At 62.3% G+C, this 55,267-nt stretch carries 58 protein-coding genes and 2 pseudogenes (1 of these 60 cut by a window edge); 26 read left to right on the top strand and 34 right to left on the bottom strand.

Features of this window, described 5'->3' with window-relative positions:
- Window positions 1–1,681 carry the 3' portion of an ATP-binding protein gene (locus AB4Z16_RS26785; protein WP_441514364.1) on the top strand. It extends 1,268 nt beyond the left edge of the window, so the window shows 1,681 of its 2,949 coding nt (coding positions 1,269–2,949); the start codon falls outside the window, past its left edge; the stop codon is at window positions 1,679–1,681.
- An 18-nt stretch (window positions 1,682–1,699) separates the two neighbouring features.
- A complete protein-coding gene (locus AB4Z16_RS26780; RefSeq protein WP_441514363.1) occupies window positions 1,700–3,334 on the top strand; it encodes a response regulator receiver domain in 1,635 nt (544 codons plus the stop codon).
- 189 nt (window positions 3,335–3,523) lie between these two features.
- On the opposite strand, the gene AB4Z16_RS26775 is transcribed toward AB4Z16_RS26780, so the two are convergent.
- The 6 genes and pseudogenes from AB4Z16_RS26775 to AB4Z16_RS26750 form a co-directional block, all read right to left on the bottom strand.
- Window positions 3,524–3,874, bottom strand: coding sequence for a helix-turn-helix domain-containing protein (locus tag AB4Z16_RS26775; RefSeq protein WP_441514362.1), 351 nt, complete (start codon window positions 3,872–3,874; stop codon window positions 3,524–3,526).
- A gap of 32 nt (window positions 3,875–3,906) precedes the next feature.
- Window positions 3,907–4,326 (bottom strand): type II toxin-antitoxin system RelE/ParE family toxin, encoded by a 420-nt coding sequence (locus tag AB4Z16_RS26770; RefSeq protein ID WP_441514367.1) that lies wholly within the window; start codon window positions 4,324–4,326, stop codon window positions 3,907–3,909.
- Window positions 4,327–4,822: 496 nt separating this feature from the next.
- Window positions 4,823–5,638, bottom strand: a pseudogene (locus AB4Z16_RS26765) (3'-5' exonuclease); the annotation flags it as partial.
- Window positions 5,639–6,197: 559 nt separating this feature from the next.
- Window positions 6,198–7,112, bottom strand: a complete 915-nt coding sequence (locus AB4Z16_RS26760; RefSeq protein ID WP_441514361.1) for a hypothetical protein — start codon at window positions 7,110–7,112, stop codon at window positions 6,198–6,200.
- Between the two features lie 76 nt (window positions 7,113–7,188).
- The gene (locus AB4Z16_RS26755; protein WP_441514360.1) at window positions 7,189–8,202 is read right to left on the bottom strand and encodes a L,D-transpeptidase; all 1,014 of its coding nucleotides are present in this window, start codon (window positions 8,200–8,202) and stop codon (window positions 7,189–7,191) included.
- A 117-nt stretch (window positions 8,203–8,319) separates the two neighbouring features.
- Complete coding sequence (locus AB4Z16_RS26750) at window positions 8,320–8,541, bottom strand: hypothetical protein (RefSeq protein WP_441514359.1); 222 nt, start codon at window positions 8,539–8,541, stop codon at window positions 8,320–8,322.
- Between the two features lie 307 nt (window positions 8,542–8,848).
- On the opposite strand from AB4Z16_RS26750, the gene AB4Z16_RS26745 reads away from it, so the two are divergent.
- From AB4Z16_RS26745 to AB4Z16_RS26735, 3 genes are all read left to right on the top strand, one after another.
- Window positions 8,849–9,148, top strand: coding sequence for a PepSY domain-containing protein (locus tag AB4Z16_RS26745; protein ID WP_441514358.1), 300 nt, complete (start codon window positions 8,849–8,851; stop codon window positions 9,146–9,148).
- A 15-nt stretch (window positions 9,149–9,163) separates the two neighbouring features.
- Entirely contained in the window at window positions 9,164–9,700 is a 537-nt protein-coding gene (locus tag AB4Z16_RS26740; RefSeq protein WP_441514357.1) for a hypothetical protein, read from the top strand.
- Window positions 9,701–9,772: 72 nt separating this feature from the next.
- A complete protein-coding gene (locus AB4Z16_RS26735) occupies window positions 9,773–10,012 on the top strand; it encodes a hypothetical protein (protein ID WP_441514356.1) in 240 nt (79 codons plus the stop codon).
- Window positions 10,013–10,308: 296 nt separating this feature from the next.
- Here the strand turns inward: AB4Z16_RS26735 and AB4Z16_RS26730 are convergent, their stop codons facing one another.
- Together AB4Z16_RS26730 and AB4Z16_RS26725 are read right to left on the bottom strand one after the other, a co-directional pair.
- The gene (locus AB4Z16_RS26730; protein WP_441514355.1) at window positions 10,309–10,917 is read right to left on the bottom strand and encodes a cysteine hydrolase family protein; all 609 of its coding nucleotides are present in this window, start codon (window positions 10,915–10,917) and stop codon (window positions 10,309–10,311) included.
- A 416-nt stretch (window positions 10,918–11,333) separates the two neighbouring features.
- The gene (locus AB4Z16_RS26725; protein WP_441473914.1) at window positions 11,334–11,828 is read right to left on the bottom strand and encodes a YciE/YciF ferroxidase family protein; all 495 of its coding nucleotides are present in this window, start codon (window positions 11,826–11,828) and stop codon (window positions 11,334–11,336) included.
- A 356-nt stretch (window positions 11,829–12,184) separates the two neighbouring features.
- Here AB4Z16_RS26725 and AB4Z16_RS26720 point away from each other — a divergent pair, with 356 nt between their 5' ends.
- The 4 genes from AB4Z16_RS26720 (at window position 12,185) to AB4Z16_RS26705 (ending at window position 18,455) form a co-directional block, all read left to right on the top strand.
- Window positions 12,185–13,399: an MFS transporter gene (locus AB4Z16_RS26720; protein ID WP_441514354.1), complete on the top strand. Its 1,215-nt coding sequence runs from the start codon at window positions 12,185–12,187 to the stop codon at window positions 13,397–13,399.
- Between the two features lie 75 nt (window positions 13,400–13,474).
- Complete coding sequence (locus AB4Z16_RS26715; protein WP_441514353.1) at window positions 13,475–14,527, top strand: glycosyltransferase family 4 protein; 1,053 nt, start codon at window positions 13,475–13,477, stop codon at window positions 14,525–14,527.
- Between the two features lie 63 nt (window positions 14,528–14,590).
- A complete protein-coding gene (locus AB4Z16_RS26710) occupies window positions 14,591–16,840 on the top strand; it encodes an amylo-alpha-1,6-glucosidase (RefSeq protein ID WP_441514352.1) in 2,250 nt (749 codons plus the stop codon).
- 355 nt (window positions 16,841–17,195) lie between these two features.
- Complete coding sequence (locus AB4Z16_RS26705) at window positions 17,196–18,455, top strand: NRAMP family divalent metal transporter (RefSeq protein ID WP_441514351.1); 1,260 nt, start codon at window positions 17,196–17,198, stop codon at window positions 18,453–18,455.
- Window positions 18,456–18,528: 73 nt separating this feature from the next.
- Here the strand turns inward: AB4Z16_RS26705 and AB4Z16_RS26700 are convergent, their stop codons facing one another.
- Complete coding sequence (locus AB4Z16_RS26700) at window positions 18,529–19,425, bottom strand: DUF6328 family protein (RefSeq protein WP_441514350.1); 897 nt, start codon at window positions 19,423–19,425, stop codon at window positions 18,529–18,531.
- Between the two features lie 9 nt (window positions 19,426–19,434).
- Window positions 19,435–19,893 (bottom strand): phosphatase PAP2 family protein, encoded by a 459-nt coding sequence (locus tag AB4Z16_RS26695; protein ID WP_441514349.1) that lies wholly within the window; start codon window positions 19,891–19,893, stop codon window positions 19,435–19,437.
- A gap of 237 nt (window positions 19,894–20,130) precedes the next feature.
- On the opposite strand from AB4Z16_RS26695, the gene AB4Z16_RS26690 reads away from it, so the two are divergent.
- The 4 genes from AB4Z16_RS26690 to AB4Z16_RS26675 all read left to right on the top strand — a co-directional run bounded on the left by AB4Z16_RS26690 (window position 20,131) and on the right by AB4Z16_RS26675 (window position 22,105).
- Window positions 20,131–20,592 carry a low affinity iron permease family protein gene (locus AB4Z16_RS26690; RefSeq protein ID WP_441514348.1) on the top strand — a complete coding sequence of 154 codons (462 nt, stop codon included), beginning with the start codon at window positions 20,131–20,133 and terminating at the stop codon, window positions 20,590–20,592.
- A 468-nt stretch (window positions 20,593–21,060) separates the two neighbouring features.
- Entirely contained in the window at window positions 21,061–21,564 is a 504-nt protein-coding gene (locus AB4Z16_RS26685; protein WP_441514347.1) for a YciE/YciF ferroxidase family protein, read from the top strand.
- A 63-nt stretch (window positions 21,565–21,627) separates the two neighbouring features.
- Window positions 21,628–21,879 carry a hypothetical protein gene (locus tag AB4Z16_RS26680; RefSeq protein ID WP_441514346.1) on the top strand — a complete coding sequence of 84 codons (252 nt, stop codon included), beginning with the start codon at window positions 21,628–21,630 and terminating at the stop codon, window positions 21,877–21,879.
- Window positions 21,860–22,105 carry a hypothetical protein gene (locus AB4Z16_RS26675; protein WP_441514345.1) on the top strand — a complete coding sequence of 82 codons (246 nt, stop codon included), beginning with the start codon at window positions 21,860–21,862 and terminating at the stop codon, window positions 22,103–22,105. Before AB4Z16_RS26680 ends, AB4Z16_RS26675 begins: the two co-directional genes overlap by 20 nt.
- Window positions 22,106–22,111: 6 nt before the next feature.
- Here the strand turns inward: AB4Z16_RS26675 and AB4Z16_RS26670 are convergent, their stop codons facing one another.
- The 4 genes from AB4Z16_RS26670 to AB4Z16_RS26655 are packed head-to-tail and all read right to left on the bottom strand — an operon-like array spanning window position 22,112 to window position 24,216.
- The gene (locus AB4Z16_RS26670) at window positions 22,112–22,969 is read right to left on the bottom strand and encodes an SDR family oxidoreductase (protein ID WP_441514344.1); all 858 of its coding nucleotides are present in this window, start codon (window positions 22,967–22,969) and stop codon (window positions 22,112–22,114) included.
- A 22-nt stretch (window positions 22,970–22,991) separates the two neighbouring features.
- Window positions 22,992–23,180: a DUF3008 family protein gene (locus tag AB4Z16_RS26665; RefSeq protein WP_112764281.1), complete on the bottom strand. Its 189-nt coding sequence runs from the start codon at window positions 23,178–23,180 to the stop codon at window positions 22,992–22,994.
- Window positions 23,181–23,191: 11 nt separating this feature from the next.
- Window positions 23,192–23,569, bottom strand: a complete 378-nt coding sequence (locus AB4Z16_RS26660; RefSeq protein WP_441514343.1) for a VOC family protein — start codon at window positions 23,567–23,569, stop codon at window positions 23,192–23,194.
- Complete coding sequence (locus tag AB4Z16_RS26655) at window positions 23,569–24,216, bottom strand: GNAT family N-acetyltransferase (protein ID WP_441514342.1); 648 nt, start codon at window positions 24,214–24,216, stop codon at window positions 23,569–23,571. The genes AB4Z16_RS26660 and AB4Z16_RS26655 overlap by 1 nt, the downstream gene beginning before the upstream one ends.
- A 4-nt stretch (window positions 24,217–24,220) precedes the next feature.
- Here AB4Z16_RS26655 and AB4Z16_RS26650 point away from each other — a divergent pair, with 4 nt between their 5' ends.
- Entirely contained in the window at window positions 24,221–24,787 is a 567-nt protein-coding gene (locus AB4Z16_RS26650; RefSeq protein ID WP_441514341.1) for a CinA family protein, read from the top strand.
- 76 nt (window positions 24,788–24,863) lie between these two features.
- On the opposite strand, the gene AB4Z16_RS26645 is transcribed toward AB4Z16_RS26650, so the two are convergent.
- On the bottom strand, window positions 24,864–25,094 hold the full coding sequence (locus AB4Z16_RS26645; protein WP_441514340.1) for a hypothetical protein: 231 nt from the start codon (window positions 25,092–25,094) through the stop codon (window positions 24,864–24,866).
- Between the two features lie 452 nt (window positions 25,095–25,546).
- On the bottom strand, window positions 25,547–27,112 hold the full coding sequence (locus tag AB4Z16_RS26640) for a PAS domain S-box protein (protein ID WP_441514339.1): 1,566 nt from the start codon (window positions 27,110–27,112) through the stop codon (window positions 25,547–25,549).
- 280 nt (window positions 27,113–27,392) lie between these two features.
- Between AB4Z16_RS26640 and AB4Z16_RS26635 the strand changes: the two genes are divergently transcribed.
- On the top strand, window positions 27,393–27,770 hold the full coding sequence (locus tag AB4Z16_RS26635) for a response regulator (RefSeq protein WP_441514338.1): 378 nt from the start codon (window positions 27,393–27,395) through the stop codon (window positions 27,768–27,770).
- Between the two features lie 430 nt (window positions 27,771–28,200).
- On the opposite strand, the gene AB4Z16_RS26630 is transcribed toward AB4Z16_RS26635, so the two are convergent.
- The 3 genes from AB4Z16_RS26630 to AB4Z16_RS26620 form a co-directional block, all read right to left on the bottom strand.
- Complete coding sequence (locus AB4Z16_RS26630; protein ID WP_441514337.1) at window positions 28,201–29,130, bottom strand: hypothetical protein; 930 nt, start codon at window positions 29,128–29,130, stop codon at window positions 28,201–28,203.
- A 77-nt stretch (window positions 29,131–29,207) separates the two neighbouring features.
- On the bottom strand, window positions 29,208–30,065 hold the full coding sequence (locus tag AB4Z16_RS26625; protein ID WP_441514336.1) for a L,D-transpeptidase: 858 nt from the start codon (window positions 30,063–30,065) through the stop codon (window positions 29,208–29,210).
- A 357-nt stretch (window positions 30,066–30,422) separates the two neighbouring features.
- Window positions 30,423–30,872, bottom strand: coding sequence for a hypothetical protein (locus AB4Z16_RS26620; protein WP_441514335.1), 450 nt, complete (start codon window positions 30,870–30,872; stop codon window positions 30,423–30,425).
- A 215-nt stretch (window positions 30,873–31,087) separates the two neighbouring features.
- Here AB4Z16_RS26620 and AB4Z16_RS26615 point away from each other — a divergent pair, with 215 nt between their 5' ends.
- From AB4Z16_RS26615 to AB4Z16_RS26605, 3 genes are all read left to right on the top strand, one after another.
- Complete coding sequence (locus AB4Z16_RS26615) at window positions 31,088–31,597, top strand: methylated-DNA--[protein]-cysteine S-methyltransferase (protein WP_441514334.1); 510 nt, start codon at window positions 31,088–31,090, stop codon at window positions 31,595–31,597.
- A gap of 1 nt (window position 31,598) precedes the next feature.
- Entirely contained in the window at window positions 31,599–32,225 is a 627-nt protein-coding gene (locus tag AB4Z16_RS26610; protein WP_441514333.1) for a hypothetical protein, read from the top strand.
- Between the two features lie 178 nt (window positions 32,226–32,403).
- Window positions 32,404–32,778, top strand: coding sequence for a hypothetical protein (locus AB4Z16_RS26605; protein ID WP_441514332.1), 375 nt, complete (start codon window positions 32,404–32,406; stop codon window positions 32,776–32,778).
- A 131-nt stretch (window positions 32,779–32,909) separates the two neighbouring features.
- Here the strand turns inward: AB4Z16_RS26605 and AB4Z16_RS26600 are convergent, their stop codons facing one another.
- The 8 genes from AB4Z16_RS26600 to AB4Z16_RS26565 form a co-directional block, all read right to left on the bottom strand.
- Entirely contained in the window at window positions 32,910–33,659 is a 750-nt protein-coding gene (locus tag AB4Z16_RS26600) for a 2OG-Fe(II) oxygenase (protein WP_441514331.1), read from the bottom strand.
- The gene (locus AB4Z16_RS26595; RefSeq protein ID WP_441514330.1) at window positions 33,656–34,210 is read right to left on the bottom strand and encodes a methylated-DNA--[protein]-cysteine S-methyltransferase; all 555 of its coding nucleotides are present in this window, start codon (window positions 34,208–34,210) and stop codon (window positions 33,656–33,658) included. The genes AB4Z16_RS26600 and AB4Z16_RS26595 overlap by 4 nt, the downstream gene beginning before the upstream one ends.
- Before the next feature lie 151 nt (window positions 34,211–34,361).
- Entirely contained in the window at window positions 34,362–34,613 is a 252-nt protein-coding gene (locus AB4Z16_RS26590) for a hypothetical protein (protein WP_441514329.1), read from the bottom strand.
- Window positions 34,614–34,735: 122 nt separating this feature from the next.
- The gene (gene alkB / locus AB4Z16_RS26585) at window positions 34,736–35,383 is read right to left on the bottom strand and encodes a DNA oxidative demethylase AlkB (RefSeq protein WP_441514328.1); all 648 of its coding nucleotides are present in this window, start codon (window positions 35,381–35,383) and stop codon (window positions 34,736–34,738) included.
- Between the two features lie 7 nt (window positions 35,384–35,390).
- A complete protein-coding gene (locus AB4Z16_RS26580; protein ID WP_441514327.1) occupies window positions 35,391–36,032 on the bottom strand; it encodes a DNA-3-methyladenine glycosylase family protein in 642 nt (213 codons plus the stop codon).
- A 41-nt stretch (window positions 36,033–36,073) separates the two neighbouring features.
- Entirely contained in the window at window positions 36,074–37,171 is a 1,098-nt protein-coding gene (gene ada / locus AB4Z16_RS26575; RefSeq protein ID WP_441514366.1) for a bifunctional DNA-binding transcriptional regulator/O6-methylguanine-DNA methyltransferase Ada, read from the bottom strand.
- Window positions 37,172–37,417: 246 nt separating this feature from the next.
- Window positions 37,418–37,873 (bottom strand): ester cyclase, encoded by a 456-nt coding sequence (locus AB4Z16_RS26570; protein ID WP_441514326.1) that lies wholly within the window; start codon window positions 37,871–37,873, stop codon window positions 37,418–37,420.
- A gap of 238 nt (window positions 37,874–38,111) precedes the next feature.
- Entirely contained in the window at window positions 38,112–38,741 is a 630-nt protein-coding gene (locus AB4Z16_RS26565; RefSeq protein ID WP_441514325.1) for a methylated-DNA--[protein]-cysteine S-methyltransferase, read from the bottom strand.
- Between the two features lie 177 nt (window positions 38,742–38,918).
- Here AB4Z16_RS26565 and AB4Z16_RS26560 point away from each other — a divergent pair, with 177 nt between their 5' ends.
- Both AB4Z16_RS26560 and AB4Z16_RS26555 read left to right on the top strand, forming a co-directional pair.
- Window positions 38,919–39,665 (top strand): gamma-glutamylcyclotransferase, encoded by a 747-nt coding sequence (locus AB4Z16_RS26560; protein WP_441514324.1) that lies wholly within the window; start codon window positions 38,919–38,921, stop codon window positions 39,663–39,665.
- A gap of 43 nt (window positions 39,666–39,708) precedes the next feature.
- On the top strand, window positions 39,709–40,044 hold the full coding sequence (locus AB4Z16_RS26555; protein ID WP_441514323.1) for a hypothetical protein: 336 nt from the start codon (window positions 39,709–39,711) through the stop codon (window positions 40,042–40,044).
- 56 nt (window positions 40,045–40,100) lie between these two features.
- Here the strand turns inward: AB4Z16_RS26555 and AB4Z16_RS26550 are convergent, their stop codons facing one another.
- The 5 genes from AB4Z16_RS26550 to AB4Z16_RS26530 are packed head-to-tail and all read right to left on the bottom strand — an operon-like array spanning window position 40,101 to window position 45,088.
- Window positions 40,101–40,712, bottom strand: a complete 612-nt coding sequence (locus tag AB4Z16_RS26550) for a hypothetical protein (protein WP_441514322.1) — start codon at window positions 40,710–40,712, stop codon at window positions 40,101–40,103.
- Window positions 40,709–40,831, bottom strand: coding sequence for a hypothetical protein (locus AB4Z16_RS26545; protein WP_441514321.1), 123 nt, complete (start codon window positions 40,829–40,831; stop codon window positions 40,709–40,711). Before AB4Z16_RS26545 ends, AB4Z16_RS26550 begins: the two co-directional genes overlap by 4 nt.
- An 18-nt stretch (window positions 40,832–40,849) precedes the next feature.
- Complete coding sequence (locus AB4Z16_RS26540) at window positions 40,850–41,632, bottom strand: hypothetical protein (RefSeq protein WP_441514320.1); 783 nt, start codon at window positions 41,630–41,632, stop codon at window positions 40,850–40,852.
- Window positions 41,629–43,956, bottom strand: a complete 2,328-nt coding sequence (locus tag AB4Z16_RS26535) for a Mov34/MPN/PAD-1 family protein (RefSeq protein WP_441514319.1) — start codon at window positions 43,954–43,956, stop codon at window positions 41,629–41,631. The genes AB4Z16_RS26540 and AB4Z16_RS26535 overlap by 4 nt, the downstream gene beginning before the upstream one ends.
- Window positions 43,949–45,088, bottom strand: a complete 1,140-nt coding sequence (locus AB4Z16_RS26530; RefSeq protein WP_441514318.1) for an MBL fold metallo-hydrolase — start codon at window positions 45,086–45,088, stop codon at window positions 43,949–43,951. The genes AB4Z16_RS26535 and AB4Z16_RS26530 overlap by 8 nt, the downstream gene beginning before the upstream one ends.
- 62 nt (window positions 45,089–45,150) lie before the next feature.
- On the opposite strand from AB4Z16_RS26530, the gene AB4Z16_RS26525 reads away from it, so the two are divergent.
- Window positions 45,151–45,546, top strand: a complete 396-nt coding sequence (locus AB4Z16_RS26525) for a helix-turn-helix domain-containing protein (protein ID WP_441514317.1) — start codon at window positions 45,151–45,153, stop codon at window positions 45,544–45,546.
- A gap of 20 nt (window positions 45,547–45,566) precedes the next feature.
- Window positions 45,567–46,418: an ImmA/IrrE family metallo-endopeptidase gene (locus tag AB4Z16_RS26520; protein ID WP_441514316.1), complete on the top strand. Its 852-nt coding sequence runs from the start codon at window positions 45,567–45,569 to the stop codon at window positions 46,416–46,418.
- Here the strand turns inward: AB4Z16_RS26520 and AB4Z16_RS26515 are convergent.
- Window positions 46,351–50,952: a hypothetical protein gene (locus tag AB4Z16_RS26515; RefSeq protein WP_441514315.1), complete on the bottom strand. Its 4,602-nt coding sequence runs from the start codon at window positions 50,950–50,952 to the stop codon at window positions 46,351–46,353. The genes AB4Z16_RS26520 and AB4Z16_RS26515 overlap by 68 nt on opposite strands.
- A 563-nt stretch (window positions 50,953–51,515) precedes the next feature.
- Between AB4Z16_RS26515 and AB4Z16_RS26510 the strand changes: the two genes are divergently transcribed.
- The 4 genes and pseudogenes from AB4Z16_RS26510 to AB4Z16_RS26495 all read left to right on the top strand — a co-directional run.
- Entirely contained in the window at window positions 51,516–52,262 is a 747-nt protein-coding gene (locus AB4Z16_RS26510) for a hypothetical protein (RefSeq protein WP_441514314.1), read from the top strand.
- Window positions 52,263–52,635: 373 nt separating this feature from the next.
- Entirely contained in the window at window positions 52,636–52,920 is a 285-nt protein-coding gene (locus AB4Z16_RS26505; protein WP_441514313.1) for a hypothetical protein, read from the top strand.
- Window positions 52,917–53,441 (top strand): helix-turn-helix transcriptional regulator, encoded by a 525-nt coding sequence (locus tag AB4Z16_RS26500; protein ID WP_441514312.1) that lies wholly within the window; start codon window positions 52,917–52,919, stop codon window positions 53,439–53,441. The genes AB4Z16_RS26505 and AB4Z16_RS26500 overlap by 4 nt, the downstream gene beginning before the upstream one ends.
- A gap of 329 nt (window positions 53,442–53,770) precedes the next feature.
- Window positions 53,771–54,189: pseudogene (locus AB4Z16_RS26495) on the top strand (transposase); the annotation flags it as partial.
- Between the two features lie 963 nt (window positions 54,190–55,152).
- On the opposite strand, the gene AB4Z16_RS26490 reads toward AB4Z16_RS26495, so the two are convergent.
- Window positions 55,153–55,267: IS3 family transposase (locus tag AB4Z16_RS26490; protein WP_441514365.1), on the bottom strand; the 115-nt coding region annotated here is incomplete at its 5' end.

The following is a 55,267-nucleotide window of genomic DNA, read 5'->3' as shown; positions in this document are numbered from 1 at the left end:
TCCAAATCTCGTGGAGAAGGCCGGCCGCGAGGGCTTTCGCCAGAACAAGGCTTACCGCCAACTCGTGGCGATGCTGGAGACGCTGTTCCAGCGCTTGGCTCTCGATTTCTTCCGCGAGACGGCCCGGATCTCGACGGATTTCGACGAGATGCGGAAAATCAAGCAGCGCGAACACGCGATCCTCCAGAAGCGCGCCAGAAGCGTCGCGAGCGCCAAGGCGGATTTCAACAAGGCGTTGGAGGGCTTTTTCGAGGAAGCGCGCAGACGCACCTTCGAAAATCGATCACGGGAGTTGCAAGCCGAATTCTCAAACAAGCTCGAGGCCATACGTCATGAAACCAGGCCGATCGTTGCCGGGGAGCAACTGCTCGCTCTCGAAGAGAATCTCCAGGTCGCCACGAAGAATCTGCGCGACAGCATCGCGATCACGCGGCCGAGGCAGTTCGGGTTGAACAAGCGCCAGAGCCAGGACTGGCAGGCCTACACCCGGGAGCGGACGCGGCTGATTGCCGACCACTACAACCCGTTGGTCGAGGAAATTACGACTCGAATTCGAGAACTCTCGGCGAGCGGGCATGCCCAGGTCGACCCGCGCCGGAGGTTGGATGAACCGGTACGCCGCGAGTCCGATGCGGCACTGTCATCTGCGGGCTCTGCCAGGAAACAGGTGAACTCGACGCTCGAGAGGTTCGACGACGAGATAAAGGCGACGATCAGGCGTTCATGGGGGGATTTGAGCAACCAGGTCGAGTCCGTGAAATCGGATCTGGCCCGCACCGAAATCGCGACGCTGACGCCCGAGGACATCGAGAGGCGTCGCGACAGGCTGATCGAGCAGGTGAGGGGAGCTGCCGAGCGGTCTACCCAGCTCATGCAGTCGCTCGGCGAGCAGCTCACGACCATCATGGCCGGTCTCGATGACCCGGTGTCGCCTTCCGAAGTTACTGCGGTGCTCGAGAGCGAGAACGAGGAACTCCGAGAGCGGGTCGACCAGTACGCCGATCTGGCGCAGATCGGATTGGCGCTCGGGCTGGTCCAGCATGAATTCGCAGGCCAGGTTCGGAACATCAACCGTGGCCTGGAAGCGCTCAAGCCCTGGGCGAGCAAGAATCGCGGCCTCGAGGATCTCTACGGTCGGCTCCGGGTCAGTTTCGAGCATCTGGAGTCCTACCTCCAGCTATTCACGCCGCTGAACAGGCGTCTGCATCGTCGCCGCGTTCCGCTGGCCGGGATCGAGATTGAGGAATTCCTTCGGACCGTTTTCGGCCCGCGACTGGAACGACACGGCATCGAGTTGATCGTGCCGCGGGAATTTCGGATCGCGACCGTCACAACATTCCCATCCACGATCCTGCCCGTCTTCGCCAATGTCGTCGACAACGCGATTTATTGGCTCGGCCAGAGCCGGGATGGATCGCGGACGATCACGTTGGGCATCGGGCACGGCCGACTGACGATCTCGAACAACGGCCCGGGAATCGATCCACGCGAGGCAGAGCGCATGTTCGAGTTCGGGGTCAGCAACAAGCCGACCGGCCGCGGCATGGGCCTTTATCTTTCCAGGGATGCCCTGCGGAAGGAAGGCATGGATATTCGGCTGGACAGAGCGAGCGTGGACATCGAGCCGACCTTCGTAATCGATGTGGCGGTGGACATGCTCGATGCGTCAGGGGGGCAGTAATTGGACGCCAGGGCAGAGGTGAAGAAGCTGAGCTTCGACGATTACGGCAAGAAGGCCGCGAAGCGATTTCTCAAGACGGCCATCGTTATCGATGACGACATCATCGCTCCTCCGGAGGCCACGCCAACCGATCCTGTGGACGCTCCAGACTTTGCCGCAGGCGGGGAAGAACCAGCCGCGGCGCCCGGGGAGTCGGCAGCGAAAGCTGCCGCGGTAGGGGACCCCGACACGGGCTCACCATCGGACCTACTTATCAAGCCACTTGCCGATGCCTTTCTCGACAATCAGATCGTCTGTGGCGTTCTCAAGCCAATGGCGTCGGACAAGGACGAGGATGTCGTCTCCCGAGCGGTCAAGGCAGCCGCGGTTGCCGACATCGTTATCGTCGATTGGTACCTGCGCAAGACGGATGACGAGCTTGCGCTGGCAATTCTAACGGACATTTTGAAGAGCGATCAGTCTCGCGAGGGACGACTTCGCCTTATCATCGTGTACACGAGTGCTGTTCCTCTCGATGACCGGCGGAAGAAACTGGCGGCGCACCTAAAGTCCAATGGTATCCAGTGCGAGTTGGACGCCAACGAGGATACGCTGATCGGCGCTGCCAATTGCAGGATTCGCTTCGTCCAGAAGAAGGTGGGGAAACAGGGAAAGCCCGTTGAATCCCTTCCCGAATTGGCTGTCGCTGAATTCTCGCAATTGAGCAGCGGGCTGCTTTCGAATTTTGCATTGCTGGGCATTGGCGCATTGCGCGACGCCACCCATCACCTGCTGGCGACCTTCCATCGCAGGTTGGATCCGGCCTTCGTCGGGCACCGCATGCTCTCGCCGGACCCCGGCGATGCGCGCGGATTCGCGATGTCCCTGTTGATGCTCCAGATCAGGGGGACGTTGTCACTTCCTAACCGGTTGGGCGGCTCTCTAGGGCACGACGAGATCGAGGCCTGGTTTGATCACAATTTCGCAGGAGAAGGCATCGAGAAGGATCTCGAAAAGCTGAAGCTCAAAAGGGAAGACCTTAAAACCAAGGTCCTTGCGGGTGGTTGCGAAGACCATCAATTTCATCAGGGGCTCTTCGTCCCGGGAGGTAATGGCGATCCCAAGAGCGCAGAGCGAACCGCTAGCCAGGATTTCGCTCGGCTCGCGACCTATGTTCGGGAGTTCAAGGGATTCACCGCGTTGCCCGAAGGGTGGTTGCCGACTTTGACCTTGGGAACGCTGGTTCGAACGATGGAGGCCAAGCCTCGCTACTTTCTCTGCGTCCAGCCAGCGTGCGATACCGTTCGGGTTGAGGAAGCGCGCTACTTTCCCTTCATTCAGCTCGCGGTCGGAGGCAAGAAGGGCGACAATATTGTTGTCCAGGCGGAAGGAGGGCGGGTGCTGCTCAATGTGAAGAAGGAACCCGGCGCCCGCCATTACGATAAATTCGCGCCGGACCCGGAAACGCGCAGTATTCGAGCCTTTGCCAGAGTAGAGGGTGGCGTGATCCGGGGGTATTCCTTCAGCGCCTCCGAAGGCCGGGTATACGAGTGGGTCGGCGATATCGATTCCACGAAGGCGCAGCGGATCGCGGTCGACCTCGCAAGTACGCTCGCCCGTGTGGGCATCGACGAATACGAGTGGCTACGCCGAGGCGGGGCCGCTAAGGGCTGATCGCGCTCTCGCTCGGTGTCACGTCGGCTCGGAGGATCGCTGTCGATCTTTTCGGCACGCTCTGACGGATCGGTATCGAGGCATATGAGAATGGCTATGCCGGGCTGCCGCCGAGGAACTGACGGCGTCGTATCCCGGCTTCCGCCGGGCCATAAACCTCCGACGATGACGATACCGAGCAGTTCGCCTTTAGAGGGAGAAGGCAGGACCGCTCTGCTCGGTGTCCCCATAGAACAGATCGTCGGAATCTTGCTCTTGTTCGCTGACAGTCGTCATGCCGGGGCGCCAGTCCGGCTCTTCGATCAAAACCATTGACACCGTCACGCCAAGCCTATTCAGGATGCGGCATAGACGTTCGGTGCTGAAGTCACGGAATATGCCCCTAACCAAGAGGGAAACCTTGGGTTGAGGTAGGCCGATGAGGCGAGCGGCTTCGACCTGGGTCAGACCGCGTGTCTCGATGACGGATGCGATCTTCGATACCAGATCAGCCTTTGCGAGGTGCTCTTCGGCGTTGTTTACGCCGAGGTCTTCGAACACGTTCCCGCTTCCATATGCTACCATTTTTTCCATCAGCGTCCTCCTTGCGGCTTCCGCATGCTTCCGTGTCCGGGCATAGAACGTCGCCGGGACGCTTCGGATTCTGCTTCCATTCCTGCGATTACCTTGAGGCCTTCGGGCGTCTGTCTAAAGACTCTCAACCGCTTAAGCCTGTCGGCAATCCTGTCGATGTCCTTCTTCGGGGTACTTATCCCCGAGCTAGCTCGTTTCTCAAAGATATCAATAACCCAAAGACCTTCGTCGAATTCGACGGTCACGGCGCAACGGTATGTGTTGCCGTCATCGCCTTCGGCAACGATCTTGATGAGGTCTGAAATCCTCTGATCTTCTCCAAACCTCTTGATATGCCTGTCGTTTCCATGCTCGCCATTCTGGAGGCGTCGCAATCGAAAGCCGACCTGATCCTTTATATCCTCCGGCATGCTCTGCATTTCCTCACGAGAGGGCACGAACCATCGTAAGGGCCTTGGGATGCCGTTCATACTTATACCTCTTCCGGTATATGTCAATAACTGCACGATCGCCGGAGCTCTCGCAAACGACAACGTTGCCCCACTCTCGGCCGAACGGCAGTGCCATCCTGGGAAGGGTTGGTATGTGCTTCTGAGAGTTGATTGAATGCGCGGCCTGGTTTCGGGATTGCGGGCAACGCCGTTGGCGCGCGGTTCCCGACCCTTGAAACGCATTCGGATCGCCGCGACTTCATCGGAGGGAACGATCCGTCCGCCATGGTAATGACGGAACGCGCGGGCGAATCTCTCCTGGGGAAGCAGATCCGCATCCGTCCGACCGGGCCGAGCGAGGAGCCAATGCGGTAAGGGATTTCCCACTCTGCCAGCCATGTTTCGACGGCGCGAAGCTTCATGTCGAACCCGGCCCAGGGAACCTCGATCTCGATCTGATGAGGCCAGCTATCGGCCTGACCGATTATCGCCACATACCCCGCATCTTGGCTCGTACGTCGACCTTGGGGTCGGCGCTCGGCGTCCGGCCGGTTTCCGTCCCTGAGGTGATCGGCCAGGCGATCCGCTCGAAATGACCGAGCAAGCCATTCGGGATGAACCTTGTGCGGTTGGCGTAGACGTGGCGGTCGCCGGTCCCGGATTGGCCACTGGTAAAGAAGCGCTGTGGCACGACGAGATGCAGGTCGTCCTTCGCCCGCGTCATCGCGACATAGAGCAGACGGCGTTCCTCCTCGATCTCGTCCCTCGATCCAGTCCCCAGGTCAATCGGAAGGCAGCCGTCGACGGTGTTCATGACGAAGACCGATTTCCATTCCTGGCCCTTAGCCGAATGGATTGTCGACAGGATCAGGTAGTCCTCATCGAGGTGCGGTACTCCGGCCTGGTCGCTTGTCGCATCGGGGGGATCGGTCAGGAAGCGCTCCCGGGAAGGGTAGCCGCTGGCGATCTGCTCGAGCTGCACGAGATCGGCCTGCCGTGTGGAAGCGTCCTCATGGATCCGTTCGAGATGCGGCTCGTACCACCGGCGAGCGCGCTCGATTTCACTGCGCCAGCCAGCGCCGCCCGAGCGGATCTCGGTGACTGCTGCGATGAACCCGGGCCAGTCTTCGCCGGCGCGCTGTGGGGCAGGGGCGTTCTCCAGTGCTTCGATGGGCGAGGTGGCCTGTGCGATGTGATCGAGGACGCGCTGCGCTGACGTCGGCCCGACGCGTGACTGTCGCGGAACCCGACGAGGACGGAAACCCGGTCGGACGTGTTTTCGTCGGTTTCGCACGTGCCGGTGAAACACGCGCATTGCACTGCGAGTTCGGTCCGCTCGCTCCAGGCGCGCTTGCTCACCTGGCAATTCAAGCGGCTATCGCCTTTGGCCTGTCGCAACTCGGCGACGAAGCCGCGGCTTCAGCACTCGATAGCGCGTTCGCCAGTTAAACTGCCGCATGTCCCGGGTAGCGGCGGCATCCGTTAGTGCTCATGTCATCTGCGGGTCGTCGATGTTTCAAGTTCCAGTTACGAGGATCCCGCGGCGAGAGTCTCTGCGGACTGTCGGTAGCGCCCGACTGCGCGTCTCTTCAGATCACCTTCGCCTTCTGCAACGGTGACCAGCGAGGCCACGATATAGGCCAATCGGGTTCTCTCCATTTCGTCACGCGCGCTGGGAATAGTCGATTTAATTTCGTCCCACGCAGCATCCAGGGCGGCCTGTGCTCGCGCGAGATCAACCGGATCGTTCAAGGATGAGAATGGCATGGCTCCTTCCCCGCAGCTCGTGATCGGAATGCCGAGAATTTTAGCGCGCCGGAGCGTTTTGCCAAGATGCCAAAGCCAAAGCAGAAAGGGACTCAACTCGCCGGATCGTCGGAACGGCCGCGACGACGTCGAGTTTCTCGAGCGCGCTCCAATGATCTCGCCGCGCGGCGCGCGATGCGCAATTGCTCGAGCGTAGGTTGCCACCATCCTCGGAGGAGGGCGCTCACCGCGGCGGGATGTCGAGCAGGCCAGGTTTTCACAAGTTCGTCGTGCGTCGGGCGACGCCACAATGCCCAGACCAGATCGTCGGGTTGTCCGGTGCTCCAAGGGTAATGCCGGGCGGCGGTCTCTGCGGGAACGACCTCGCCGGTAACCTCAAGGACGACGAGCGGTCCTTCATGGGACATGAGCACTCTGTCGAGCGGCGGCTGCTCGCTCGCCGGGACAGGATAGCGCCGGCGGCGGCGCTCAGTCATCGCTGCTTTGGCGTCTTCGTACTCGGGCGAGGATTTCGCCGCTTCGCGCCGTTGCCTTCGAACTTCCGGCTCGCTGCGTTCGGCGGCGGCCTCGATCGCCGGCCATCTCCTGCGAAGTTCATCGATCGATCGAAACGGCACGTGCCAAGCCTTGTCTTCTCCGTTCCACCAGGCCCACGGAACCGCGCGCAATTCCTCGACGACGGTTCGTGAATAAGGGGTGCGCACGACGATCTCATCCGCGACCTCCAGATAAGGGCTGACGATCGGCTCGAACGAAAAGGAATCGCGGCCGCGCTCATCCGCGAGGGTGAATACACTCGGGAGCTCACGATCGAGCCATCGCGCCGCGCGAAGCATCGCCGTCGTGCCTGGTATCCGCCAAGCAGCTAGATCCTCACTCCAGCGCGCTCTCGGAAAAGCTTCTCGAAAGCGTTCCACGACGGCGGCATCGAACGGGAAGGAGACGATGGCACCCCCGCCTTCATCATCATCGCGAATTTCTATGTCGTCGCGTGCACGCCCGACCATCGTCCTATGATCCCGCGGTCCAGAGCGATGACCCCGGCTCGGGCAGGGCTTCACCCGGCAGCCCAGGTGGTCTCGGCTAGTCGACGAAACGTACCATTGTGCCGGGCCTGACGAGCTGGGCCAATTCCTCAGCTTCCCAATTTGTGAGCCGGACACAGCCATGCGACGACGCCTTGCTGATCTTCGAGGGCTCAGGCGTACCATGAATGCCGAAGGTCGGCTTCGACAGCTCGATCCAGACCGTGCCGACCGGGTTGTTGGGCCCTCTGGGAAGCACCAGGCGGCGCTTGTTCTTGCCCTGCTGGAAATTCTTGACCGGGTCGTAGTGATAAGTCGGGTTCTTCACGACCCTGACCACCCGGTATTCGCCCTCTGGCGACGGGGTGTCCTCGCTGCCGATGGTGGCCGGATACATCGCGATGGCCTTTCCGGTTGCATCCAACGCTCGCACCATGCCGTTCCTCTTGTCGGCTTCGACCATTCGAGCCTCGTCGGGAGGGAGGGGGCGCCCGACCGAGACGACGTGCAGCGTTTCCTCGCGCTTCCGATAATGCGTTCGCGGGTTGAGCTCCCTGAGAAGGCCTTCGCTCATGTGAAAACGTTCGGCGAACATCTCCTGCGCGTTCCTGTAGCCGAGCCGCTTCATCCTGGCCTGACGGGCATAATCGTGAGGAATGCGCCTGACGAACCGGGTTTTGACGTCCTCCTTCGTCACGACATAATCCGCGACGATGTCCGCGCTGACGTCCCCTTTGAGCGCCTGCCAGGTCGCGGCGTCGATGATCTCGCCGTTCCCGAGGTTTTCGCGGCGGCGGAACTGGTCGATGGCCTTTCGGTAATTGTCGCCATCAAGCCCGTCGATCTCCCCGGGAGAGACCCCCTGACGCGCCAGTAAGACCTGAGCCTTGATGATCGATGCGTTTGGCCGCGTCAGCTTGGTCCTCGTGACAACGGGAAGGCCTGCTCGATTCACCTCATCGGGGGTGAGAGATCTGGCGACAGACGGAGCCAGCAAGACGCACCCGCACACCAAGGCTGCTTGGAACTTCTTCAGCAGCGCGAAAACGGATCTAGGCACGGAAATCACCATCGCTGGTCCCACGCACGGCCAACGCGATGTTTCATCCCGGGGTTCCGCGACGGCGTTGCCGCGAATACTGGCCGATCAACGAGGGCTGTTGCTAAACCTCGATCCGTCCAGCCGTGCTTAGGCGGAAGCCGATTGACGATATTGGAGCAGGACGCTCTGAGTTAGCTCGTCCTCGTCGAGCGCCATCGGCACGGAGGCCGTCACCAGATAGGCAATTCGGGTTCGCTCCTTCTCGATGTCCGCTTCGGGAATTGTATCCCTCACCTCGTTCCAAACGGCTTCCAACGCTGCATACGCCCGAGCGAGATCTGCGGGATCACTCATGGACGAGAACGGCATGTTTCTCTCCCAACAATGAACTTGGCGAGGAAGATTTAGGTCAACGAAGCCAGCGTGCAAGCTCCATTCCCCGGATGCCGGCCCTGCCTTTGACTGGCCTCTCCGGATTGGAACGACCATGATCATTCCGAAGACATTTCGATCAGCGCACGAGCCCTGAATCCTTGGAGGATTGGCTGCCCTTCAGGCAAGGCAACGACGATTCCGCAGCCCGGTTCAGTCGCTGGTCGCCTGGGAACAGAATCCGTCCTTGTATCGTTCGAATGGTACCCCGCGGCGCTTGCCGCCTCATCGAGGACCATTCCCCATGAGAAAGCTCATTGCACTTTCTTTCGTCGCGATGGCGACCGCATTCACTGCGCACGCCCAGACATCGACCACTTCGCCCATGCCTGCACCGAAGGGCGAGGCCGACAAGAACGCTCCGTTGCCGGGAGCCAACAGCTTCACCGAAGGACAGGCCAAGAGCCGCCTGGAAGCCAACGGGTATTCGCAGGTCGGACCGCTGACCAAGGATGCGAACGGCATCTGGAAGGGCAGCGCGACCCATGGCGGAGCGAAGGTGAACGTCACCGTCGACTACCGCGGCAACATCACCCGCCAGTAACTCGGGAGACAGCAAATGACCCAGACCCTAACCCGTTCCTATGACAGCTACGAAACCGCGCATTCGGTCGTCGAAGCCCTCGAAGCCGAGGGCGTCAGCCCCGCTGACATCAGCCTGATCGGCCGGCACGCCAAGGCCGATGACAGCAATGCGGGGGAAGGTGCCGGGATCGGCGCGGCCCTCGGCGGTGCCGCGGGATTGCTTGCCGGTATCGGACTGATTGCGATCCCCGGGATCGGCCCCGTGGTCGCTGCGGGCTGGCTCGCATCGACGGCGGCCGGGGCCGCCGCAGGTGGTGTCGCCGGCGGCATCGTTGGTGCCCTGACGAGCGCCGGGCACAGCGTGGAGGACGCGAACTACTATGCCGAAACGGTGCGCCGCGGCGGCTCGGTGGTTTCGGTTCAGGTGGCCGACGAGCAAGTTCCGGCAGTCGAGGCGATCCTGGACGGCGCCACTCCGATCGATCGCGATGCGCGGCTGGCAGAGTATCGTGCCGGGGGCTGGAGTCGTTTCGATGAAACGGCCGCACCGTATCGCCCGCCGGTGATCTGACGACGTCGGAGGAGCCGCGCACCGCCGCGCGACTCCTCCGCTGGGGGTTATTCACGAATGGAGGGGCTTGCCATGGCCAGGAAAACGAGGTCGCCTACGCCGGAAGGACGCGACCCCGACAGTGGGTCCTCCGTCGCATCCGATCTCGAGAGCATCGGTATCCATACCGACGAAATGGCTGACGCAGTCCAGGACCGCGTCAGCGAATTCCAGGAATTGCTCGAGGACGAAATCCGGCAACGTCCGCTTCGCGCTTTGGGATGGGCTGCTGCCGCGGGTTTCATTCTCGGCGTGATGGCCGCGCGAAATTGAGCCGATGTTCCGCCGCACTTCGAGTCGCTTTCGCGGACGTGCGCGGATGCTCTTTCGGTGAGTGGCGGGTCAGGATTCTGGAAGCGGGAAGATGCGCCAGGACGGATTCCAATGTGATGCCTGCGGATCGGCAAGCGTGCGGATTCCGCAAAATCTGACGCCCAACAGCGAGGTCTACTGTAACGGGTGCTCCAGATCGTTGGCGACGTGGTCCGAGTATCGGTCGATGATTGCTTCGTTGCTTCGTGGCCGTGTCGGCGGGCCGATCGCCGATCCGCTCCCAGGCTGACCGTCCGCTACCGCCACTGTGCCAGAACCTCGTCCGTGGTGGCGGCCTCGATTTGCTGGCTGAAGCGAGAGAGGTACAGCTCCATCAGCGCGTCGTGCGTTGCGTCGGATGAACTGCACAGGGCGTCCGTGACCAGCACGACCCTCAGGCCTCGATCGACGGCTCCAAGCACCGTCGCGAGTACGCAGACATCGGTCTCGCCGCCGGTGATGATGACCGTTTCGATCTGGCGTTCCCCGACGAAGTGATCCAGGCGGCCTTCGGTCCAGGGTGAGTAAACTCTCTTGTCCAGCACATGGGCGGGCGGGACAAATCGTTCGAGAGAAGGCAAGAGGCTGACGGCTTCAACACCCACCTTCTCCAGGGTCACCTCGGGCCATCTTCGATAATAGCGCTGCCACGTGCCCCGCCCTTCACCCTGGCGGTCGGCAGGTATGAAGCGGGTGAATAGAGTCCGTTCCGGATTGGAGCCGCAAAGCTCCTCGACCGCCGGCAGGACCTTCTGAAGCCAAGGGAACGCCCACGGGTAGCCCGGACCGAAAAGACGCTGCATGTCGACGCAAAGGTGGACGCAGTTGCACCCGAGCTCACCATGCACCAGCCCGTGGGCAGCCATTGCTCATCCCTTCAACACGATCTCCGGCGATGAGGCGCCGTCGATCAGTCTGATCGTTTTGCTGGGTCTCTCGGACGCCACGCCATTGGTGGCGGATTCTAATCCGCTCGCTTCATCCTTCTCCGTGAGACCCTCGGTATCGCCCCGTTCGAACGGGGATGCGGTTCCGTGGGGTTGAGAGACCTCGGGTTTCGTTCCGCGCTCTGCCACTTGGCGACGGCGGCTTCGACCACCCCGCGCGCCGGTTCGAGAAGGTGGGTCACTGCCGCGCTGCACGTCAGGGTCCAATCGTTGCCTGAGCGGCGGATTTCGAAAGTTTTCGTCATCAGTTCCCAAGCTCCCGGAGATTGCGAGATCGCTGAGGTTCGTCTGCTCCGGGAGCGGGCGCCTTCAGTGGCGATGCTTCAAAAAGGGCATCAAGCCGCCTTCTTATTCGCCGAGGAAATGCCGATCTTGGACAGAAGCTGGTCGGTCTTGGTTTCCTCGCTCAACGTCTGGTCGAGGAGGGCGACGGCCTGCTTCAGCCCCAACTCCTTGGCCCAGGTCTTGAGAGTGCCGTAGCGGGCAATTTCGTAATGCTCGACGGCCTGCGCGGCGGCGACCAGACCCGCATCGATCGCCGGGCTGCCCTCGAATTCCTCGATGATGCTCTTGCCCTCGTCGATGATGCCGAGGATGGCGTCGCAGGTCTTGCCGCGAGGCGCCTTGCCGAGAAGCTCGAAGACCTCCGCGAGCCGCTCGACATGGGTTTCGGTTTCGTCTCGATGGGTTTCGAAGGCCTTCCTGACCTCCGGCGAGCTGGCCGCGCGCGCCATCTTGGGCAAGGCCTTCAGGATCTGCTTCTCGGCATAGTAGATGTCCTTGAGCGTATCGAGAAAGAGGTCGTCGAGCTTCTTGGGTTCAGTCGCCATGGGAGCCTCCTGGCTGGATGTGAAAACCCCTAAACCGCACCGGTCGACTTCGGTTCCGGTCGTCGGCGGCGCGCCTTTCGCGGCCGAATGATGGAGATCGGAGTTCTGCGTCATGGGCTCTCTCGCCGTGCCGGCGAACAACTTCCCGGGGCACGACCAGTCCCGGACGATTGCGATTGGCGAATGTCGATCGGGGGCAGCGGATCAAAGCTTCGGCGCGCGGAACAGCGACCGGTCGAAAACGATTAACTGGCTGCGGTGGCCAAGGAAAGGAATTCGGCGGAGCGCCTCTATTTCGCTCGGGCCATGCTGATCGGTTGCCCTGGATCGGTGAAAATCGGTGAAGCGAGGAGCAAATGCCGCATCGGGCAAGCCTCGATTGGCTGAACTTCCTGCTGGCGGATCTGCGCGGCGCGCTGGGTCCTTACGTCAATGTCTTCCTGCTCACGGAGGTCGGCTGGGACCAGGCGAAGATTGGTGCCTTGCTCACCGCCAGCGGTCTCATCGGGATCGCCTTTCACGCGCCGATCGGTGCTTTGATCGACGCCACGCGCGCCAAGCGCGGTCTCATGATCGGTGGGGCCTGGCTCCTCGCGCTTCTGGGCGCAGGCATTGCGACTTATCCGACGATATCCGTCGTGTTCGTCGCGGATGTCAGCATGGCGCTCTTGGGGGCCGTCTTCGCGCCCACGATCGCGGCGATCACGCTTGGGCTTTACGGCGTGCGCGGCGTCGCCGCGCAGCTCGGGCGCAATGCCGCGTTCGACCGGCTGGGCAACCTGTTCATTGCCGCCTTGGCGGCGGTAGTCGGCACGCATTTCGGGCAACGCGGCGTCTTCTATATGCTTCCGCTGTTCGCCGGGCTGTCGATGATCGCTGTTCTTTCAATTCCGGCCGGCGCCATCGATCATCGGCGAGCTCGCGGCCTCGATGACGTCATCCCCGAGGACGGTCGGCCGTATCCGTGGCGGCAGTTGTTCGCTGAACGCCCCTTTGCCGTGCTGGCGATCGGCACGGCGCTGTTCCATTTCGCCAATGCGCCGATGCTGGCCCTCGCCAGCCAGAAGCTGGCGCTCGAAGCAAAGGGCTTCGAGACCGCCGTGACGTCGGCAGCGATCATCGTCGCCCAACTCGCGACTATACCGATGGCCTTCCTCGTGATGCGCGCCAACCGGATCGGTGGCAAGCCGCTGCTCATCCTGGCGTTCGCGGCTCTGCCGCTGCGCGGCATCCTGTTCGCCACGGTCGACAACCCCTACTGGATGATCGCCTTTCAGCTCCTCGACGGAGCTGGGGCTGGGCTGTTCGATGTGCTCCTGCCGCTCGTTCTGTACGGCGCGGTGCTGGGCAGCGGGCGCTACAACATGGCGCGGGGAATGCTCGGTACCCTTCAAGGGATTGGAGGAGCGTCGAGCTATGCATTCGCTGGCAGCCTGGTCGTTTGGGGCGGATACGGCGTGGCCTTTGCCGTGCTTGCTGGGGTGGGCGTGATCGCTCTCCTTCTTATTCTGATGGCCATGCCGGAGACCGTCTCGCGCATCCGAGCGGAAACCCGCATCGAAGAGTTCTGATCCCGAACTTTCGGCCCGGACCGGCGTTGAAAACTCGCCCGCGTTCGCGGGTTGGATTGGCCGGAGAGCAAGCGGATGCGGATCGCGCAAGTTGCGCCGCTGGCGGAGTCGGTTCCTCCGCGACTGTATGGCGGCACGGAACGGGTGGCGTCGTGGCTTACCGAGGAACTCGTGCGGCAAGGACATCGTGTCACCTTGTTCGCCTCCGGCGATTCCCGCACCTCGGCGGAACTGGTTGCCTGCGCACCGCAGGGCTTGCGGCTGGCAGGCATCCGAGATCACACGGCCTGCCACCTCGCCATGCTCGCGAAGGTCCGGGAACGGCAGGAGTCATTCGACGTCATCCATTTCCACCTCGATCTGCTCCAACACGCAATGTTCTCGGACCTGACCCACAAATGCGTGACGACCTTGCACGGGCGTCTGGACCTACCTGATTTCCTGCCGGTCTATCAGGCCTTCCCGCGGATGCCGCTAATCTCGATCTCCGAGGGGCAGCGAAAGCCGATGCCTGCCACCGCAAACTGGTTGGCGACCGTCCACCACGGCCTGGGACCGGGCCTATGTCCGTTCGATGCGCGGGGAGGGGATTACCTCGCCTTCCTGGGACGGATCACGCCCGAGAAGCGACCTGACCGCGCCATCGAGATCGCCAAGCGTGCCGGGATGCGCCTGCGGATCGCGGCGAAGGTCGACCCGGTCGACGAGGAATATTTCCGAAATCAGATCGCACCGCTCCTCGATCATCCCTTGATCGAGTTCATCGGAGAAATCGACGAGGCGCAGAAGGCCGGGTTTCTCGGCGGTGCCCGGGCACTCCTGTTTCCGATCGACTGGCCGGAGCCGTTCGGCCTCGTCATGATCGAGGCGATGTCGGCGGGAACGCCCGTGATTGCCTGGCGCAACGGCTCCGTGCCGGAGATCGTCAGCGACGGAGTGTCCGGGATCATCGTCGACTCGATCGCCGAGGCCGTTTCAGCCTGCAGGCGCAGCGCCGCCATGGATCGTTCAAAGGTGCGGGCCCATTTCGAGCAGCATTTCACCGCCGAGCGGATGGCCTGCGATTATCTCGCGGCGTTCGACCGACTGCTGGCCTCGTCACAGGATCGCGCCAGGGCCGCAGAATAGACGCAGAGACATGAGCCAATCGGCGGAACGAACCGCCTGGCCTCCGACGAGGAGGAGCTTCGAATGCATGAGCAGAACGTTGCCTCAAGGCAGCCGGAAATTGCCGGACGATCTGAGCCTTCGTCCGATCACGCCCTTGATGCGCATCCCTCGCTCGTCGAGCGTCCGCTTCGGACCTTGAAATCCGGCGATGCCTTCGCGGTTCTCGACAGTCATGGCGACATCGGCATCACGCCCGACACCTCCGAGGGGCTGTTCTGCAACGACACCAGGCATCTCTCGCGGCTGGAGCTGTTCTTCGAGGACAAGCGCCCCTTGCTTCTCGGTTCGGTAATTCAGGACGATAACACGGCCTTGACGGTGGATCTCGCCAATCCGGAGATTACCCGGGGAGACGGGTCGACCATCATCCCGCGCGACGCGATCGCGATGGAGCGGACGAAGTTCCTCTGGAACGCCGTCTGTTACGAGCGGGTGGGACTGCGCAACTTCGACCGGGTCCCGCACGAATTCACGCTGTCCTTGTCTTTCGATGTGGATTTTCGGGATCTCTTCGAAGTCCGCGGAATGAAGCGCGCCCGGCGCGGCGAGACGGAGACGCAGATCGCCTCGGGGACGGCCCGCTTCGCTTATCGCGGCCTCGACGACAGGGTCAGAAGAACGGTCCTGCGCTTCAAGCCGGAGCCGTGCCGGTTGACGAACGGCCTGGCTTCGTTCCGCTTCCGCCTCGAACCCGGCGAACGGACCTCGCTTCTCCTGACCGTCGCCTGTGATCTGGTCGATGCTTCGAGGGGCGATGTCAGACCCATCGGCACCGCGCCCGGTGTGCCGCCGCTGGATTTTGCCAAGGCCTACCAGGACGCCCGCCGGGGCCTTCGCGCGCTGACGGCCAACATATCGAAGGTTAGATCGTCGAACGCCCTCTTCACTGACCTTATGAGCCGATCGACTTCGGATCTTTACACACTCATGACCCACGGGGCTGACGGGCTCTACCCCTATGCCGGCATTCCATGGTTCTCGACCATGTTCGGACGAGACGGGATCATCACGGCGATGATGTTGCTATGGGCTGATCCGGCGGTGGCGCGCGGGGTTCTGCTGCATTTGGCGCGCGCACAGGCCGTAACCAGCGATCCCGTCGCCGATGCGCAGCCCGGCAAAATCCTGCACGAACGACGAAGTGGCGAGATGGCCAACCTGGGAGAGGTGCCTTTTGGATTTTACTACGGTTCGGTCGACGCCACGCCGCTCTTCGCCATGCTGGCAGGCCAGTATTTCGACCGTACCGGCGATCTCGCGACGATCCAGCAGCTTTGGGAGAACATCGAGGCTGCGCTCCTGTGGTGCGATACATATGGAGATCGCGACGGAGACGGCTTCGTTGAATATTTCCGGGAGACTGAAAACGGGCTCGCCAATCAGGGCTGGAAGGACAGCCACGATTCGATTTCCCACGCCGATGGATCGCTGGCAAGCGGCCCGATCGCGCTCGTCGAGGTCCAGGCCTATGTCTATGCCGCCAAACGGGCGGGGGCCGTCATGGCTCGCGCCCAAGGCCTCGACTTGCGCGCCGACGAACTGACGCAGCAGGCATCGGTGTTGCGGGAGCGCTTCGACCGGGCCTTTTGGTGCGAGGAAATCGGCTCCTATGCGCTGGCGCTCGATGGCGACAAGCGTCCCTGCCGAGTTCGTTCCTCGAATGCGGGACATGCCCTGTTCGGAGGCATTGCCTCTCCGGAGCGGGCTGAAGAGGTCGCTCGAACCCTCATGAGCGAAGGCAGCTTCAGCGGCTGGGGCATCCGAACCCTAAATGCCGGGGAAGTCCGCTACAATCCGATGTCCTATCACAATGGTTCGGTCTGGCCGCACGACAATGCTTTGATCGCCATAGGCTTCGCCACCTATGGCTTCAAATTCGAGGCGTCGCGCTTGTTCGAAGCCATCTTCAACGTCGCGACCCATCAGGAACAGCAGCGCTTGCCGGAGCTGTTCTGCGGCTTTTTGCGAAAGGCCCGCCGTGGGCCGACGGCCTATCCTGTGGCGTGCTCGCCTCAAGCCTGGGCCGCGGCAGCTCCGTTCGCGATGCTCTCCGCTTGCCTTGGCCTGGAGCTTCCTGCGGCGGCAAACGAGGTCAAGCTGGTCGACCCTGTCCTGCCGTCTTTCCTCGACGATGTGATCATTCACGAGCTGACCCTGGGCGGTTCTCAATTCGACCTACGCGTGCACCGGCACCAAAGCGACGTCACGCTCAACGTCCTAAAGCGCTGGGACGAAAGCAATGCGCGTGTCACGATGATCAAGACGAGATAGACGCAACCTGATTTGTAGGCGTCATGGCAGGCTCACTCAATAATTAGGAGATCTTCGGCGGCCCCTTCCGGCACCGGCCAGTGACCTCCATCGAGAACGCTCTACGCTGCGGTTCTCCGAAACGATGCCTAGCGCGATGGATGGGCCTCCATTTAATCAGAGAACCCGGTGCGTCGGGGCAGGAAACCGCTCGGAGGAACCGGTCGGGCGGCAACGTCGTTGATCGTGTTGCCAGGGCATATTCCGTCTAAATGCGGAGCCAACCTTTGCCTGGCGGGAGCTGCCGTCGGGAGCGCTACTCTTGGTTGCCGATTCCTCCTCTCGATCCGCTCCCGGGTCCGCGCGTGATCCGGTCGTGGAACCCAGCAAGCCCCGGTTGCTGAAGCTGTTGGGACCGGGCTTGGTCACGGGGGCGTCAGATGACGATCCCAGCGGGATTGCGACATATTCCCAGGCGGGCGCACAGTTCGGACATGCCGCAAGCTGGTCGCTCGTCCTGACCTACCCCTTGATGGTAGCAATCCAGATCATCAGTGCCCGCGTCGGACGGACGACCGGGCACGGAATCGCTGGAAATATCGCACGCTGCTATCCTAGCTGGGTCGCCTACGCCGTGACCGTTCCGCTGCTCGTCGCTAACGTAATCAATATCGGCGCCGACCTCGGCGCGATGGGCGATGCGCTGAAGATGCTGGTCGGCGGCCCCGCCCATATCTACGTCGTCGTCTTCGGCGCTATCTGCATCGGCTTGCAGGTTCTGCTCGAGTACAAGCGTTACGTCGCGGTTCTGAAGTGGCTTTCGCTGGTCCTGCTCACCTATGTCGCAACATTGTTCGTCGTAAAGGTCGACTGGCTGGCAGTTGCCACCAGCATCGTGCTTCCCAGGCTTTCCTTCAGTGCCGACTACTTGTCGATCGTCGTCGCGATCTTCGGGACCACCATCAGCCCCTACCTGTTTTTCTGGCAGGCTTCGCAAGAGGCGGAGGACCTCAAGGAGAAGCCGAGGGAGGAGCCCCTCGTCGAACATCCGGAACAGGCCGAACCCGCGCGCGAAAGAATTCAGCTCGACACCGTGATCGGCATGGCGATTTCCAATCTGATTGCGCTCGCGATCGTGACGACGACGGCCTCGACCCTGAACCCGGCGGGATTGACGGACATCCAGAGTTCGGTCGATGCCGCCAAGGCCCTAGAGCCGATCGCCGGCTCTTTCGCGAAGGTGATCTTTGCGCTCGGCATCCTCGGGACGGGAATCCTGGCCGTTCCGGTCCTAGCCGGATCGGCAGCCTATGCGATCGGCGAGGCGGCCAAGTGGCCGGTGGGTCTTTCCCGGGAGCCGCGCGAGGCGAAGGCCTTCTACCTTGCCGTCTCGATAGCGACGGCTATAGGCGTCGTCCTGAACTTCACGTCGGTCGACCCGATCAAGGCGTTGGTCTGGAGCGCCATCATCAACGGCGTTGTCGCCGTGCCAATCATGGTGATCCTGATGCTCCTGGCATCGGATCCGAAGATCATGAAGCAGTTCGTCATCGGGCACGCACTGAAGGTGCTCGGCTGGCTCGCCACTGCGGCGATGGCCGCGGCTGTCGTCGGCATGGCGATTACTGCGATTTGAGGAAGTGCCCACGGGGCCGGACGTTTCGAAACCGCCAAGGGTCTCGGCTACCTCGCAGGAACGCACGGGCTTCTTACTCTACGGCTGATCGACGCCACCAAGGCCATATGTGCCAGAGCCCAAGGAGCAGGACGGCGACAGTGATTGCGCTTGAGGCTGCCATCCAAGCGTGGTGGATGATCTTCGAAACCACGACATAGGTATCGGTCGCAAGCCCCAGGGCAAGGAACACGGTAGCGAGGAGCAGGAAACGGCTCGCCAGGCGATGGAATTCTGGTTCGTTCCGGCCAGCGTAGACGAGGCGATGGTAAGCCGCCGGGGCGATCAGGAGCGCGGTCGCGAGCGCGATCAACCCCAAGGCGAGGCCATGGATCTCCTTCAGGCTGGGCGATAGCTGCTCGAAGCTATTGGTCAACACGATGGCAAGCTGGAACCCAAGCAGGGCCTGAGCTCCCGGGAGCACGACGCGCGCCTCGGTCAGCACGTAGTCGATCTTGGCGTCGAGTGGGGTTTTCTTATCGGAGGTCGGCATGGTCTCCTCCTCGCTCGGATGATGAAAGAGTAATGGCCCAAACCAGATCGCCAACGGCAGCGCTGCGCCCAGCACGGCACCCACAATCCCCGCGCTCAGACCGGCGATCCGCGTTCCGGCAAGCCCGAGATCAAGTCCGATCGCGATCGCAAAGGCGGGCAGGGTGGCCACCGATACCCGGGTCAGAAACTCGATGAAGCGGGAACCGGCCTCGCCGTCCTCCGCGATCCGATGATGGGCGCTCGGGGTTATCAGCAACCCGACGACGACGATGATCAAGCCCAGGACGACGAGCTCGACCGCCTTCTCATTGCTCGATACCTTCGAGAACCCGTCCTGGAACGGCGCCTGGAGTTGAAAGCCCAAAAGGATTTGGGCACCCAGCATCATCATCCGGGATTCATCCAGGGCGGTCTTGGTTCGGTCGGCGAGAGCCATTTGCGCACTTCAAGTCTTCGGGTTCCGATCGGCAGCGTGCACCAGGCTCTCGGTCACGACGCCCAAGGCCTCTCCGGCCAGAACATCGCTGAGCCAGTGCGCCAGCAATCCCACGCGAGTCAGCGCGAGGAACGAAGCGACGCTCCAGATGAGCATGCGATGAGAGGGAACCATCCTCGATAGCGCGGCAGCGAGCGCACCCATGTGAACGGCATGTCCTGAGGGAAATGCGTCGAAGGCTTTCCCGGAGCGGGGTACGCCATGGCGATCGCCATGGATCTCGAGGCGATCCGGCCTTTCCTGGGCAATGACCTTCTTGAGAAGATGCGGCAGCACCGTCGTCGTGGCCATCGTCAGAAGTAGATGGTTCGCAGTACGGCGACCGGATGGCTGCTCCCCGCGCGAAGCAAGCCAGTAAAGCGAGACTGCCGGAAGCAGAAAGTGCTCGTCCGCGATGCGGGTCAGCAACTTCAGCGGTCGCTCGAGCCCCGGGGAACTGCCCCTGGCGATGAACTTGGCGACGTGCCGGTCGAAGCCGAAAGCCGAAAGCCGCAAACGTTTCATGACGCCACCTCATCCACGCAACAGGAACGACGCTGAGCAGAGATTGTTCGCCGGTGTCCGTACAGGGCTGGATCCCTGATCGTCAGCCGGAACATCAGATGGCCAATTTGGTTTCTGTGATGCTCTTAAGGGAGGCTCAACATGTCCTGTCGCAACAATGGCTCTTCCTTCAGGAAGACTTCGATCTTCACGAGGTTCGCCCACAAGGCCGCAGCATGGACGGGCAGACCGGAGACGTTCTTCATTGCCTTGGCGCTGGTGGTTCTCTGGGCGCTATCGGGGCCCTTTTTCGGCTACAGCGACACCTGGCAGTTGGTCATCAACACCTCGACGACGATCGTGACCTTCCTGATGGTCTTCGTGATCCAGAACAGTCAGAACCGCGATACCGCCGCGATGCAGATCAAGCTGGACGAACTGATCGTGAAGCTGGAGGGCGCCCGCGAGGAAATGCTCGATCTGGAGGAACTCGATCAGGCTCGACTGGAAGAGATGCAAAAGGACTTTTGCCGCCGCGCCCGCCGGGCGCGCAAGCGGGTTGTTGCAGCCGATGAAACATCGTCGACTGGTTCCGACTCTTCCTCGGACCCGCGCATCCAGTAATTGGATACCATTCCGAGTGGCTCTGCGACTCGCTTCGGAAGCGCGGGCTGCCTGCCTTGCAACCATGCCGGCTAACTGCATAACCTGCCCTTACGACAGGGGCAGAACGGTGGTGAAGCATCGAAGCCTGACGTCGGGGTAAATCGACGAGATGATCGCGCAGATCATGGAAGTGCGAGACTTGGCCTCCTTCCTGGAACTCGGCAGCGTGTCCTATTTTCTCGATATGGCGCTGGGAGAGGCGAGAGTTCAGAGCCACCGGCTTGAGGAGAAGAGATCGGCCGATGACTTTGTGGGAAAGCCGGACGGAGGATCGCCCTCGCATTTAGGATAGGGCGCCGCTCATTATGGAGCTCGGAACGGCACGAACGCCCCGGGACCAGGCGATGGCTCATTTCGCGGGAACAACCATCGGATCGACTCGTTCGAGTTTCACGGACTGGGGGATTGCACCAGACGGAGAATCCAATGGGTTGGTTTTCAAAGGACATCGCCACGATGGACGACCTCTTCGTCCATACCTTACGGGACATCTATTACGCCGAGCACCAGATCAAGAAGGCGTTGCCCGACATGGCCGCGAAGGCGACGAGCGCGGATCTGAAGAGCGGCTTCGAAACGCACCTGCGGGAAACCGAGGGCCAGATCGTCCGCCTGAAGGAGGTTTTCCGCCTCCATGGGGTCGAGGAGAAGGGCGTTACCTGCCCGGCGATCGACGGCATTCTGGAAGAGTCCAATGACGTCGCCGGCGAAGTCGAGAACAAGCAGGTTCTCGATGCGGCCCTGATCGCCGCCGCACAGGCCGTCGAACACTACGAGATCACGCGTTACGGCACGTTGGTCGCTTGGGCGAAGCAGCTCGGTCGCAATGACTGCGCGTCGCTCCTAAAGCAGAACCTCGACGAGGAAGCCGCGACCGACGAGAAACTCACCAAGCTCGCGCTGGACGGTATCAATCGCAAGGCTGCTTGAGCGCGCGGCCCCGCCGGACATCCGGCGGGGTCTTTTTCTCTTCGGAGTGTACAGGAGTCCCTGATGCTTTCGTCCGAACCGTTTACTTCCGGCCGGGATCTCGCGCTGCGGATGAATGCAGCTTACCCGCACCGCGATTGGGTGGCGCTTCTGGCGGAGAGAGCCGGGAAGAGCCGGGACTTCGTGGAATGGCATCTTCAGGAAGATATGGCGCCGCCGGAGGCTTTGTCGCGAGCCGCTTCCGAACTCCTCGACGAGATTGCTGCAAGCAACCAATCCGAATTGGACTCCAACCATGACTTTCAAAAATCATGAGGAATATGAGGCTGCCGTACAGCGCGCCGCCGCGCTGAGCGACGCGCCCGCAGGTTCTCCGCAGGCAGCCGAGCTTCTACGGCTTACAGACAAGATCCGGCACTGGAATGAGGCGCGCAGGGGCGAAAAGAGCCATGGTCCTGAACCGTCCGACAGCTTGCTCAAGCCGGACGATCTTCCTTTCTCGGGCCTGCCCGGCAATCTCGGGAAGCTCAACAAAGATTGACCCGCTTCACAGGATCGGATGACCGCCAGTTACCGCGATGGTGGCGCCCGAGACGTAGCTCGAGAGTGGATCGGCGAGCATCACATAGGCCGTCGCGAGCTCCGCCGGTTGTCCCGGCCGCTTCATTGGGACCTGCTTGCCGAACTGCGTGACGCTCTCGCCCGTCATCGTCGAGGGGATCAGCGGTGTCCAGATCGGCCCGGGGGCTACGGCATTGGCCCGGATCCCTTTCTCCGCCAGCAACTGCGCCAGCCCGCCGGTGAAGTTCTGGATGGCTCCCTTGGTCGTGGCATAGGCGAGCAGGGTCGGATTGGGCTTGTCGGCGTTCACCGAGGCTGTGTTGATGATGCAGGAACCAGGCTTCATGTGCGGGACGGCAGCCTTGGTCAGGTAGAACATCGCGTGGATGTTCACCGCGAAGGTCAGTTGCCATTCTTCGTCCGAAATGTCGTCGATATTCTTGAAACTGGCCTGATGGGCAGCGTTGTTGACGAGGATGTCGACGCCGCCGAGTTCGGCCACGGCCCGGTCGACGATCTGGCGGCAATGGGCCGCTTCCTGGATGTCGCCGGATACCAGCACGGCTTTCCGTCCGGCCTTCTCAACCCAACCGCGGGTTTCCCCGGCATCCTCATCCTCGTTCAGATAGGAGATCAGGACGTCCGCGCCCTCCCGCGCGAAAGCGATGGCAACAGCCCGCCCGATGCCGCTATCGCCACCGGTGATGATGGCGCGCTTGCCCTCGAGACGACCCGAGCCGACATAGCTGTCCTCGCCATGGTCCGGTCGGGGCGTCATGGCATCGGTGCGCCCCGGCATCGATTGCTGCTGCTCAGGGAAGGGCGGTTCGAAGTGTGATGTCATCGTTTTTTCCTCGAAACGCGAGTCAGTGCTTGCTCTTGTGCTCGGGTTTTCCCTTGCGCTTGGTCGAAGCCATCTTCTCGAGTTCGCTCTCGCTCATCGACTTTTCCATCGACTTCGAAGCGCCCTTGAGCTTGCTTTCCTTGATGTCTCCGCGCTTTGCGGCGAGCGCGGCGCCCGCGGCCTTCTGTTGAGCGGCTGATTTTGCAGGCATGTCGTCCTCCTTCACTTGGATGAACGGGTGACGGCCTCGATCTTGTTGCCGTCGGGATCGAAGACGAAGGCGCCATAGTAGTGAGCGTCGCAATTTCGGCGCACACCCGGGGCGCCAGCGTCGGTGCCACCGTTGGCGAGCGCGGAATGGTAAAAGGCGTTCATGATCTCTCGGCTACCCGCAGCAAAAGCGATGTGGGTCCCGTTGCCACTGGAAGCCCTCTTGCCGTCAACGGGTGTCTCGATGCTGAAGAGAATGCTGCTCACGCCATAGTCGGCCGATTTATTGCTACTGCTGAGAAGCCGAATCCCGAGTACCGCAAGGACCGCGTCATAGAATGTGCGCGCGTTTCCGAGATCATTGGTGCCAACGGAGATATGGTCGATCATCACGTCCGCTCCGTCCGCTGGGCGAGAACGTCCTGGTATTCAGGATGCTGCCTTGCCCAGGCCGCGATGAACGAGCAGGCCGGGACGATACGTTCTCCGCGGCCGCGCGCGTGCTCGAACAGCGCTTCCGCGAGTTGCGAACCGAGACCCTGACCGCGCGAGGCTGATGGCACCTCGGTATGGGAGACAACCAGATAATCGTCGAGACGCCGATAGGTTGCGAAGGCCTCGCCGGCGGGAACCGCCATCACGAACCTGTTGTGTTCAGGGTCGTCTCGGATGCTTGGCGGTTTCGTCGGCATGGGGCGCTCCTGAATGATGCGGTGTGCGGGTTGAACCCCGGCTGCCGATCGGAGTTCCGTCTGGCAGCGATGCTTCTCGAAGCCCCGCGGGACTGGGAGCGGTGAATGAAACACTCGATCTGGACCCGATTCGGATTTGCCTGGGTGACCGGCGGCTTCTTCCTGATCAGCCTGGTCGGCCACTAGGTCTTCGGCTGGTTCGCCTCTGCCAACGACCAGGCGAGCCATGGTCAGGCCGCCAGCTTCGAGGGGCTCGATACCATCCTGCGCAAGGTCGATCGCGACGACGGCGACCGCCTCATCGAGGAGATCGACCGCGACTACGCAGGCCGCCACACGGATCACCGCTATGTCAGAGAACGCCAGTCATAAGGTATTCGACGGTTCGGCGCTTCCCGGGCTCCATGTCCTGGCGGAGCGCTTGATCGCGACGGCATGCAGCCTGCGGATCCGGCTTGTGACCGTCGAATCCTGCACGGCCGGCGCGATGGCGCATGCGCTGTCCCGTCCGTTCGGCGCAGCCCTGGCTCTTGCCGGAGGTTTTGTCACCTATACGAAGGCAGCCAAGGAGAAGCTGGTCGGCGTCCCTAGGCCGCTTCTCGCGGAATGCACCGCCGTGCATGCGGAGGTGGCGAAGGCAATGACTCTCGGCGCCCTCGAACGTAGTGGAGCGGACTGCGCGATTGCCATCACCGGCGTGACCGGCGCAGAACCCGATGAGGACGGAAACCCGATCGGGCGGGTTGTCGTCGGTTTCGCTCGGGCCGGTGAAACACGCACATTGCACTGCGAGTTCGGTCCGCTCGCTCCAGACGCGCTTGCTCACCTGGCAATCCAAGCGGCTATCGCCTTTGGCCTGTCGCAACTCGGCGACGAAGCCGCCCATACTGCTCTGAATAAAGCCCTTGCCTGTTAAACCGGCTACGTAACCCGAGCAGATACCCGTCAGAACTTATGCCATCTGGAGGTCGCCAATGTCCGGGTTCCGATGATCAAGCGGCGGTATTCTCGGCCGACTGTCGATAGCGCTCGACTGCGCGCCTCTTCAGATCATCTTCGTCTTCTGCAATGGCGACCAGAGAGGCCACGATATAGGCTAATCTGGTCCGCTCCTTCTCATCTCGCGCATCGGGAATGGTCGATCTGATTTCATCCCACGCGGCATCCAAAGCAGCCTGCGCTCGAGCGAGATCGACCGGATCATTCAACGATGAGAATGGCATGATTCCTTCCCCGTAGCTGGGTGATCGGATTTCTGAGAAATTAGCGCGCCGCGGCACTCTGCCAAGATGCCAAAGCTAAAAAATTGAGACGGACTTAGCCCGGCCGATCTTCGGAAGCGCCGCGGCATCGTGTTTCCTGAGCGCGCTCCACGGATCTCGCCTCGCACCGGGTGACACGCAACTCCTCAAGGGTGTGCTGCCACAATCCGCGGAGGAGGGCGCCCGGCAGGGTCGGCCGTCGCGCGGGCCAGGCCTGACCAGTTCCTCATGTGTGGGATCCTTCGGCGCGAGGACCTGGAGGCCCGCTGTGGGCGGCCAAAATACCGGATGTGATCGGTGCATCTCTCCAAAACTGTACCCAAGTCCGACAATTGGGTACAGTTTTGGTTGAACCGCCTCTCGATCGCCAAGGAGAGCGAAGGCTTAGGCGCCTTCACACCGACATCGTCGGCCTAGCTGTTCAGTCGATCCATCCGGAGATCGAGCGAAAGCGACAGACCTTCGGGATCCCATTTCCGCTCGATTGTCGCGCCGAGCCCACTCAGCGTCGCCTTTTCCAGCTTGCTGCCGAAGCCCGCCTGCGCGGGAGTTCCCGCAATCGTTGGGCCGCCGCGCTCCGTCCAGTGGAGTTTCACCGTCTCGCCTTCGTGCACGAGCTTGACGTTGAGCCGACCTTGCGGAGAGGAGAGAGCACCATACTTCGCCGCGTTTGTCGCAAGCTCGTGCAATACCAAGGCAAGAGCCGTCAAAGCAGACCCTCCAACGGAAACCTCTGGCCCAGAAATCTCCAGCGCCTCCCGATGCGCCGCCTCGTAAGGCGATAAAAGTGCACGGACGAGGCTGAGGAGGTCGGTGGAGGCGCGATCGGCTTCGGCGTCGGCCGAGATCGTGAGATCATGAGCGCGAGCCAAGGCAGTAAGCCGTTCGCGAAGTTTCTTGGTCAACTCGTCCACGGTAGTGGCCGATCGCGCGCTCAGCGAAATCAGCCCGCCGGTCAGGGCAAAGAGATTCTTGATCCGGTGGTTCATCTCGCGCATCAGGAGGGCTTGCTGCTCCTGCGCCTGGATACGCTCGCTGATATCGCGCGCGATTTTCGACGCGCCGACGATCACGCCATCCTCGCTGCGGATCGGTGAAACGGTCAGCGCCACATGAATGAGCGATCCGTCCTTGCGCCGCCGCAGGGTTTCGAAATGGTCGGTCCGGCGTCCTTCGCGAACCCCGCCGATAATCATATCCTCTTCGTGCAGTCGCTCATCAGGGATCAGCATCGTTATCGGCTGCCCGATCGCTTCCTCCGCGGTGTAGCCGAACAGGCGCTCGGCGCTGGCATTCCAACTCGTGATCGTGCCGTCGAGGGACTTGCTCACGATTGCATCGTCGGAATGGGCTACGATTGCCGCGAGCTTCGCGTTGGCTTCCTGCGCGACCCTCCGGGCCTCGGATTCCCGACGCGCCTCAGCAAGAAGCGCGGCGTTGTCGATGGCAATGGCAGCGTGAGCGGCGATCGCCTTGACGATCTCCTCCGCCTCTTCGTCGAATTGCCCAGGCTCATCGTGAGCAATGAAAATGCCGCCATGAACGCTGCCGGTTCGCGAGATGACCGGAACCGCGAGGTAGCTCACGACGGGCAAGTGGCCGGGAGGCATGCCAAAATGCGGAGCGCTCAATCCGTATCGGGGGTCCTTGCGAATATCGTCCGAGCGAACGACGCCGGTGCCATCAAACGTTGGCGCGAACACCGCTGTTTTACGCGGCATCTCGAAATCGGCGAAGGCCGATCTCGGTACCCCCGACAGCGTGTAGAGGCTGTAGATTTCGCCCTTTTCGTCGACTTGATTGTAGAAGAAGGCGCCGAACTTTCCTCCGGACCACTTGGTCGCTGCATCGGTGACGAGGCCGACCAGTTCCGCGAGGTCGAATTCCCCGGCGACAGCGCGGGCAATGCGACTGAACATCCGCATGCGCTCGATCTCGGTGGAACGCGCATCCGCGCCTCGCACTTGCTCCCTGTTCAAGCGTCTTCCCCCGCGCAATCAATCCGAGCGCACCTGAAGATGCCATGTCAAATCGAGCGGCAACACATCATTTGCCAAGTCGTCCTGTCAATGCACCGCTTACAATCTGGAGGAAGCCCCACTGGGTGGATCGCCCATTTCTTCCGATCGGGATAATGACGCCCACCCGTCAATTCTCCCCATTGGCGGAACTGATGCGATCCAGTCCCGTTTCGACGAATTGGGGCTCGGTTCTAGCGTTCGCCGTCGCAACGGCTGTGGTCCAATCGTCGAGGCCGGGATGATCCATCCGAGCCCCCACGTGAGACCGACTATCCTGATCGTCGAAGACGAGCCGCTTCTGCTGATGGATGCGATCGACATGGTGGAGGAGGCGGGGTTCGAGGCCGTGGCGGCATTCAATGCCGGCCGGGCAATAGAGATTCTAGCGTCGCGGTCCGACATCCACATCGTGCTCACCGATATCGAGATGCCGGGCTCTATGGATGGTGTGAAGCTCGCCCAATATGTTCGCGACCGTTGGCCTCCGATCGAGATCATCATAGTCTCTGGTCATCGCACCGTGGCCGCCGAGGACATGCCGGACCGCGGCCTGTTCTTTTCCAAGCCCTATAATCGCCACGCCCTCGCTTCGGCGATGAGAAGATTGGCGTCGTAGCAGCGACCGTCGGCCATCGATCGGACCCATCGAACCGTAGGCCACGATATGCTTTGAGCTGTGGCAGGTCTCGTTCCTCAACCTGGCGTGAAGTAAATTCCACTCGCACTGGAAGCGTCCCGCCAGTCGCGGGGAAGGTCCCGCCTGGTTCGGCGGTGATGCGCTTTCCGGGCCAAGGTTGGGCGTGGAGGTACATGATTCGTGATTCATCCAGCGGCGCTCGCATGCGAATCACCGTGGTTTCGAGCGCAGGGAAGGGTCCTCATCCTGCCGCAGCGATCGGCGCTGACCCTCTGAAAAGTGACCGCGCAAGAACCCGCGCGACGAAGCAGCATCGGCGTCGTCCGCTATGACGACGAGATTGCGCAGCACCATCCGGATCGCCTGCCGGGAATCTCTCCTGGCTTCCTCCAGAACCGCATCCACCTCCTCATCGAAACGGCACAAAGGTCCGGTTCAAGCGTAAAGTACTGCTATCTCGGCGCGTTTCTCGAGCGCGCTCTAACGAACTCGCCGATCGCCGGGCCGTGCGCAATTGCTCAAGCGTGGGTTGCCACCATCCTCGGAGGAGGGCGCTCACCGCGGTGGGATGTCGGGCAGGCCAGGTTTTCACAAGTTCGTCGTGCGTCGGGCGACGCCACAATGCCCAGACCAGATCGTCGGGTTGTCCGGAACTCCAAGGGTAATGCCGGGCGGCGGTCTCCGCGGGAACGACCTCGCCGGTAACCTCGAGGACGACGAGCGGTCCTTGATGGGACATGACCACTCTGTCGAGCGGCGGCTGCTCGCTCGCCGGGACAGGATAGCGCCGGCGGCGCCGCTCAGTCATCGCTGCTTTGGCGTCTTCGTACTCGGGCGAGAATTTCGCCGCTTCGCGCCGTTGCCTTCGAACTTCCGGCTCGCTGCGTTCGGCGGCGGCCTCGATCGCCGGCCATCTCCTGCGAAGTTCATCGATCGAGCGGAATGGTACGTGCCAAGCCTTGTCTTCTCCGTTCCACCACGCCCACGGAACCGCGCGCAATTCGTCGACGACGGTTGGTGAATAAGGGGTGCGCACGACGAGCTCATCGGCGACCTCCAGATAAGGGCTGACGATCGGCTCGAACGAAAAGGAATCGCGGCCGCGCTGGTCGGCGAGGCTGAAGGCGCTCGGCAGCTCACGATCGAGCCATCGCGCCGCGCGAAGCATCGCCGTCGTGCCCGGGATCCGCCAAGCAGCCAGGTCGTTGTTCCAGCGCGCTCTCGGAAAAGCGTCCCGAAAGCGTTCGACGGCAGCGGCGTCGAACGGGAAGGAAACGATGGCACCCGGCCCTTCTTCATCATCGCGAATTTCAATATCGTTGCGTTCGCGCCTGGCCATCGGCCTACGATCCCACAGTCGCGAGGGACGGCGCCTGTCCCGTCGCCGGTTGAAGCGAGTAGCCGCAGTGGTGCTGCCTACTGCGTGAAGCGGACCGTCGTGCCGGGCCTGACAAGCTGAGCCAGTTCCTCGGCATCCCAATTCGTGAGCCGCACGCAGCCATGCGATGACGCCTTGCTGATCTTCGAAGGCTCCGGCGTACCATGAATGCCGAAGGTCGGCTTGGACAGCTCGATCCAGACGGTGCCGACCGGGTTGTTGGGACCCCGGGGGAGCACCAGTTTGCGCTTATTCTTCCCCTGCTGGAAATTCTTGACCGGATCGTAGTGATAGGTCGGGTTCTTCACGACCCTCACCACCTGATACTCGCCCTCGGGCGATGGGGTATCCTCGCTGCCGATCGTCGCCGGATACATCGCGATCACCTTTCCCATCGCATCGAGCGCTCGAACCATGCCGTTGGCCTTGTCGGCCTCGACGGTTCGCGCCTCGTCGGAAGGAGCGGTTCGACCGACCGAGACGACGTGCAGCGTTTCTTCACGCTTCCGATCCTGCGTTCGCGGGTTGAGGACCCTGAGAAGGCCCTCGCTCATATGAAAGCGTTCGGCGAACATCTCCTGCGCGTTCCTGTAGCCGAGCCGCTTCATCCGGGCCTGGCGAGCGTAATCGTGAGGGATGCGCCGGACGAACCGGGTTTTGATATCGTCCTTCGTCACGACGTAGTCCGAGACGATGTCCGAGCTGACGTCCCCTTCGAGCGCCTGCCATGTCGGTGCGTCGATGATCTCGCCGGTTCCGAGATTTTCGCGGCGACGGAACTGGTCGATGGCCTTCCGATAGTTGTCGCCGTCCAGTCCGTCGATCTCCCCGGGAGAGACCCCCTGACGGGCTAGCAAGACCTGAGCCTTGACGATCGATGCGTTGGGGCGCTTCACATTGCTTTTCATGCCAGCCGGACGGCCTGCTAGGTTCACCTCGTCGGCGGTGAGGGCTTGTGCGGTTACGGGCGCCAGCAACAGACATCCACACATCAAGGCTGCCTGGACCTTCGTCAGCAGTTCGAAAACGATTCGCGACACGGACATCACCATTGCTCGGTCCATGCAGCGGCAACGCTATAATTCATCCCGTAGTTCCGAGATGGCGTTGCAGAGCAGGGGGCTTCGGAGCGTAGCTTGAGGCCGGGGTGGGCTGGCTTGCTCAATCGGGTGCGAATCTTTGCGATCGCGGCTGCCCAGGCTGTCGGCTCCGAGATGTCCGCCAGCGAGGGGAGCAACTGATCCACGAAATCATCAGGGACGGCGTTGATGGTTGACGCGGATTTCCTTGAGGAAGCTGATCCAGAAGGAGATCGCTTCATCGGAGGGGCTGAATTTGAAGGCCTTTTGGACCACGACAACATAGTTGCCGCGTATCGAGGCCTTGAACCAAGCGTTCTCCGCCTTTCCGGTGCCCTTGTTGAGGGGGCAGGCATGAGACCAAATCAGCACAGGTCGAAGCCGCTCACGGCCGCGCTCGATGATCGTGGTCGAGCCGCAGGGACACATATCCGCCCACAACTCCTGCATCGCCCTATGAAACCCCGATAGCGTCCAACCCTTATCGTTGCGCAAGACCTGAACGGTCAGCATCTCGGTCCATTGGGCCAAGGCCTCGCCTTCGGGGATCAATTCGATGATCGAGCCGGCATTGCCGCTGCTCTCGTAGACGATCTTGTAGCCCGGCGGAATCTTGGACAGCATATCCGCAAGCTAGGGACGTGTTACGAGCGGGCACTCCGGTTTTTGCCTTCAAACTCGATATTGAAGGATCCCTGTCGGGATGTTGCGCTCGGCCTTCCGAGGACAGGTTCGCAGAGTTGCGGAACTCTGATTTCCGATTTGAAAGCAAGGATCGGAGCGCCCCTGGCCCCTGTAGCCGTCTATCTCCTCGTGTTGGAAATACGAAGGCAAACGACATGCGTGAAATCATCCGCTTTGCATGGGGGAACGGCTCTCTCGGCGACTTCATCCTCGCCTTATCCGACAAGGGTATCGTGGCGCTGGAATTCGCTGCATCGCGCAGCCAAATGGAAGACGTCCTGCGGGACAGGTTCCCGGACGTCGATTTGCAGGCCGATCAGGACGTGTTGGCCGATGCCATCGAGACGGTCGCTGGCATCATCAGCGATCCCGCGCGCGATTGCGGTCTCCCACTCGATATGCGGGGCACGCCCTTCGAAGTGACGGTCTGGACGATGCTGCGGGAGATTCCCGCGGGCCAGACGACCAGCTACGGTGTGCTGGCAGCCAAGCTCGGCACGCGGGATCCGCGAGATCTGACGCAGGCGATCGCCAACAACGCGATCGCAGTCCTCGTCCCGTGCCATCGCGTCGTCAAGAAGGATGGCTCGATCTCCGGCTACCGCTGGGGCGTCAGGCGCAAGCGCGCGCTTCTGGCGCGTGAGCAGCGACCAGGGAAAGAGTGACATGTCCGGCGTAGAGCGCGCTGCCAAGCTCTATGATGTGAGTTCGGCTTCAGGTTGTCGCGACATTGCTCCCGGGAACGAACATGATCTTCCCGACGCGCTCGCGCTGGTGGAGCTTGCGTTGCGATGCCCGGAGGCTGCCAAGGATCGCTTCCCCGCTTTCCGTCTCACCAGGCTCGTCGGAAGCAGGCTGGATTTGGACGAACGCGACATCGAACGCTTTTCAGACCTGATTCGTGTCGAGGCCGTTCTTGATCGCGATGACGCGCCGAGACCGTTCAACCGACATCTGCGATCCGTGATTGCGAGCTACCGTCTCGGGGCGCTCTTTTTCGAATACGGTGCCGGGCTTCATCACCATGCCGTTCGGCCCGCCGGATATGACTTCGATCTCGACGAGGTGAATCCTTCGGGGATGGAGCGCTGGCGTTCCGACTATCGCAGCATGTCTGACGAGCGGCAGATGCTGGCGGCGTCGATCATCTGGCTCTATCGGGCCGGAAAGGACAATGTCTGGCTGAGGCGCGTTCCTTGCACCTGGCATGCTGCCGATGCCATCGACTGTATGAAATCGAACGATGCCTTGGCGGACTGGGCGCGCCTCTTCGCGCTCTATCCCGGCTGGTAGGCCGCCGACCATTTGCTCTCATCGGGAGGCGGTAATCCATCTTCCGAGGGAACGGCTTTCCGATTTGAAAGTAAGAATCGGAGTGTCGGTCACCTCCGCATTGGATAGCCGTGGAAACCTGACGAGCCTCACTATGCGGGTTCGTCGGCTACCATGTGTTCGAGGAGGGCAACGCCTGATGCGCGTCCAATCCTGCGACGTATCTCCCCAGGGAGACCGGATCACGATCGCTCTTCCCGAGCAGGCCGGCGAACTCCGGACGATCGCGTTGTCATTCGACGAAGCGAGCGCGTTGGCGATGACCTTGCCACGTTTGTTGTCGACAGCCTTGCGCCGGCGTTTCTCGGACGACAGGCTGCGCCATGTTTATGCGTTGAGCGGATTCAAGGTCGAGTGCGCGTCCGACTTGCGCCACCTGCTGGTGACCATGGCGGCTGATGATGGCTTTGATGTCGCCTTCGCCGTCAAGCTCGAGGCGGTTCCGCCGCTTGCGCCCGAGCTCCTCGGTCACCGCGAACTGCTGGAGAGGTCGGAGCCTCTTCTGCCCAACTGACGCCCGCGATCCGAATGAAGCGGTGCGGCGCGGCGTCGGAAATCCGCGTAGCTTGCCTGCGAAACAGGAAGGCCCCGACGGGGTGAACCGTCGAGGCTTTTAGGCTTGGCAGGGTGTGGCGACGCGGCGTGCTACCGCGCGTCGTGGAAGATGATGCCCACCGTGTGACGCATGCCTGAGCGGACCCGGCTGACGCCGTGGCGCAGGTTGACGCGATAGTTGCCCTTCGAGCCCTGCACCGGCCGGTTATGAACGGCGAAGGCGACCGCATCACCTTGGCGCAGCGGCACGACCTCGACGCGGCTCTGCATGCGCGGCCGCTGCTCGGTCAGGGCGAATTCGCCGCCGGTGAAATCGCGGCCGGGTTCCGAGAGCAGGATCGCGACCTGGATCGGGAAGGCGAGGTCGCCGTAGAGATCCTGGTGAAGGCAGTTGAAGTCGCCGGGAACATACTGGAGGAGCAGCGGCGTCGGCCGCGTCTGCCCGGCTTCGTGACATTCCCGGAGGAAGGGGGCGTGCTCGTCGGGATAGCGTTCGTCCATCCCCATGCGCTGGTTCCAGGCGTTGGCGACACCCGCCAGGCGCGGATAAAGCGCCGTCCGCAGGCCGCCGAGGAGATCGGGAAGCGGATACTTGAAGTAGCGGTACTCGCCTTTGCCGAAGCCGTGGCGCGCCATGATGATGTGGCTGCGGAAATGGCTCTCGTCGGGATAGAGCGCCGCGACCTCGCGACACTCTTCCGGCGTCAGCAACTTCGGAAGGACGGCGCAGCCGAAGCCGTCGAGCTCGCTGGCGAGGGCCTGCCAATCATAGGCGGCGACCCGCGCCTCCGCGGAATTGCCCGCGGAGACCGGGGAGAGGGAGGCGACTTTCGCGTTCATGCCTTGGCTTCCTTCTGAATGAGAATGCGCTTGCGCTCGATGCCCCAGCGATAGCCGGCGAGATCGCCATTGCTGCGAACGACGCGGTGGCAGGGGATGGCCAGCGCGATCGGGTTGGCGGCACAGGCATTCGCGACCGCCCGCGGATTGGCATTCGGGCTGATCACCTGCGACAATTCGCGATAGCTCAGCGTCCGGCCAACCGAGATCGTCTTCAGCTTCTCCCAGACCCGACGTTGGAACGGCGTGCCGCGCATATCGAGCGTGAGATGCAGCCCTTCACTGGGCCTTTCGATGTAGCGACGCACCTTGGCCAGATCGTCCCGGACCGCGGCTTCGCTGATGATGAGCGTGGCCCGCGGGAAACGATCGGCAAGATCCGCAGCGAGCTCGCTGGCGCTGTCGCCGATCAGGATGGCGCAGACGCCTCTCGCGCTGCGGGCGATCAGCACCTCGCCAAGCTCGGTGGCGGCCGTGGCGTGAAGAAGAATGTCGACCGGTTCGGTGTTAATCGAATTGGGTAACCTGTCTTTGGAGATGGTGAGGTTCATAACCGTAGCTCCCTGCTCAGTTCTCATGAGCAAAACTACGTTTGGCAGCGGTCTCCCGAACTCCGATCCTTGCTCTCAAATCGACGAATGAGCTGGGCGATGTCCGCTATCGGGACGGGCTTGTGCTTCCGACGTCTGCGGAGACAGCGGATCAGGCAAGCCTGAGAATCGTGGCCTCGGCCAAGAGGTAGGTTTCTCCGGAGGTGAAGCGGACTTCGACCTCCCCAGATTCGAGCAGCTCCCAGGCAGCGAAACCACCAGCAACCAGTTGGCCGATGTAGCCCATGACAAGAACCTTATCCGGGTTGCCCTTCGCAAGCGCGACAAGCGCGCCGATGGCTTCCTCCGTTCCAGGGAGTTTGCGCCGGCTCGTCCTGGCGTTGAAGCCGCCCCTCGAAAACATCGCGGAAACTTTCCTCGTATTGGTCGCGGAGCACCCCGACCCGTCGAATGATCATGCCGTGGTTCTCAAGGCTGTCCCGACATCACGCTGAATAGGCCGGCAACACGGAAGTTTGGAATGCACTACAGCGCGCCCCGGAACGTCAGATTGATACGCATGCGCCCGACGGTTCCGTGGACGCCGTCCTTCAGTTCGGGAACGCCGTGATAGAAGAGGCGCGATGGCCCACCCCACACGGCGACGTCGCCGTGCCGAAGCGCGTACCGTTTCACTGGGTCAGTCCGCTTCAGGCCACCGAACTGGAACGTCGCGGGCAGGCCGAGCGAGACCGATACGATCGGATTGGCGAAGTCCCGTTCGTTCTTGTCCTGATGGAGCGAAAGCCGGGCGCCTGGCTCATAGCGATTGATCAGACAGGCATCGGGCCGAAAATCAGGGTAGCCGGCACGCGTGGCGGCCATGATTGCGAGGGCGAGGAAGCAATCCGGCATCGGTGGCCATGGGAGCCCGCTCTCGGGATCGTTCCGATCGTAGCGGTAGCCTGTCCGATCCGTGACCCATCCGGCAGACCCGCAATTGGTCATCGCCACGGACATGACGAAGCCCCCGGGCGTCACCATGTGCCGGAACGGAGCCTGTTCGGTGATCTCCGCCAGGGCACTTAGCAGGTCCGCCTCGAAGGGAAGCGCGGCTCCGCGCAGCAGCTCCGCGCCCTGGGCCATGATCTCGGTCGATGGCTCCGTCCCGAGCGTTTCAAACAGATCGAGCATGTCGCACCTATCTCAACGCGTTTCCGCGCTCGCGGGGCATTCGCCAGAGATACCAGGAGGCGACCGTGCGATGGGGCGCCCAGGCCTTCGAGATCTCGCGCAACGCCTTGGGCTTGGGCTGCTCATTGAGCGACTTCAGTGCGCGGTAGCCTTCGCGAACGCCGAAATCATCGGCCGGAAGGATGTCCATCCGCTCCAGCGAGTACATGAGCAGCATCTCGACCGTCCAACGGCCGACACCCTTGATGGCGACCATGCGGGCGATGAGGTCCTCGTCGTCCATCGTGGCGGCGATGGCCCGCGTCGGGATCACGCCCGTGGTCGCGCCTTCCGCGATCGCCTTGATGGTTGCGATCTTGCTGGCGGAAAAGCCGCAGGCGCGCAGCGCATCGAATTCCGCCGCGATCAAATCCTCGGGACTCGGAAAAGCATGCCCGTCGAAAAGCGCCTTGAGGCGGCCGATGATCGCATCCCCGGCCTTGGCCGTCAGTTGCTGATAGGCGATGGCGCGCACCAGTGCCTCATAGGGTTCCCGGGCTGCCTTGGGGTCGTGCCGGCACGGGCCCACCAGAGCGATGAGATTGGCCCAGTCGTCGTCGAGCTTCGTCAGGAAGGCGACCGAGTCATCGTAGCGAGCGTATAGGTTCATCGAAGACCAATATTGCAGACGTTCGGCGGACGGCGGCGGGTTTACGCCGCTTGGGCCGCCTCGCGATCGAGAAGGGTTCGCTTGCGGTCGACGCCCCAGGCATAGCCCGAGAGCGCTCCGTCGCTGCGTACGACGCGGTGGCAGGGGACCGCGACGGCGAGATTGTTCGCCGCGCAGGCACCTGCCACGGCGCGCACCGAATTCGGCGATCCGATGCGGCGCGCGATCTCCGCATAAGAAACCCTTGCTCCGACCGGAATCTCTTGCAGGGCCTTCCAGACGCGACGCTGGAACGCGGTGCCGCGAACATCGAGCGGAAGATCAAGACCGACGCCTGGATTCTCGACGAAGCCGACGACGCGAGAGATCAGCGCTTCATAAGCGCGATCCGCGCCAATCAGGCTGGCCTTCGGAAACCTGTCCTGGAGATCCCGGAGCAGGTCGTCAGGGTTGTCGCCGAGCAGGATCGAGGCAACGCCCTTCTTGCTCGATGCGACCAGGATCGCCCCGAGCGAGGTCTGCCCGATGGCGAACTTGATCTCCTCGTTGGCGCCGCCGGCGCGAAACTGCGTTGGGGTCATGCCAAGCATTCCGGTCGACTTCTCATAGAAGCGGCCGCTCGAATTGAAGCCCGTATCATAGATCGCCTCGGTGACGCTGCTGCCAGCGCAGAGGCCATCGCGCACCTTCCTGGCACGATCGGCAGCCGCATAATCCTTCGGGGTGAGGCCGGTCGTCGCCTTGAAGATGCGATGAAAATAACTGGGGCTGCGCCCGACCGCTTCGGAGAGAGTTTCCAGCGACGGTTCCTCCTCGCTTTCCTCGATGATCCGGCATGCCCTGGCGACCAGCGTCGCGTTTTCCGCCTCCGACGACAGGCCGTCGGGATTGCAGCGCTTGCAGGCGCGGAAGCCCGTCGCTCGCGCGCTCTCCAGCGTGTCGTGAAGCGTGACATTCTTCGGATTGGCCGTTCGCGAGGGACATGACGGGCGGCAATACACCCCTGTCGTCGAGACGCAGTACCAGAGCTGCCCGTCGGCGCTCTTGTCGCGGGCGACAATGCGCGCCCAACGTGGATCATCCGCCGTTGGGCAGGGTATTGCGCCGATCGCGGGCTTGATTGTCATGAAGATGGTCATTGCCGTCATCCTGGACTTTCCTGGCCCGACCGTGCTCCCGATCGATGGTTGCGACACTCCGATCCTTGCTCTCAAATCGGATTCTTCCCACCCGATTCCCGCCAAGGAGGCGCGGCGACCCATTGAGGGAAGACAGACCCGAAGCGGCTTGATGGCCAAGCAAAACGGCCTGCACGATTGCGTGCAGGCCTATCGGCAGGGTTGCAAATGCATGCCGCGCCGCGGGCAGGCGCGGCATGATCGAGATCAGACGGCCTTGATAAGACCGAGCTGCGTCATCGCGGTCAGGCCATCGTCCAGACCGATCTCCTCGACGATCTTGCCGTCCACCACCTTCAGAACCGTTGTGCCGGTGAAACGCATCGTGCGGCCAGTGGCGGCCGGAAGACCTTCGTAGCCGGGCAGGAGATCATCCCAGGCGGCGCCGGTATGCGTGCCGCCACCTTCCCATTGGCCGACGACATAGTCGCCCTCGGCGATCAGGTCGGCGGTCCCCCAGAAGTTGAGGTCCGGGAATGCCGCGCGGAAGTCGGTCATGAAGGCCTTGATGTCGGCGCGCCCACGGCGCGGTTCATGCAGCGAATACTTCAGCAGCATATCGGGCGCCGCAATCTCATCGATCACCGCGAGATTGACGTCCTTGCCCCAGAACTCCGTGAACCAACGGCCGACGACGGCCTTGTTGTCATCTTGCTTGCTCATCGAAAAATCCTTCCATCAGCTCTCGGTCAGCGATATCGCTCGTCGACCTGAGCAAAGGGATACGGAGGCCGTGGCGGGGCAGAACTCCGTTTCATGACCTCGAATCCAAACAGCGGAATGAGGGACTTCGCGACGCCTCTCGCCGGGGGAATTGCGCCACCAGGCCATGGTCGTGTGCACCGAGATCCGCGCAGGTAAACTTCCCGCGGGCGCGGAATGTCCGACCTGGAGCCGGGGCCTATGTATTCTCGCGTTCGCGTTGCAGAAGGGCGCGCTTGCGGCAGATTCCCCAACGATATTCGGAAAGCGAGCCGTCCTTCGCCAGCGCGCGATGACAGGGGATCAGGATGGCGATGGGATTGGCTCGGATCGCTCCCATCAGCTCCCGCGTATCGCGCTTGCCGATCTTGAATGCCAAACCGCTGTACGAGGCAGTCTTCCCGGGAGGGATCCGGCGCAGCATTTTCCAGATGCTGATCTCGTAGATCGAGCCTCGCAGATCGAGCGGCAAAAGGGGATCGACGCCGGGAGCCTCGATCGCCTGCCGCATGCGAACGAGCTGATAGGCGAGGCCGTCTTCGTCCTCGACCACGGTTGCATCGACGAACCGAGCGCGCAGCGCGTGCTCGACCGCAGCACGGTGTCCAGCGAATTCGCAGGCGACCAGCCCTTGCGCCGATTGGGCGATCATGAATTCACCCAGACTGCTGCTCCCCCATGCGAGGCGAATGATCTCGGCCATGTCCGTTACTCCCGGAGTTGAATTGACCCTCCGGATAGCGACCCGGGCGGCGGCATTCGCTCCGAACCTTGCTGTTGAATTGATTTGCCGGGGCGGATGCCCAGAGCATCGCAATCGCTGCGGCATGTCCGTCCGCGTCGAACAGCCATAACCGCTCGCCGTCGAATTCGATCGCAAGAAGCGGAGTGCCGAGCCTCGCGATGATCGGCGATCACTCCATCACGACTTCGACGCTAGTCCCAGGTTCTCCCGAGATCAGACGGGATCGCCTTGGTGACCGCCGGACATCACGACGAGACCAAAATGAGCGACATCCGGCCCCTTGATCCGAAAAAGATACGACGCGGGTCCGCCGCCATGCCCATCCTAACCCGCGCGCTGCTTGAAGCTGGCGGCGCGAGGGAGATCTACGAACGCGACGCGCCTGGAATTCACCTGACGACGGAGGCGGAACGGGCGGACTGTCTGGCAGCAACGCTGGCTCGGCGACCGCAGGGCGAGGTGTGGGTGTTCGGCTACGGATCGCTGATCTGGAACCCAGCTCTCAAGGTGGCCGGGCGGCGGACGGCGCGCGTGTATGGCTGGCACCGTGCCTTCTGCATGTCGATCATCGCGGGCCGCGCCCAGCCTGCGGCACCTGGCTTGATGCTCGCACTGGACGCAGGAGGGTCCTGTCGCGGGACGGCCTATCGCCTTCATGAGGACGACATCGTTTCCGAGCTGACGATGCTCTGGCGTCGCGAGATGCTCTGCCGGGATGCCTATGTGCCGACCTGGGTCGAATTGATCGGAGACGACGGTTCGCGCTTCGGACATGCGATCGCCTTCACGATGAACCCCAAGAGCGAGAAATACGCGGGCAACTTGCCGATCGAGATGGTGGTCCACAGGCTTGCCACGGCTGCGGGCGGGTTAGGGTCCTGCGCCGACTATCTCTTTCAGACGCGCGACGGCCTGCACGCACATGGCATCCCCGACGCGCATCTCGACTTGCTCGCGGCGAAGGTCGCCGCCGTCCGGAGCTCGGTGCCTTCGCCACAGGCGGCGTGAGGCAGGATCGTCCGATATCCAATTCAATCGCAGGAAACGGAGTGTGGGCCGGGGTAGCTGGCGCGATGGTGACGCATGGGCCGGCTTCAGCTTTCAGGTCGCCGATGCCCTGCCGATCCAGGAGCGCGTGATGTCGCTGAGCTATGCACCGATCCAGTACGAGGACATTCCCGGAAGCGACAGCCACGGAGTTTATCGGATTTCCTACGGCGTGGAATACGGCGAGCAGGTCGATCCGCGGTTCGTCTATAAAGTCCATCTCGTCGAGGACGGGCAGGTCGTGGACGATATGGGCCTGAGCCTCTGGGATCGATCCGGCGATGCGGCGAGAATCGCCAAAGCCATTGCTGGCTTCATCGCCAGGCCGCATCCGCTATAGATAGCCGGTCAGGTTCCGGCGATACGAACGCTAACGAGGGCCCAGACTCGGACGCCTCACATCCGCATCGTCGATGTCGTTCCTTCTGAAGGCGAAAACTCACTCCAGAGGCCATCCTCGATCGAGAACTGGTGAACGCCGAGGCTAAGGGCGATAGCGCACGCGATCCTGATGCTGTTCTGATCGTCCTGATCCAGCGATTGGAATATCTTCGCCGTCATTGGCTTGTCGTCCGCGAGCTGGCGCCGGAACCAGGCGAGGCGGCATTTCGCCTTGAAGTCGGTGTATCCCTCGGCTGCCAGCTTTTCGGGAAAGGTCTCGATCAGTTCCGCGTTCACCGGCACCTCGACACTATCGAACTTGAACCAGCGGAAACCTTCCCGGGGGCGGGGCTGCGGGAGTTTGTCGTTCACGGCGAGGATCGAGAGCTGACGAACGGCTGCCTTCAATGCCGCAGACTGGCTCTGGTAGCTTCCAGGGCTGCCAATCATCGTCGACACTCCCGGGGGCAGGTCCTTGAAGGTGACGTCAGCGTGCCAGGCATTGTCCACCTGATAGACATGAACGCCTTCGACCTTCGACAGCCGCCACCATTCCAGTGACGAAGCGGCCGTCATGGTTTTCACGTCGAGGGTGGAGGTACCGATATCGGTAAGCTTGCCCTTCAATTCCTGGAGAAGGGCGCTCGCACGAAGACGGTTCTCAGGGACACACCTTCATCCGTTCCGGCATCGAGCCGTTCGACCCCGAGCAACTGTTCGCGGATCAGGTCCATGTCACGCTTCATCTCGGCTCTCCTTGAATGTCAGCTCGTCTCGAACCCGTTCCCCGCGCGCGCGGCGGTACTCCCGGCACGGCGGCGATTGTCCGGCCTGGGCGCGTCTATCGTGTCGAGCGCATCGAACAGCGAGCGCGTGAACTTGCTCGATTGCCGTTGCAGGTCGCCCTCGTCGTTCGCCAGGGCATAGGCACCGGCTGCGATTGATATGACCGCCACGAGCCAGCCACCGCCGACCACGAAGAACGCTATCAGGCCCGATGCCGCCCCTACCATCGCGGACCCGACCGCATAGGGACGCAAGGCCAGCAGGTTCCGCCGGAAACCGTACGACAGGTTGTCCTCGAAGAGCAGGGGGAAGGCCTTGGGGTCGCGGGTCCGGTTGCGCAGCCAGACGCTTGCCCGCTCATAGCAATGATCCGCCTCGACCGGGTCGGCCATTTCCTCGTCGGGCGAAGGCAGATGCAGTTGCGGGTTCGCCCTGCGCAGCCTCTCATGGAGATCGCGTTTCTGACGGAGGCCAAGGCCGGGATCACGGTGCCGCAGGAAGACCGCAGACGGACGTCCGCCCCAGTCGCGCCACAGGCGCGATTCAAGGCGGCCGCCTAGACCCCGCGACAGTTGAGCCAGCATGAAGGATAGCGCCGCCGCCAGCGCTCCCGAAGTCACCGCCCGCAAAGCCCATCCCGCGGGTCCTTTGGCGGCAAAGGTCTCGAGGGGCAACCAGGGCAGGAGCGACAGCACGAGCGGCACAGCGACGAACGCCGCCGGCAGCACACGGGCGCACAGGCTGTAGCGATCGAACTTCACGAGGCCTCCTTCGATCCGCCCGACGGATCCGTCCAGGCGCAGGTCCCGATCGTAGCCTCCGCAGTCAGGTGCCGGTAGCCGCTAGGCGTGTGGATGAGCAGCAGCACGGGCAGGATCTGCGCGGCCGCGAGTTGCAAGGCCGTCCGGACATCGGTCACGGAGGGGCCGCTCGTCACCAGGTGGTTGTGCCAGGTGCCGAGCGGATGAAGGCTGCCGCCCGACTCGGTAACGATGCGGTCGATCGCTCCGGCGAGACCATCGGTGCCGAGCACGAACTCGGACGCTGAGAAGCGGCTGTCCGGCGGCGCCGGCAGACAATCGACGACGTGGAAGGTTTCCGAGACGTCCGAAAAGCGCCCGATCAGCACGCCGCCCGTCTCCTTGCCCGGCCTGGCCGCGACCGCGTCCCGAATGATGCGGTCGACGCGTGGCGAAATCCGGACGCCTGGCGCACCGGGCGCTCCGGCCTCCACCGCGATCCAAGGTGCTACAGGGTGCCGCCGCCAGACTTGGCCGAGGCCGTCCTCCGCCGCCAACCCGAGCAGCAATTCGCCTCCCTCGGGCGGCAGTCCCGCGGCATGCAGGCGCGCAAGCTCGCCCGCCATTGGCGCCGTCAGCGCCGAGAGCGTCGCGTCCGGCATGGGAAAGGTCACCGAGGAGCAGCCCTGGCCGATATCGATCGCCTCGGCCTCGGCGCCGAAGACGGGCCCACGCATGTCTTCGTCGACCGCGAAGAGACGGTAGGCCTCCGTCGCTAGGTCATTCGTCGAAGGATTCGCTCCCGGCCCCTCGACGCTCATGAAACCGACGCGCCCGGCTCCGAACAGGCAGCTTTCGACGACGCGCGCCCGCTCCCGGATCACCTCCGGAAGGCACAGGGCCTCGCGCACCGAAGCGGCCGCCGTAGCGTTGACGACGGCAAAGGCATCCTTCGGGCCCGTTACCTTCTCCGCCCCTTCGGTCAGGAGTCCCCCGACGATGTCGAAAGAGCCGACGCTTGGCTCTTGCCGGAGCTCGGCGAGCGACTCCGCCAGCAGCTCGGTCTTCAGGCCGAAGCCCAACCCGGCGTCGCCGGGCGGCGGCACCAGCGCATGGCGGGCGTGATTGTGCGGCCGCATGAAGGCCCGGTCGACGATTGTGCTCGGCCCCCGGCCCGTACGCGCCATGTGCAGCGCGATCTTCGAGCCGACGCTGCCGCAACCGAGCAGGGTCCAGGGCAAACGCGCGTCGCCCGGGTGATCGCCGGACGCGCGGCGCAGCAACCCGATGCCGATCCTCTCCTGGAGGGAGGCCGGCGCGACCGTCGCCTTGCCGCGGCGCGACAGGTCGTCGCAACCATGGAGCGAGACGACATAGGGGCAGATCTCGATGGGAGAGATCGTGCCGATCAGATTGCAAGGCCGCCGGGCGAGGAGGATAACGAGGAGCGGCGTCGTGACGGCGAATTTGGTGCCGGCCAACCGATTCGACACCAGCTTGAGCAATCGCGCGAGTCCGTCGGCACAGCCGAACAGCGCGGCACGGTCGTATAGCGAGGCGAGGTCCGTCACCGTCTCGGGGGCGTAGCGCCCCGCGATCATGGATCGTCCGGGCCAGGCGACGAGGGCGTGACCGTTGCCGAAGTAGCAGCCCGGCTCGCCATCTCGTCCCGGGCGCCGCGCGTAACGCAGATTGAGCCCAGCCGGCGACAGGGCCGCCCGGCGATCCGAAAGATGCACGACGAAGGCGGAACCGTCGGCGGTGCCGACAAAGCGGGTCTCGAACACGGCTGAGCCCGGATCGCGTTCGGGCAGCGCGCTCAGCGGCTCGAGATCGGCGACGACATGGTCGCGGACATGATCGCGCCGCGTCGGCTCCCAGCCGATCGTCGGGTCGATCAATTGCACCAGTGCCGCCTTGCGCAGCCAGTCGACCAACTGATCGACCAGGCCGGGGAAGCCCCTGGCCCGGATCAGCTCCGCCGCGGAGCCCAGGACCAGACAGGGCTCCGGCGCGGCACCGGGTTCGCGGGGCAGCAGATGCGGATGGCTCCCGTCGAAATCCTCACGGAACCGGATCTCCGGCGCCACCAGCGGAAAGCCCGGGCCGAACACGAAGGTCACCGGCTCGACGGCGAGGATTCCGTTATCTGCATGGCCGCGAGCGCGCCAGCGGGATGGAAGGTCGGTGTCGATCGAAACCGTCGCGATGCTGTGCCCGCCGGTGGCGTCATGCTCCGCCTCTATCCTGCGCACGCCCGGGTGATCGGCGATCGCGCGCAAGGCCCGCACTGTCGCGCGCGGGACCGCCCTGTCGATCGCCATCTCCGAGCCGCCCTCAGCCATGCGGCAGTGGCGTCGCGCCGATCCCCGTCACCGCCGCCAGCGCGGCGGCCGCGGCGCGCTTGCGGCGATGCCCGGCATGGGAGACCTCGATCTCGTAGGGCAGGTCGCCCGGGCCGTCCGCGATGCAGTGGAAGGTGCCGCTTACCGGCCGCAGGATGTCCTGGTATTCGCGCTTGGCGCGAATACAGGGCGGGTCGTCGTGGTCATCCTCGATCGGCTTGCTGCTGGAGAGGATCGTCGCACAGCCACGCGCTCGTGACAGCGCGTTGCGTGCCTCCGGCGAGACCTTCGCCCGCTCGCCCCAGACCGACCAACTGTACCAGGACAGGCTGTGCCAACTGCAATGATGCGGAGCCAGCAGGACATCGTAATCGAGATGATGCGGCTGATGCTTGTTGCGTTCCCACACCCGCTCCCAGATCAGGACCTCGGCATCGCCCCCGAGCAGATAACGGGCCGCGTCCTGCCGGAAATCCGCCGCCACGGAGAGGCCGAGAACAACGCTGGAATCGTTCTTGCCGAGCCGCTCCTCGAGCTCCTCCGGTCCGGGGGCCATCGGCGCCAGCAGACGCGCGACGAAATTGCCGTGCTCACCGGCGATCGTCGAGAACTCCTCATTGCAGCGCACAAGGATCGCTCCCAAATTCGCGGTCTTGCCATCGATATCCTCACCGAGGATGCGGACGCGGTCGCCCTCGAGCAGGAAGCCGCGTTCCTTGAAGCTGTTGACGCGGCGGCGGGCCTCGCAGGCCCAGGCATGAGCGTCGTCGCTCAGGACATGATTGCGGCTCGCGCGGCGGAAGACGATCGGGCTCGACCAAATCTCCCTGATGACGATCTTGTCGCTCCTTTGCGACCAGTCGACGAGCGGGCCGAGATGGAAATGCTTCAGCAGCCCGCGGCAATGATCGTGGTCGGGATGCGTCAACAGGAAAGCATCAACGAAAAGACGACCCTGGGAGTCCCGCTTCAATCGGCGTCTGAGCTGGCCCGCGACGTCCGGCGTCGTATCGAGCGGGTCGTCGGCGGCCCCGGTGATGTTGCAATCGACGAGCAGCGTCTTGCCGCCGTCGAATTCGAAGAGCGTCATGTCGCCGTTGCCGACGCGGAAATGAACCGAACTCGCCGTCATGGATTATCCATCTCGAATGAATTGATCGGATTAACCGGCCGTAAAGTATGTCTATAGCGAACTTGGCGACGCGGGTGCCGCTTTTCAAGATCCTGCCGTATGCCTATCCCGAACAAAATTCGTGGTACGGCCCCGGCCAGCCGCAGCGAGGACCGATGGCGACCTTCGGAGAGAAAATCCGCGACCTTCGCAAGAAGGCGAAGCTAACCCTGGAGCAGCTCGGCGAGATGACCGACTCGAGCAAGTCGTATATCTGGGAGATCGAGAACAAGAATCCGCCGCGCCCGTCCGCCGACAAGATCGACAGGATCGCACGCGCCCTCGGTGTGACGGCGGACTATCTCATGGACGAGACAGCCGATCTGGTGACTGCCGAGGACGAAGCCTTCTTCCGGAAATACCGCGAGTTGTCGCCGGAGGCGAAGGAAAAGCTCAGGAAGATCACCGACGTGCTCTAGCCGCGCTGGGGGAGGCGCCGTTGGGACCCGATCGTTACGCCGCCGACCTGACCCTGCTGCTCAACCACGCCCTGCCCACCGACGAACGCTTCCCCGTCGACGTCGGGAAGCTTCTCCTCGAGATCTCGCGCCAGCGCTATCCGGGTGATCCGGTGCTCACGGTTGCGGGCGACGACATCCCGGGCTTCGAGGGCGGCCTCTTCCCCATCGGGAAGCCGCGCCGGGGCTGGGCCGTCGCCTACAGTACCGCGATCAGGTCGGAAGGCCGCCGCCGCTTCACCCTGGCCCACGAGGCCGGACACTACTTCCTGCATCGCCCGCTCCTGCCGCCGGACGGCATCCGCTGCGGCCAAGCTGCAGTCGTGCGTGGGGAGGGCGCGACGATTGAGAAGGAGGCCGATCGCTTTGCCGCTTGCCTGCTCATGCCGCTCGACGACTTCCGCAAGCAATTGTCGCCTCGGGACAAGCCCGACCTTCAACGGTTGAGCGCTTGCGCCCAGCGATACGGCGTGTCGCTGATCGCCGTCATTCTACGCTGGCTGGAGTACACCGAGCGCCGGGCGATGATTGTCGTTTCGCGCGATGGCTACGCACGCTGGGCGCGCTCGAGCGAGGCGGCGTACAAGTCAGGGCGTTTCATACGGACATCGGGCGAGCCCTTCGAAATCCCTTCTGGGGCGGTTGCAGCGAACGAGCCACCGTTTGAAATGGATAGTCAGGCGGTCGAGCACGCTGCGGGAATCTGGTTCGACGAGCCCGTCGAGGAAACGTCGATCTTCTCTGAGGTTTACGAGGAGTCGACTCTTAGCCTCCTGCATTTCGGAACTCGAGAAGCCCCGTGGGATCGCTTGAGCTGTCCACGACCCGGTTGATCGCATCGAGCAAAAGCGGTGACGATGCCTCCCTGCCGAACAGCTTCTTGCCGCGATGCTTGGCCCATCGGTCGTACCGCCGTTTGAAGAGATTTTCCGACATTGAGCCGAAAAGACGCGCGGCGGAGCCGGTTTGCGCGAAGTCGCCACGCCAGGTGTCGAACCGAGGATCAACGATCTTGCTCATCAGCATTTTCGCTTGCCAGAACTCGGTCGGATCATCCGTCTGGCAAAGCTGTGCGAACCAATGCTGCGACCATGTATTGCGTTCGTACGCGTAACGCGCTGCGCGTGAGGCGTCGCCGAGCAGCCCATGTGCATTCTCAAAACCCCACAGCGTCGCCTTGTTGGATTCGCTGGGGTTGGAGAAGCCAGCGACCATGATGGCGCGAGCCATACGACCAGGCTCCTCGCTTGCGAGGCCCCGCTCAATATAGCTGGCAAGCACTTCCTGACGCTGGTTCATCAACGCGGCGAGCACCTCGACGGCGATCTCCTGATCGGTCTTTGCTCGGTCCAGCCGCTCGAAGCGAAGATCGTTTAGTTCGCCATGGTCGCGAGCGCCCCAGACCGCCATCTTGTTGAGATCCAGTCCCGCGCGTCCAAACGCGATCCTCACCATGGGCGCGCTCGCCTCAACCTTCCGCAGGAGCAACTCGGTCCTGTCGGGGCGCTTCTCACTGAAGGCGAAGGCCAAGAGAACGATTAGGTTGTGTACAGCCGGAAGCTGGATTGGCGGCTGCGACGAGAGTTGCAAAAACCACCTCTCCGCAAGATCGGGAGCGGCCTCAACGATCGCGGAAAAGTCTGCAAGCGATAGGTGATCGAGGACGATCCGCGCCTCGGACGCGGTCAGTCGCTGCTTGAACGCGAGGAAGGCATCGTAGTTTCGGCGCTGCCGGTCCTCGATGTCGCGGGACGATTTCGACGGTTGTCTCAGCGGGCCACTTTCAGCATCGGGAGGCCGCTCCGGCTCTCCGATGCTGAACAGGACAGGATCGCGCTCTGCCTCGATAGGAGCGCGCAGCTCGATGTCGAGTGCGAGGTCGTCGGTCGCCAGCACGGATGCATGGTGGATCGAGGCGTCGATGCGCCGCGCGATCTCGACCGCCAGCTCGCCTCCGAGCAGGCGCGCGGCTCGCCCAAACGCTCGTGGAGACAATCGATCCAGTATCTCGTTCCCGGCACCCAAGCCATTCTGCGCAGCGAGAACCAGCGCGAGAGACCCATACCATTCCTCGAAACCGCTTTCGGTTTCGGCTGCGGGAGGCACCCAACAGTCCACGACGGCGCCGAGCAGCTTGGCATCGTCGTGCGCTACGATCAAAGCAAGCGCTTGGGCGCGAAGTTTCTCGGAAGATGAGGAGAGCGTCGAACAGACATACGCTCGCGCGCTCCCTGATAGGGACACCCTCGTCTCCTTGGCCACCGCTAGCAGTAGATATTGGCGGTGGGTGTCGTTCGCTTCACGCGCGGCATCGAGGCATTGCTCGAACATGTCCGGGGCAGGCGGTTTCATGCAATGGAGCAGGTCTAGCAGAATTAGTTGATCCGGCGGCGTCTCCAACAAGGCCTCCAGTTGTCGCGAACCCGATACGAAGGGAAACGACAACAGCAGGTGATATTGCGCGGCGATCCAGCGGTCCTGATCGGAAAGACCTTCGAGATCGCCGGAAGTATCGGCTGCGAGCCACTTAGCAATGAGCGCCTCAGCGCGCTCTAACGTTAGCAACGGTAAATGATCCCGCAGCGTAAGTATGCCCTGTCGCAGGGGGAAGCCTCGACGGCAGAGCACGTGATCGGCAAACTCGGTATGCTTAGTTGCCGCCTCTGGCAGGAGAAAGCGAGCCATCCCGGAACGAGCATCATCCAGAAATTGGTCTTCGGCAGATTGCCCAAGGCCCTGGGCGAGCTTCGCGACATCGACCGCCGCGTACTCGGTCGCCGTCGCTCGAATGTTCTCCGGTTCAATCGCACCAGGATCGCATGGGTCCGTAGCGCAGTAGCTTTCGATTCGCCTCCACGAAGGGAACTGCTCCCGATCCTTGGTCAACTCCTCCACGATCCCATGCGCCTCCTCGGCGTCTACGGGATCGCCGGTTGCTCGTAGCGCCGCAACCAAGGCCCACTTGCCGATTCTCGACACCGATCCGGTTCGCAGTGGTGCCACCGAACGCAGCAGCGCGGCACGGGCCTCTGCCCAATCGGTTCGGTTCAAGCTTACGAGGTCGATGAACTCCCGATAGGGGAATCCATGATCGGAGTTGAGCGCTTGCCCCAAGCACCACTCGGCAAGATGGTCGGACAGTGGCGCAAGGCGTTGCCGCGCGAGGAGATGAAGCGCGAGCCGGGATAGCGTGCTCGGGTTACCGTCGACCATCTCCAGTCGGTTCAACACCTGCACTTCTTCGGCGGTCAGGGCGCCGAGCCGTTCAGCGAGCTCCGACCTTCGTATTTCTCGCTCTCGCTCTACTACGTCGGCAGGATCCTGGCCGGGGTGCGCCCGCATATAGAAGTCGGGAGAAAGCGAGTGCACCGATAGCCAGTTCGCTGCCTCCCGGACAATGGTAGCCGAGGAGCTTCCGATGCAGGCGGCAGCCATCAGCGCTCCTTGGAGCCAGTCAAAGTTGGGACTGTGCTCGTTCGCCAGGCACAGGGCGCGAGCGGCGGTCATGAAATCGCCCGGCCGCTCTCGAGCCAGGCGGCAGAATGCGGGATACTTCGACGCATCGGGGTTCTGGAGCCGAACGAAGCCACGTATGAGACTGGCTGCGATCAACGGATCGGCGTAGCCGTCAATCAGGCACGCCGCTGTCAGAGCGGCAAAAGCGACATTGGCGGCGTCATCGAGCGCTGCGATCGGCTCCAGCAGCACGGACAGGGTCGCGTCTAGATCGTCTTCGCTGCGCCTCGCTCTCTGAAGTCGAGCAATAACTGCTAGGCCGAGTGCGACGGTCAGTCCTTCTTGAGCGATCTCATACTTTTGAGGGTCACCCTCAACCTCGCGGAAGAATCGACCGTCGACTACCGAGTTCAGGTCAATGTCGAAGACGCGAAGGTCGTCGAGTTGGCGCGTTCCCAGGCGATCCAGCACCGCCTGGGCATGCTGCCTCAGCCTGCCGGTGAATTCGATGGCCGTGCCCGGCCCTTGGCCGTACGGTTCGCTGATCCGGATATGCTCGAACAGAAGGCGACTGACGTCGAGCTCGGCGATCGAGGATATGGCGTCGTTATCGAGGAGGCGAAGAGCAATTCCCAGGAGTCGCGGATTCCTCAGCCTATCGACTACGGGAGCGTGGAGTGCGGATGGGGCAATGCCCCGTGCCACAAGGATTTCGTCCCGTTCAGCGGATTTCCATTCGGAAACGCGGATTTCGCGGATTCGGAGCGACAGCCGGCCCCGGACGCGGTCGCGAAAGAACGGGAGGCGCGACGTCACAACCATCGCACCCCCGATCTGATCCAGCAGGAAGCCGAGGCCCTCTACGATCCGGCCCCAATTGAGGTCCGGCCGTTGGTTGATGCCGTCGAGCACGACCACCAGCCGCGCCTTACTGGGAGCTGGCTGGACACGCCAGGCAGCGAATCTCTTGGACCAGCGCTTGACATTGCGTTCGGTCGGATCGTCACCGGTCTGCTCGATTAATTTCGCGATGAGCAGACGTTCCAACTCTGGTGCCAAAGTAGCGTCAGCGAGGCCGTCCGCCGGGACGAAAACCAGCATGGGCCTTTCGTCCAATGCCAACCATCCCTGAGCGGCGAACCATGATTTCCCGCAGCCTTCGTCGCCAAGAATGGCAATCATCGCCCCGTCGGGTGGCATGGTGAGCGCACTTTTGAATTCGGTGTGAAGGTCCTTGCGCGCGAGCACGACCGTTTTGGTCGCATCCAACGGACACAATGCCTGGCCGAGGTTCGTACGGGCGGCGCGGGTGTCCGAGAATATGTGCTCGAACCGCTTTGCGTTGGATGCTCTCGCGAGAGCGAATCCCATAGACGGACCGTCCAGGTCCGACTTCAGCCGAATCGACTCCCTTGCGAAGATTTCAAGACCCCGTATGGCCCGCAGGGCGGCGATCGCCGGCGCGACGAAGGACCTCTCTTTGACGTGATCCGTCAGAAATCGTTCGACGGCGTCCTCGCCCATCGCGAGAGCAAGCGCGAGCTCCGGAAGCTCCGTTTCGATCCAATCTAGGACAACGACAGTAATCCCTGACTTCGCCGCGTCGTGTCGGAGTTGGCTTGCGACCTGCGAAGAGACCTCCACGGTCGCCCCCAGGATCCAAGCCAGATCGGGTTCCTCGTTGTTGCGACCGAGGTCGGCGACCTTCGTTACGATCTCGGTCCTCGGGACGCGTTCTCGATACAACTTCCCTTCGAATGCGATGCCGACCCGCTCGCTTGCTGCCGTTCCGTCAAGTCCGCCCTGGGTGCCGCTCGAAGCCAAGCGGAACGGGACGCCCACGATCTGCTGCAAAGCTGACGCGATTAGGCCCTCGAAGCCCTGTCGTCCGGTGGGGTCCAGGGTCAGCAAAGCGTTTCGCAATGCTTGGAGATGAGGTCGTAGGGCAGGGCTCACTTGGGCGAACTTAACATCTCTGGGAAGACGCGTTTCGAACGTCCGAGAGTTTTGCACCGGAAGTCTTGCTCATTTAGATGCGAGGCAGCCGGAGGTAGGTCTCAATCATCGTGGGCCTGACCGGAACGCGCGCCTGACAATTAGGTGTGGGAGCATTGCGCGCAATCACCGGAAATTGTGGTTGAGTGGTCTCATGACAGTGCGCTTAGGTTGCGCTATTCGAGACTCGATCGAGGCTGGGGAGAATCGATGAACAAGGGTCCGCCGAAGAAGCCGCCACAGTCGCGGCCAGGCCAGATTCGGGTTGGCTTTAAGGAAACGGCGCACACTGCCGATCGACGTGCTAGTCGCACGCCGGCGATGGAGGCGATCGGGGTTCGCCCAGCTCCAGGAATGAAACCGAAACCGTCCGGTTCCGAGCCAAACAAACCATAAAGGGTTCGGAGAATCGCAAGCGCGCGCCTTCGCGCAGCGAGACGTTAGGCAACCAGAGGAACGAGTCACGTGGGAAACGACGCATGGAAGGGCAGCGCGACGACGCGGCAGGCGCAGTCGAGCGAGACGAGATCAGCGGGAACGCGCCCAGCGCCTTCCGCGACGACGGTGGCGTCGACGGGCGGCCAAGCGACGACGGGCGTGCGGCCTGCACCGGGCCCGAAGCCGAAATAGCTCGTGCGGCGCAATATTCCGCGCTCCGGTTCGACGTTCTCAGAAACGCGTTCTACCACTCAGCGCGGCTGAGACACTTCGAATGGCAGCATCGCGGATTGATGTTTCTGATCGTGCTGTTCGGTACGGCTGGCGTCGCCGATGCCACAACGGGGGTCATTGGTCAAAAGGCGCTCGCGGCCATTACGGCCCTGCTGGCGACAGTCGACTTGGTTCTGGATCTTCGAGGCAAAGCGCAGAGGCATGATAGCCTGAAGCAGCGATATTTCATGCTGCTGGCTAAGCTCGACGAATTGCCAGGAGCGGAACTCCGACAGATCGCGAAATGGCGCGGAAAGGTCAATCGGATTACGGCGGAGGAGCCCGTGACCTATCGTATCGTCGACGCGCTCGCCCACAACGAGGCGCTTGAAACCATGGGCCTCAACGAGGACGAGAAGATTCACGTCACACGCCTTCAATATGTGAGGCGCCATTGGACGGCCGCGCACGGTGTATCAATGCCGTACGTCACGCAATGGGTTCCAATTCATCTTCGCGTCGGCCGAGTTCTAAAGCGCGGCTGGAACGTCATTTTTAATCGGCAATCCAACTGAGGAGCTGCCGGACAAATCTGCTTTTCAGCTCCAATACAAGGTAGAGGTCTGAGCTGTGCGGGAGGCCATACTGCGCAGAGCTTAGGCTGCGACATCGAATTTGCGCTTGGTCGCACTGGTCTTCACGGAGGTCCCGAGCGTTCAAGCCCTCGAGAAGTTGACTGCGCTTTTTAGCGCAGAGAAGTGGTTGCGTTGCCTGTCGAGCCAGTGCCGACCCACTTGATCGAGGAGGGATTGCTGGACTTGCAGGTGCCGACTAGGAGGTTGGGGTCGATCGCGGCGCCATCGGCGGTCGCGGAAGGGGGTGAGCGCGGAAAAGGGAGGGTTGTCACTTGACAACCGTGCTTGCGCGCTCCATATAGAAAGTCGATGAATGGCGCGGAAGTCGCATCCGAAAAAAGAGATTGAAGAAGCGCTCAGGCACGCGGAAGAGCACGGATGGGAAGTCGAGGTTGGCGGAAGCCATGCATGGGGAAAGATATACTGCCCCTACAACGATGACCAATGTCGATGTGGCGAATTCTGCATCATGAGCGTTTGGAGCACGCCAAAGAACGCCGGAAATGAGGCAAAAAAGCTGAAGCGTGTTGTCGATAACTGTACGACGCGCAAGGCGGCGGCCGAGAAGAAGAGCAGCGCTGAGGAGTTAAGCCGATGAGGGATTACACCTTCACCTTGAAGTATCGCCTCGCGGACGATGATCAAGATCCTGACATGATCGTCGAGCGTCTCGGCGAAGCTGGATGTACGGATGCCTTGGTCGGCATTGGTATCGTTGGCCGTCTCGCGCTTGAGTTTACGCGCGAAGCTAGTAGCGCCCAAGAGGCTGTGCGGAGCGCGCTCGCCGATGTAAAAGCGGCGATTCCGGGAGCAACACTCGTGGAGGCGTCTCCGGATCTTGTCGGCCTAACAGATATCGCAGAACTTTCAGGCGTTTCCCGGCAAAATATCCGCAAGCTGATGGTCGCACATGGGGATTTCCCATTGCCTATGCATGAGGGGAATGCGGGGCTCTGGCATCTTTCGGAGGTGCTGAGCTGGCTAGGCGAGCGGAAGGGCTACCTGCACGATCCTGTTCTGCTGGAAACCGCAAAGGCGACGCTCGATGTCAATATCGTCAAGGAGTCGAAGCGACATGCCCCGGTAGTTGCCGGGGAGCTCGAAATGCTGCTCGCCTAAAGCGCTTCTAGGGATTTGGATATTCTCAATCGGTACGCGAAGTCGCTGCCTGAACGAATGCTGCAAGCGGCGATTCGGGGCTTCGATCGATTGGGATTCGCGCTAACGATAAAACCGCCTGCTTGAGGAACTCCTGGAGGCTGTCGTGCAGCCTCCATTCAATAGCTTGTAAAGGGCGCGTGTCCTCTTACACAACGGACCATCGTTCTCCACCCAAGTCCTGGAGCTCGCAGAGCTCGGAGTTCAATCTCCGGAGCTTTCTCCCGATTGGCCTGCTGCCGGTTTCGTGGACACCGAGGTTAGGTGTTTCATGAAACCGAAGATGGCCTATGCGGCGAAGACAGTTTGGGCGTGAGTTTAATGTCGAGGCGGTTCGCCTGATCAAAGATCGCGGAGTGAGTGTGGCGCAAGCGTCTTGGGACCTTGATGTCCACGAGAACCAGTTTCGCAAATGGGTGAAGCACTTTTCGGCCGACCTGGACAGACCGTTCCCAGCCACGGCAAGAAGAAGCCCGAGCAGCTTGAGATCGAGAGGCTGCGGCGGGAGGTGGTGAAGCTCAAGGCGGAGCGCAACATCCTAAGAAGCGGCCGCAACCTACTTCGCGAAGGGCGTGACATGAGGTTCACGTTCATTGCGAGGCTCCGGGGGATCAGGCCGGTGGCGTGGCTTTGTGGAGCGCTGGATGTGTCGCGCTCGGGCTTTCATACGTGGCTCAACCGGTCGCCGAGCCCGCGGGCGCGCGACGACACGGAGAGGGATTTCGCTGGTGATGAGTTAGAAGCTGAGAGAACGACTACCTCCACACGGGCAGCGCTTGGTGCCCCGCCGCCGGATTTGGGCGAAGCGCCTCGGCCAGGAGTGCAGTCGCAGGCGCCCCGAGGCTGGCAGGCGCTGCCTGCCACCACGGAACCGCAGGCGTGGTCGGGCGACGAGCAGGCGAGATCAGATAACCTCCGGCGTCGTTCACGTGGATTGCAAGACTGCCATCCCGCCGCGTGGTCATCACGTGACGACGGACAAACCCTGATGGATAGGTAGGGCGGTCGAAATCGGGCAGTCCGCCAACACGACAGCGGTACCAAGCGTCCGTATCCTGGCTCTCGTATTTCCTTGCATCGTCTGAAAAGACGACGACGTCCGGCCGCATCGTCTTGAAGAGTTCCTCGCACTGACCGTTGGCGCGGCCATGATGTGAGGCGACCATCATCCGAATGGAAGCGAGTTCGCGGACGAAGAGCGGATTGCTCAGAAGACGGCACCAGCCGGCCGTTTCGAGATCGCCCCCGAAGAGGATCGCGAAGGCTCGGTACCGAACGATGATCGCTACGCTGAGATTGTTGGTATCCGTGAAATCGAGCCCGTACCCGTTCCAGAAAGCCGTCACCTGGACTTCGCTGAAATTTGCCGGACTGCCGATTAGACCGGGGCCGAACCGGTCCAGGATAGCGTGGGCGGCCTGCACCCCCCTGCCCATTCCGCCCTGTCGCTTCATCGCGTAAAGGGCTGAGGCCGAGACGGTCGGATTGCTGAAGATCGAACCGATTTTGATTTTGCCCCATACATAGGGGAGGTCGTTGATATGATCTTCGTCCAGGTTGCTGAACGCTAGGAGCCCGATGTGGCTCCCGTTGTAGGAAACGGACGGAAACCAGGCTGGATCGGTGCCATAGCCGCAGTTGAATAGCCCCGAGTTTCGTAGACGCCGTCGGGCTACATCTGGTGCTGCCGTTCGAACTCGACGGGTGACAGCATCCCGTTCCTGACGTGCTTGCGCTTTGGGTTGTAGAACATCTCGATGTAGTCGAACACGTCCTGCCTTGCCTCC

Source organism: Allobosea sp. TAF32, assembly GCF_052113585.1.
In the GTDB taxonomy this organism is placed as follows: Bacteria; Pseudomonadota; Alphaproteobacteria; order Rhizobiales; family Beijerinckiaceae; genus Allobosea.
Note: the sequence above shows the minus strand (reverse complement) of the source record. Positions and strands in the feature narration are given on the sequence as shown.

Coding starts and splice junctions, on each gene's coding strand:
- AB4Z16_RS26610 (WP_441514333.1), top strand. CDS start 31,599: ATGTCCGGCGTAGAGCGCGCTGCCAAGCTCTATGATGTGAGTTCGGCT.
- AB4Z16_RS26760 (WP_441514361.1), bottom strand. CDS start 7,112: ATGGTCGGGCGTGCACGCGACGACATAGAAATTCGCGATGATGATGAA.
- AB4Z16_RS26635 (WP_441514338.1), top strand. CDS start 27,393: ATGATCCATCCGAGCCCCCACGTGAGACCGACTATCCTGATCGTCGAA.
- AB4Z16_RS26715 (WP_441514353.1), top strand. CDS start 13,475: ATGCGGATCGCGCAAGTTGCGCCGCTGGCGGAGTCGGTTCCTCCGCGA.
- AB4Z16_RS26535 (WP_441514319.1), bottom strand. CDS start 43,956: ATGGCTGAGGGCGGCTCGGAGATGGCGATCGACAGGGCGGTCCCGCGC.
- AB4Z16_RS26660 (WP_441514343.1), bottom strand. CDS start 23,569: ATGATCGACCATATCTCCGTTGGCACCAATGATCTCGGAAACGCGCGC.
- AB4Z16_RS26700 (WP_441514350.1), bottom strand. CDS start 19,425: ATGGCTCTCGCCGACCGAACCAAGACCGCCCTGGATGAATCCCGGATG.
- AB4Z16_RS26750 (WP_441514359.1), bottom strand. CDS start 8,541: ATGCCGTTCTCGTCCATGAGTGATCCCGCAGATCTCGCTCGGGCGTAT.
- AB4Z16_RS26565 (WP_441514325.1), bottom strand. CDS start 38,741: ATGCCGCAGCGATTGCGATGCTCTGGGCATCCGCCCCGGCAAATCAAT.
- AB4Z16_RS26770 (WP_441514367.1), bottom strand. CDS start 4,326: ATGCAGAGCATGCCGGAGGATATAAAGGATCAGGTCGGCTTTCGATTG.
- ada (WP_441514366.1), bottom strand. CDS start 37,171: ATGACCATCTTCATGACAATCAAGCCCGCGATCGGCGCAATACCCTGC.
- AB4Z16_RS26725 (WP_441473914.1), bottom strand. CDS start 11,828: ATGGCGACTGAACCCAAGAAGCTCGACGACCTCTTTCTCGATACGCTC.
- AB4Z16_RS26690 (WP_441514348.1), top strand. CDS start 20,131: ATGTCCTGTCGCAACAATGGCTCTTCCTTCAGGAAGACTTCGATCTTC.
- AB4Z16_RS26670 (WP_441514344.1), bottom strand. CDS start 22,969: ATGACATCACACTTCGAACCGCCCTTCCCTGAGCAGCAGCAATCGATG.
- AB4Z16_RS26580 (WP_441514327.1), bottom strand. CDS start 36,032: ATGAACCTATACGCTCGCTACGATGACTCGGTCGCCTTCCTGACGAAG.
- AB4Z16_RS26615 (WP_441514334.1), top strand. CDS start 31,088: ATGCGTGAAATCATCCGCTTTGCATGGGGGAACGGCTCTCTCGGCGAC.
- AB4Z16_RS26645 (WP_441514340.1), bottom strand. CDS start 25,094: ATGCCATTCTCATCGTTGAATGATCCGGTCGATCTCGCTCGAGCGCAG.
- AB4Z16_RS26560 (WP_441514324.1), top strand. CDS start 38,919: ATGAGCGACATCCGGCCCCTTGATCCGAAAAAGATACGACGCGGGTCC.
- AB4Z16_RS26650 (WP_441514341.1), top strand. CDS start 24,221: ATGTCAGAGAACGCCAGTCATAAGGTATTCGACGGTTCGGCGCTTCCC.
- AB4Z16_RS26600 (WP_441514331.1), bottom strand. CDS start 33,659: ATGAACGCGAAAGTCGCCTCCCTCTCCCCGGTCTCCGCGGGCAATTCC.
- AB4Z16_RS26710 (WP_441514352.1), top strand. CDS start 14,591: ATGCATGAGCAGAACGTTGCCTCAAGGCAGCCGGAAATTGCCGGACGA.
- AB4Z16_RS26730 (WP_441514355.1), bottom strand. CDS start 10,917: ATGGCTGCCCACGGGCTGGTGCATGGTGAGCTCGGGTGCAACTGCGTC.
- AB4Z16_RS26735 (WP_441514356.1), top strand. CDS start 9,773: ATGGCCAGGAAAACGAGGTCGCCTACGCCGGAAGGACGCGACCCCGAC.
- AB4Z16_RS26720 (WP_441514354.1), top strand. CDS start 12,185: ATGCCGCATCGGGCAAGCCTCGATTGGCTGAACTTCCTGCTGGCGGAT.
- AB4Z16_RS26590 (WP_441514329.1), bottom strand. CDS start 34,613: ATGTTTTCGAGGGGCGGCTTCAACGCCAGGACGAGCCGGCGCAAACTC.
- AB4Z16_RS26685 (WP_441514347.1), top strand. CDS start 21,061: ATGGGTTGGTTTTCAAAGGACATCGCCACGATGGACGACCTCTTCGTC.
- AB4Z16_RS26500 (WP_441514312.1), top strand. CDS start 52,917: ATGAGGGATTACACCTTCACCTTGAAGTATCGCCTCGCGGACGATGAT.
- AB4Z16_RS26680 (WP_441514346.1), top strand. CDS start 21,628: ATGCTTTCGTCCGAACCGTTTACTTCCGGCCGGGATCTCGCGCTGCGG.
- AB4Z16_RS26745 (WP_441514358.1), top strand. CDS start 8,849: ATGAGAAAGCTCATTGCACTTTCTTTCGTCGCGATGGCGACCGCATTC.
- AB4Z16_RS26665 (WP_112764281.1), bottom strand. CDS start 23,180: ATGCCTGCAAAATCAGCCGCTCAACAGAAGGCCGCGGGCGCCGCGCTC.
- AB4Z16_RS26740 (WP_441514357.1), top strand. CDS start 9,164: ATGACCCAGACCCTAACCCGTTCCTATGACAGCTACGAAACCGCGCAT.
- alkB (WP_441514328.1), bottom strand. CDS start 35,383: ATGCTCGATCTGTTTGAAACGCTCGGGACGGAGCCATCGACCGAGATC.
- AB4Z16_RS26595 (WP_441514330.1), bottom strand. CDS start 34,210: ATGAACCTCACCATCTCCAAAGACAGGTTACCCAATTCGATTAACACC.
- AB4Z16_RS26545 (WP_441514321.1), bottom strand. CDS start 40,831: ATGAAGCGTGACATGGACCTGATCCGCGAACAGTTGCTCGGGGTCGAA.
- AB4Z16_RS26570 (WP_441514326.1), bottom strand. CDS start 37,873: ATGAGCAAGCAAGATGACAACAAGGCCGTCGTCGGCCGTTGGTTCACG.
- AB4Z16_RS26605 (WP_441514332.1), top strand. CDS start 32,404: ATGCGCGTCCAATCCTGCGACGTATCTCCCCAGGGAGACCGGATCACG.
- AB4Z16_RS26755 (WP_441514360.1), bottom strand. CDS start 8,202: ATGGTGATTTCCGTGCCTAGATCCGTTTTCGCGCTGCTGAAGAAGTTC.
- AB4Z16_RS26510 (WP_441514314.1), top strand. CDS start 51,516: ATGGAAGGGCAGCGCGACGACGCGGCAGGCGCAGTCGAGCGAGACGAG.
- AB4Z16_RS26620 (WP_441514335.1), bottom strand. CDS start 30,872: ATGCTGTCCAAGATTCCGCCGGGCTACAAGATCGTCTACGAGAGCAGC.
- AB4Z16_RS26630 (WP_441514337.1), bottom strand. CDS start 29,130: ATGGCCAGGCGCGAACGCAACGATATTGAAATTCGCGATGATGAAGAA.
- AB4Z16_RS26675 (WP_441514345.1), top strand. CDS start 21,860: ATGACTTTCAAAAATCATGAGGAATATGAGGCTGCCGTACAGCGCGCC.
- AB4Z16_RS26505 (WP_441514313.1), top strand. CDS start 52,636: ATGGCGCGGAAGTCGCATCCGAAAAAAGAGATTGAAGAAGCGCTCAGG.
- AB4Z16_RS26530 (WP_441514318.1), bottom strand. CDS start 45,088: ATGACGGCGAGTTCGGTTCATTTCCGCGTCGGCAACGGCGACATGACG.